The sequence below is a fragment of the Gemmobacter serpentinus genome, from assembly GCF_008973825.1.
GTDB lineage: Bacteria > Pseudomonadota > Alphaproteobacteria > Rhodobacterales > Rhodobacteraceae > Gemmobacter > Gemmobacter serpentinus.
In genome coordinates, this window is record NZ_WCHR01000017.1 from 1 (window position 1) to 55229 (window position 55229).

Consider the following 55229-nt stretch of genomic DNA (forward strand, 5'->3'; position numbering starts at 1 on the left):
AGTGCCGAGTGCATTGAAGCGGTTCATGAGTGCAACGCGGATCTGGACCTCGGCGGTTTGGCGATCCGGATCACGTGATGCGATGCGTTCCCCGAATGCCTTGTGACACTTCATCTTTGCCTCTATCCGACTTCGGGCGTGATATCCGACTGGGGGGTGCCGCTAACCAAAGGGCGGCATGAAGGCTTGATCGACTTCGCGACCTTTGAGCGCATCCAAGCCCGCCTGAAAGAGGGGGCGCGTGTACCCGTGCGCGTCGATGTGTCGGCTGACTTCCCCTTGCGTGGTGCCATTGCCTGTGCGTGTTGTGGCAGGCCGTTCACTGCCTCATGGTGCCGCAGCAAGACGGGTGAGCGTCACCCTTACTATCTGTGCTTCACCAAGGGCTGTGAGCGCCGCAACAAGCATATCCGGCGTGATTTGGTCGAGGGGCAGTTTGTTGCCATGCTCGACACGCTGACGCCTGCGCCCAAACTGTTCACGCTGGCTCATGCCATGTTCAAAGATGCGTGGACGCAGCGCATGGCTCAGGCCAAGGCCGTGGCAAAGACCTATGAGCGTGAGACCGCTAAGGTGGAAGCCCAGATCGAGGGGCTGCTTGACCGGATCGTTGATGCTACGTCTCAAAGTGTGGTTACTGCCTATGAGAAGCGGATTCACAGCCTTGAGCGTAGTAAGGTTGCGCTTGAGGAAAAGCGTGCACGCAGCACCCAGCGGCATGGGACCTTTGAGGAGTTGTTCGAACTCGCCTTCGGATTCCTCTCAAGCCCTTCAAAAATATGGAATCTTGGCAGAATCGAGTGTCAGAAACTGGTGCTGAAATTGGCGTTTTGCGATAGGCTGGAATACGCGCCCGAAACTGGGTTTCGAACCCCGAAAACGTCCTTACCCTTCAATATGTTAGGGAGTGTTTCGCCTAATAAATGCGAAATGGCGGAGAGACAGGGATTCGAACCCTGGGTCGGCGCAAACCGACAACGGTTTTCGAGACCGCCGCATTCGACCACTCTGCCACCTCTCCGCGTCAGGGATCGTCGTGAGGCGGGGATTTAGCGAAGGTTCGATGCGGGTGCAAGCCCCCTCGGTGGAAAACTTTTCTGGGCGACGGTTTTTCGTTTTTATGGCCGGAGCTTGCCGGGAAGCAAAACCGCGGGCAGGGGCCGGAAGGCGCTGATGCCGGATGCCCCGCCGTGCAGACCCGGGATGTGGGCCTTCTGAGAGCCGCATCTCACGCGGGGTTTACGGGGCGGGATGACTGCGGGTGCTTGGCAAGTGCGGCATGGGGCATTAGCTGTGGATCACGGTGTTGCGTGGCAGCATCGCGGCGGCAATGGAGAGGCGCGACATGGCGGCAGGACGGATGATCGGCGAAGGGATGCGCGGCGCGGTCCGCGCGCTGACCGTGACGGCCCTGATCGGGCTTGGTGTTGCAAGTGGTGCGCAGGCCGAAGGGCCCGCCGTGCCGATGGCCCCCAATCCGCAACTGCCCGCGCGCGGCGCGGGCGTGGCCCAATTGGCGCAGACCATGATGCTTTCGGGCGTGGTCGATGTCATGCAGGCCGAAGGCAAGGCCTATGGCCAGCAATTGCGCGACGAGATGTTCCTCGGCCGCAATGGTGCCGAATGGGAGGGAATCGTCGGTGCGATCTATGATCCGGCGCGGCTGCTGGCCGATCTGGAGCGCGGGCTGGAGACCGAGCTCGCCGGCAAGCCCGAAGTGATCCGCGCCGCGCAGGCGTTTTTCGGTAGCCCGACCGGCCAGAAGATCCTGTCGCTGGAGCTGGAGGCGCGGCGCGCCCTGCTGGACAAGGCGGCCGAAGAGGCCGCGAAGGCCGCGGCGGGCGATCTGTTCGCCAAGGATGGCCCTCGGATCGAGGCGCTGCGCCGCTTTGCCGCCACCAACGACTTGATCGAGATGAATGTGATGGGCGGCCTGAACGCCAATCTCGCCTTCTATCGTGGCTTGGCCGATGGCGGGCTGTTTGACGGGCAGATGAGTGAATCCGATATGCTGTCCGAGGTCTGGGCGCAGGAGGATCAAGTCCGCAACGATACCGAGGAATGGCTCTGGACCTATCTGGTGCTGGCCTATCAGCCGCTGTCGGATGAAGAATTGCAATCCTATCAGAAATTCTCGGAAAGCGCCGAGGGCAAGCAACTGAATGCGGCGCTGTTTGCGGGCTTTGATGCAGGTTTCATGCGGATCAGCCGCGATCTGGGCCGGGCTGCGGCCCGCATGGTGCAAGGCGAGGATATCTGATCGCCAATACCCTTGGCCCGCGGATGTGGGGCTGGGGAAGGCGCCTTGCCGTCGCTGTAGCGCGCCACGGCCCTTGGCCCGCGGATTTGGGTCTGGGGGGCGGAGATGGGCGCACTTGCTCCGGGCATCTATGCCAAAACCCGTCCGGATGGCCGCAGCCAGCCTGCCGGTTGGCAGCTTTGGCCGCGATTTCCGGTTATGGCGGTGCCGCGCGCGACGCCCTGAGAAAGAAGGGCGGGCAGCACCGCGGGATCTGATCTCGCAGGCTTGACTTCGCTGGGATGATCCCGGATAAGCGCGCATCCCGCTCGGACCCTCCGAGTCTGTGGGGGATTCTATACTCAATCCGTCCCTCAAGGGGCGCGCTGTTCGAAGGCGGGGCAACCCATCAACGCCTTTCCCGCATGGGGTAGGGGCCGCAGGACGCGGAAATCTGGAAGGAAAGACCCATGTTCGCGGTCCTCAAAACCGGCGGCAAGCAATACAAGGTCCAGGCTGGCGACATCCTGCGCGTTGAGAAACTTGCTGCAAATGCTGGCGATAAAGTCCAGTTCAACGAGATCCTGATGGTTGGTGGTGACACCGTGACCGTCGGCGTGCCCACCGTGGCAGGTGCCGCCGTTCAGGCCGAAGTGATCGCCCAGATCAAGGGCGAGAAGGTCATCCATTACGTCAAGCGTCGCCGCAAGCACAGCTCGCAGCGCACCAAGGGCCACCGTCAACAGCTGACGCTGCTGCGCGTGACCGAAGTGCTGGCCTCGGGCGCGGAAGCCTCGGGCGTTGCAGCGGCCACCGGCACCGCCGATGCGCGTCGTGCGGCCCATAATGGCGGCGCTGCTGCCAAAGCCGCAGAATAAGAGGAGTAACACCCCATGGCACACAAGAAAGCAGGCGGTTCGTCCCGCAACGGTCGTGACTCGGCTGGTCGTCGCCTCGGCGTGAAGCTCTATGGCGGCCAGGCCGTCATTCCGGGCAATATCATCGTGCGTCAGCGCGGCACCACTTGGTTCCCGGGCACCGGCGTTGGTATGGGCACTGACCACACCATCTTCGCGACCGTCGAAGGCAAGGTTGCGTTCAAGAAGGGCCTCAAAGGCCGCACTTTCATCTCGGTTCTCCCGGTTGCGGAGGCGGCCGAGTAAGCCGAACCGTTACAATCGAATTGTAACAAGGGGGTCGGCCGAAAGGCCGGCCCCTTTCCTCATTTCTGCCGGGTTTGCCGGGCAGGAGGAGGGGGCGAAATCGCAAGGCCGGATGGTCCGCCCTTGTGTCTGCCCTGTGGCACCCCCAATTCGGAGGGGGGATTACAGGGAAATTCGTGTGCGGCACCCGCAAGGGCGGGGCCGATCATGCGCTTCGATGGAGGGAAGCGATGAAACTGGATGTGGTTGGAAAGGATATTGATTTTACGGCGCTGGCCGGTTTTGGTCAGATGACCGATGGTGTCATCACTGCGGTGCGCTTTACCCTGCGCCCGGTCCGAAAATCCGACGAAGGTCTTTTTGCCATGTATGCGGGCGACCGCCGCGTGGCCGAGGCGACCCGATCCATTCCGCATCCGCTGCCGCCGGGGGCGGCCGAGAATTTCGTGACCCGCAGCATGAACCCCAAGGGGCATGAGAATGTCTGGGTTCTTGATGGCAGCGCCCATGGTCTGGCCGAGGTGCTGGGGGTGATCAGCCTCAAGCGCATGGACGAGGAAAAGTTCAACCGCGACCAGAGCGAGATCGGCTATTGGGTGGCACCTGCCTTCTGGAACACGGGCTTTGCGTCTGAAGCCGTGCGCGCGCTGGTCACCGCCAACCCGCAAAAGAACCGCACGATCTTTGCCGAGGTGTTTCAGGACAATCCCGGCTCGGCCCGTGTCCTGACCAATGCGGGCTTCCAGTATCTGGGCGATGCCGAAACCTTTTCGGTGGCGCGCAATGCGCGGGTCCCGACCTGGACCTATCTGCGCAAGCTGGATTGATCGCAGGGATTGCCGGGGCTAGGCTCCGGCAATCCGCTGCCTGACGGCAAAAGAAGGCAAGACCACCATGGATATCCGCGACGCCCGGCCTGATGACGCCGCAGGCATTGCCAGGATCTATAATGACGCCGTGCGCAACACCACCGCCATCCTGATGGACAGCGAGGTGGATGCCGCGAACCGCGTGGCCTGGATGGCGGCGCGGGTGGCGTTGGGCTATCCGGTTCTGGTCGCGGTCGAGGACGGTCAGGTGATGGGCTATGCCAGCTTTGGCGATTTTCGCCCCTTTGACGGCTTTCGTGCCTCTGTCGAACACTCGGTCTATGTGGCCGAGGCCGCGCGCGGACAGGGGTTGGCCTTCCGCCTGCTTTCGGCGCTGATCCCACGCGCGCGGGCCTGCGGCAAACATTTGATGATTGCGGGGATCACGTCCGAAAACGTCGCCTCCTTGCGGCTGCATGAAAAGGCGGGATTTGTCGAATCCGCCCGTATGCACGAGGTCGGGCAGAAATTCGGACGCTGGCTGGACCTTGTTTTCATGCAATTGCGGCTGGATCAGCGACCACAACCCTGACGCAGCTTGCACCCGGGCCATTCCGGGGCTATCGCCATTTCTCGACAATCCGCCAGCTGACGCCATATCCCGAAGGGGCCATCCCGATGAAATTTCTTGATCTCGCCAAGGTCTATATCCGCTCGGGCGGCGGCGGTTCGGGCTGTGTCTCGTTCCGGCGCGAAAAGTTCATCGAATTCGGCGGGCCCGATGGCGGGGACGGTGGCAATGGTGGCTCGGTCTGGGTCGAGGCGGTCGAGGGGCTGAACACCCTGATCGACTATCGCTATCAGCAACACTTCTTCGCGAAATCCGGCCAGCCCGGCATGGGCAGCCAGCGCACCGGCAAATCCGGCGACGATGTGGTGCTGCGCGTGCCGCTGGGCACCGAGATCATCGACGAGGATGAGGAAACCATCATCGCCGACCTGACCGAAGTTGGCCAGCGCGTGCTGCTGGCACAGGGCGGCAATGGCGGCTGGGGCAACCTGCATTTCAAATCGTCCACCAACCGGGCACCCGCGCGGGCCAATCCGGGGCAAGAGGGGGTGGAGCGCACGATCTGGCTGCGCCTGAAGCTGATCGCCGATGCCGGACTTTTGGGCCTGCCCAATGCCGGGAAGTCGACCTTCCTTGCGGCCGTGTCGAATGCACGTCCGAAAATCGCGGATTACCCCTTCACCACGCTGGTGCCAAACCTTGGCGTCGTGGGGGTGGATGGCGCTGAATTTGTCATGGCCGATATTCCGGGTCTGATCGAAGGTGCCTCCGAGGGGCGGGGCCTGGGCGACCAGTTCCTGGCCCATGTCGAGCGGTGCTCGGTCCTGCTGCATCTGGTCGATGGCACTTCCAGCACGATCACCAAGGATTATCGCACCATCCGGGGCGAGCTGGAGGCCTATGCCGAGGAATTGGCGGAAAAGCCCTGTATCCTTGCGCTGAACAAGATCGACGCGCTGGACAAAAAGACCATCGCCACGCGCAAGAAGGCCTTGGAAAAGGCCAGCGGTGGGCCGGTCTATCTGATTTCCGGCGTCTCGCAGGAAGGCTTGCTGGATGCATTGCGCGCGATCCACAGTGAAATCATGGAAGACCGCCGGTCCCGGATGCCGGTCGAGGTGACGAAATGGCAACCCTGACGCAGATCGCGGCCCCCGATATTCGTGCGGCGCGGCGGCTGGTGATCAAGATCGGATCGGCCCTGCTGGTCGATCGCGCCAAGGGACTGCGGCAGGGCTGGCTTTCGGCGCTGGCAATGGATGTGGCCGAGGCCAAGGTGCGTGGCTGTCAGGTCGTGCTGGTCTCGTCCGGCTCCATCGCGCTTGGGCGGATGATTCTGGGCCTGCCCGCCGGGGCGCTGACGCTGGAGCAATCACAGGCGGCGGCGGCGGTCGGCCAGATCCGGTTGGCCCGCGCCTATGAAGAGGTGCTGGCACCGCATGGCATCACCACAGCGCAGATCCTTGTCACGCTGGAAGATACCGAGGATCGCCGCCGCTATCTGAACAGCCGCGCCACGATGGAGACGCTGCTGGGCCTTGGGGTTGTGCCGATCGTGAACGAGAATGACACGGTTGCCACCGACGAGATCCGCTATGGCGACAATGACCGGCTGGCGGCGCAGATCGCGGTCACGGCGGGGGCGGATCAACTGATCCTGCTGTCGGATGTCGATGGCTTCTATTCCGCCAATCCGAAGGAAGACCCGACCGCCACGCGCTTTGATGTGGTCGATACCATTACCCCCGAGATCGAGGCGATGGCGGGCGATCCGATCTCGGGCCTGTCGAAAGGCGGCATGAAGACCAAGCTGATGGCGGCGAAGACCGCAGTGGCGGGGGGCTGTGCCATGGCGATCATGGAGGGTTCGGTCTTGCGGCCGCTGAAGGCGCTGGCCGAAGGGGCGCATCGCACATGGTTTGTCGCCAAGGATGATCCGCGTCAGGCGCGCAAGCTGTGGATCAACGCGATGAAGGAAAAGGGCAGGATCCGGGTCGATGCCGGCGCCGTGTCGGCACTACGGTCCGGCAAAAGCCTGCTGCCTGCGGGTGTGGTCGCGGTCGAGGGCAGCTTTGGCCGGGGCGAGCCGGTGGGCATCCTTGGCCCGGATGGCGCGGCCCTTGGGCGCGGCTTGATCCGCTATACCTCGGACGAGGCACGGCGGATTGCCGGGCGGCGTTCGGGCGAGATTGCCGGCATCCTTGGCTATGAGGGGCGGGCGGCGCTGATCCACCGCGATGACATGGTGGTGTGACCCCTGACGCGGGACGCGGGGGCCAGCCCACGCACCCCCGGGATATTTGTGAACAGATGAAAGGGATGGCGATGGAAGATGTGGCTGGGCTGATGCGCGAGATCGGGGTGAAGGCCCGGGCGGCGGCGGCGGAGCTGGCTTTCGCGCCACCAGAGGCCAAGCGCGCGGCGCTTCTTGCGGCGGCTGAGGCCGTTGAGGCCGCGGTGCCCACGATCCTTGCGGCCAATGACAAGGATATGGCGTTCGGGGCCGAGAAGGGGCTGTCGCCGGCGATGCTGGACCGGCTGAAGCTGGATGCGGGCCGGATTGCCGGGATCGTCGGTGCCCTGCGCGCGATTGCCGATCAGCCCGATCCTGTCGGGCGGGTGCTGGCGGAATGGGATCGCCCCAATGGCCTGCATATCCAGCGCGTGGCGACGCCTTTGGGCGTAGTTGGCGTGATCTATGAAAGCCGCCCCAATGTGACGGCGGATGCGGGCGCGCTGTGCCTGAAGGCCGGAAATGCGGTGATCCTGCGCGGGGGCTCGGAAAGTTTCCATTCCTCAACCGCTATCCATGCCTGCATGGTAGAGGGCTTGCGCAAGGCAGGTCTGCCGGAAGACGCGATTCAGCTTGTGCCGACGCGCGACCGGGCGGCGGTCTCGGCAATGCTGCAGGCGGTGGACCATATTGACGTGATCGTGCCGCGCGGGGGCAAGGGGCTGGTGGGGCTGGTGCAGAAAGAGGCGCGGGTGCCGGTCTTCGCGCATCTGGAAGGAATCTGCCATGTCTATGCCGACCGCGATGCCGATCTGGAAAAGGCGCGCCGCGTGGTGCTGAACGCCAAGACCCGGCGCACCGGGATTTGCGGATCGGCGGAATGCCTGCTGATGGATTGGGCCTTTTACACCGATCACGGCAAGGTGCTGATCGAGGATCTGCTGGCGGCGGGTGTCGAGGTGCGGGCCGATGGCGAGCTGGCGAAGATTCCCGGCACGGTGCCTGCCCAACCCGATGATTTCGGGCGCGAATTTCTGGACATGATCATCGCCGTAAAGCTGGTCGATGGCGTGGATGGCGCGATCCGCCATATCCGCCAATATGGCAGCCAGCATACTGAAAGCATCCTGACCGAGAATGACGCGACCGCCGCGCGGTTCTTTGAGCGCCTGGACAGTGCGATCCTGATGCGCAATGCCTCGACCCAGTTTGCCGATGGCGGCGAGTTCGGTCTGGGCGGCGAGATCGGGATTGCCACCGGCAAGATGCACGCGAGAGGCCCGGTGGGGGCCGAGCAACTGACCAGTTTCAAATATCTGGTCACCGGTGACGGCACCTGCCGCGTGTAACGCGCAGCGCAGAACGGCAATGGCCTGACCGGATATGGTCAGGCCATTTTTTTATGCAGTATCGGGGCTTGGCGGTGAAAGCTCATGCGTTACATGAGCGCCATTTCATCAGGCCAGTGCCTTACAGCAAGAAATCCGAACCGATCAGCGACACCCGGTTGCCAAGATCCAGGCTGAAATCGGCACGGCCATCGCCATTGGTATCGGCCTCGATGCGAGTGGCCGAGCCGGAGGTGAAGGCGCGCAATTCGCCCGCCTTGCCGGAAAACGCCGATGATCCGATGAATTTCAGGTCCTGATTGCCGCTGGCGCGGTCATTGCCATCCAGCCGGGTCAGATCGATCTTGTCGCCCTGGCTGCGGTTGAAATCGCTGATCACATCGCGGGCGCGGGGTGTGCTGTCGGATTTCGTGGTGAAGACGAAGCGATCCGCCCCGCCGCCGCCGACCAGCGTATCGGCGCCTGCGCCACCTTCCAATGTGTCGCGGCCGGTGCCGCCGGTCAGCCGGTTGGCCTCGCCGTCGCCGCGCAGCAGGTCATGTCCCTTGCCGCCGGTGACATGCTCCATCTCGCGCAGCACAAAATTCCCCTGGGCCGAGGTCGCGCGGCCCGCTCGCAGATCGACCGTCACACCGGCGGAGAAGTCGGCAAAGCTGATCAGGTCACTGTCCTGGTTCTTGCTGTTTGAGACGCCGCCGCCGCCATTGATCGAGACCAGCGCGGTCGGGTCCGTCTGCGGCTTGATATGGATGATATCGGCGTCGCGCCCCAGCAGGATGGTATCGGCCCCGCCGCGTCCCAGGGTCACCACATCCTTGCCGCGCCCGGCATCGATGAAGCCGACCCAGCCGGAGGTCGTGGTGATACGGTCATTGCCGCCCTCGGTATTGATGTAATCGACCTCGCCGCGCAGCGTGATGCGATCGATGCCACCGCCGCCCAGCAGGGTGCGCGCGCCGCCCGCGCCGATGGTGGCGGTGTTGTTGCCATCGCCCAGATCGATCATGTCGATAAAGCCGGTGCCGCTGGTCAGCGTGTCATTGCCAAAGCCCATGCGCAACACGCCGATATTGCCGGCACCGATGGTCGCGCGGTCATGGCCATCGGCCATGGCGATCGAGCCGACCTCGGTGCTGCGCAGGGTCAGCACATGGTTGCCATTGCCGCCAAGCTGCATCGTGTCGATGCGCCGGGCATTGCTGTTGCTATCGGTCACCGTTGCCGAAATGCTGCCGACAATGCGCAGGATTGCAATGTCCCAGTCCCGCCCTGACATGGCGATATTCAGCTTCACCACAGGATTCTCATGCGGGTTCCAGAACGACAGAAACTCCATGAACCGGCCACCCCAATATTGCGTCTGACCGGCAATATTGAAGGTGCCGCTGCCGGTCAGGGTGACCTTGGTGTTGCTGTTGATCGTGGCCATGGACAGCCTCCTGTCTTGCTTTTCCGGTTCAATGCGCCGGAAAGGCTAGGCAAATCAGGACCATGTGACAAGGTTTTTGGGCCGTGGCCCGGGAATTGCCATCTCAGACCGCAAGGCCAAGACGAATTTCAGTCTCGCGGATTTCGGCCACAAGTTTGCGGCCCTGGCGCGCCAGCTCCTCGCGCAGCAGGGCGAAATGCACCTGCGCCGGGGTGATGTCATGGGGGGCTGCGGGGTTTGACAGCACCTCCCACAGAGCCGGGTCGACGCGCATCCGAGGCGCGGTGGCGGTCAGCGTCCAGCGGGTGTCGCTGCGCTCGATCACGATCTTGCCGCCATGGCTCAGGGCGGTTTCAAGGCACATCAGCAGCAAAAGCGCCAGTTTCACCTCAGTGCGGGCAAGGTCTTGCGGGCTGTTCCAGACCAGTTCCAGCCGCCCGCCCCGCGTCAGCCCGGTCAGGATCGAGACCACCTCCGGGCGTCCGATGCGCTGGCCGCTGCTTGCGCTGCCAAAGGCGATGCGGAACAGACGGATCCTTGCATTGGCCTGTGCCACGCTTTCGGCGATCAGTGTCATTTCAGGACTGCGCGCGGCACCGTCCATCTGCAAAAGTTCCACCCCATTGCCGATGGCACCAATCGGGCTGATAAGATCATGACAGATTCGCGAACCAATCAATGCGTTCAGATCAAGACGGTCGGACATGGTTCCTCAGCAACTATGAAAGAGTGAAATGAGCCTTGGACTGAACGCCTTGCTGGAACCCGGCATGATGGTGCGTCACCCGCAGGAGCCCGATTGGGGCTTGGGTCAGGTGCAATCCAATGTCGGGAACCGCATCACCGTGAACTTTGAACATCGCGGCAAGGTCGTGATCGACGGCAGCCGGATCAGCTTGCAGCGGGATTTCGAGGTCTGACAGCCATCAGGGTAAGGCAATCTGGCGGAAATGCAATCTCTGATTGTTTGCGCGCAGGCGTCGCGTTGGACGGGCCCTTTGCGGTGCAGCAGCAGGTTAGACGGTTGCATCGCGACGGGTCTTGCGCCTATTTCGGACCCTGACAGGAAAGGTTGGGCGGGATGAAGACCGAAGACAGCGCCTTTGAGCTGCGTCTGGCGCGCGATCCGCGTGATCTGATGGCAGCGCAGCGGCTGCGATATCGGGTCTTCGTGGAGGAGATGGGATCGGACGGGCCGCTGGTCGATCATGCCGCCCGGCTGGAAGGCGATGCCTTCGATGGTCTGTGCGATCATATGCTGCTGATCGATCGCAACCGCGATGCGGACAGCCTTGACGATGTGGTGGCGGTCTATCGATTGTTGCCGGGCGCGCGGCTGGCGGCGGGCCAGCGGTTCTATTCAGAAAGCGAGTATGACCTTGGCGCGCTGCGTGCCACGGGTCGCAGCCTGCTGGAACTGGGCCGGTCCTGCGTGCATCCCGATTATCGGGGCGGTGCGGCGATGATGCAGATGTGGAACCGCCTTGCCGATTATGTGCTGGAGCGCGGGATCGAACTGATGTTCGGCACGGCCTCCTTCCCTGGCACCGATGTGGCGGCGCTGGCGCAGCCCTTGTCCTATCTGTGGCATAACCATCTGGCCCCAACGGATCTGCGGGCGGTGGCGCTGCCCGCGCATCGCGCCGAGATGGCGGTGTTGCCTGAGGCGGCGCTGGATCGGCGCGCGGCGATGCAGGCCACACCGGCGCTGATCAAGGCCTATTTGCGCCTGGGGGGCTGCGTTGGCGACGGTGCCTGGGTGGATCATGATTTCAACACGACCGATGTGCTGCTGGTGATGGACACCGCGCAGATGTCGTCGCGCCATCGCGACTATTATGTGCGCAAACATGCCGAGGGTCAGAATGACGGCGACGCCAGCGGTCAGACAGAGCGCCAGACAAGAGACGGGCAGGGTGATCGGGGATGAACAACTGGCAGGACGAACGCATGGTGGTGCCGCGCATCGGCCCCTTCGGCTATGCGCTGGCAGCGTTGCGCGGGGTTGTTCTGGGGCTGGTCACCTATGGTGGCCTGCTGGTCTTCCTGCTGCTGCGGCTGATCGAGCGGCCGGTTTTCGGCCTGCATCGCCCGGTGACGCCATGGATCACCAAGGCGGTCTGCCGGGCCGCGCTGTTCATCATGGGCTTTCGCTATACCCGGCGCGGCAGGCCGATGCAGGGGCAGGGCGCGATTGTCGCCAATCACGCGGGTTGGATCGATATCTTTTCGCTGAATGCGGCGGACCGGGTCTATTTCGTTTCCAAGGATGAAGTGGCGGGCTGGGCGGGCATCGGCATTCTGGCCCGCGCCACCGGCACCATGTTCATTGCCCGCAAGCCGACCGAGGCCAAGCGCCAGCAGGAGATGATGGAGGAACGCCTGCGGGCGGGCCATCGCCTGCTGTTCTTTCCCGAGGGCACCTCGACCGATACGCTGCATGTGCTGCCCTTCAAGACGCCGCTGTTTCAGGCCTTCTTCACCCATGGCATGGACCGTGTGTTGCAGATCCAGCCGGTGACGGTGGTCTATCACGCGCCAAAGGGCCGCGATCCGCGCTGGTATGGCTGGTGGGCGGATATGAGCTTTGCCGCGCATCTGTTACAGGTTCTGGCGACGCCCCGGCAGGGTGCCATCGAGGTGATCTTTCACCCGCCCGTGCCGGTCGATGCCTTCCCGGGTCGCAAGGAACTTGCCGCCTATTGCGAAACGGTGATCCGCACGGCGCATCCGCTGGTCGATCATGCGCGGGTCTCAGCACAGCCGTGACGGCAGCCGCAATTGGCCCTGTGATGCTTTCGCGACGCTGGGTGCGGGCACAGATTTCGGGATCTTGATCAAATTCATGCCCTCACCGTAAGGTGCGGCGGAAAGCTGGAGGCATAGATGGACGACACCACGCAGCAGGCGGTCGAGGCGCGCAAGGTTCCGACGCATGAGATCACCTATCTGCGGCTGCGCGACATGGTGTTGTATGGCGTTCTGGCCCCCGGTCAGCCAGTGACGATCCAAGGTTTGATCCGCGATCTGGATGCAGGCATGACCCCGGTGCGCGAGGCAATCCGCCGTCTGACCGCCGAGGGCGCGCTGGTCCTGCATGACAATCGCCGCGTCTCGGTGCCGCGCATGACGCCCTTGCTGTTGGATCAGCTGGTTCATATCCGCGAGGCGGTGGAGCCGAAGCTGGCCGAACTTGCCGCCCCCCATGTCACGCCCGCGCTGATCGCCAAGCTGGAAGAGATCGATCACGGGATCGAGCCTGCGATCCGCGCCTCGGATGTGACAACCTATCTGCGGCTGAACCACGCCTTCCATTTCGCGCTGTATGAGGCGGCAGGCGCCACGGTGCTGGAGGATGTGGCGCGCTCGGTCTGGCTGCGGTTTGGACCATCGTTGCGGGTGATCCTTGGTCGCTATATCGCGCTTGGTCTGCCCGACCGCCATGCCGAGGCGCTGGAGGCGATGCGCGCGGGCGATGCGCAGGCCCTGGCCGTGGCGATCCGCGAAGATATCGCGCAGGGCGTGGATCAGGTGCGCGCGGCATTGGCCGAAGAGGCGCTGTAAGGGCTTCAGGCCCGGCGATAGCGGCTTTGCACCGGGTCGCCGTCTTCAGCGGCCACAAGGCCGCGATGCGCCAGATCGATGAGATGCGCCAGCAGGTTGCGTTGCGCGGCGGGGATCAGCGCGGGGTTCACATCACGGTAAACCTGTGCGGTCAGTTCGGCGGGCGTGGCGGCTTGGTCAAGGGCCGCAAGAATCGCGGCCTCGCGCGCGCGGCGATGGGTCTGCAGTTCCTTTAGCCGCGCGGGCAGATCCGTGATGGGGGCACCGTGACCGGCATGGGCGCGCCGCCAAGGCCCCTCCGCCAGCCGCTCCAGCGACGCCATGTAATCGCTCATATCGCCCTCGGGGGGCGACACCAGCGAGGGGGCCCAACCCATCACATGATCGCCGGAAAACAGGCAATCACCCCAGCCAAAGCACAGATGCCCGCCGATATGGCCGGGGGTATGGATCGCGGTCAGTTCCCAGTCATCGCCCCGGATCACCTCGCCATCCTGCAACAGCCGGTCGGGGCGGAAGGCCAGATCCAGCCCTTCGCCGCCCTCAAGCCCCGCAAGCGCCGCCATCCGGGCAGAGCGCCCCGACCGCGCATCGCCGAAAGCGAGAACCGGCGCGCCGGTTGCCTGCGATAGCGGGCGGGCCAGCGGGGAATGGTCGCGATGGGCATGGGTCACAAGGATATGGCTGATCCGTTCGCCCGGGCCAAGGGCCGCTAGAACCGCCGCCATATGCCTTGGATCATCGGGGCCGGGGTCGATCACCGCCACAGCCCCTTGCCCCAGCAGGAAGGTGTTGGTGCCCCAATGCGTCATGGGCGAGGGATTGGGGGCCAGAACCATGCGCAGGCCGGGCTCGGGCTGTTGCAGGACGCCGGGCTGCGGTAGCTCCGGGCTTGGCGGAGCGGTGGCCGTCGCGGCGGCGGATGTCATGGCGTCCTGCATCGTCATTCTCTTTTCCATGGCGTGGCGCGTGCTGCCCCTTTTCCCGCAGCCCGCGCTGCACTAGCTTTGAGGCATGGCATTCCGCATGAAACACCTTTTGCCGCGTGGCCTTTACGGGCGCGCCCTGCTTATTCTGGTCGTGCCCATCGTCACGATCCAGCTGGTCGTGTCCATCGCTTTCATCCAGCGCCATTTCGAGCGGGTGACCCAGCAGATGACCGGCGGTGTCGCGACCGAGATCCGCTATGTCCTGCAGCGCCTGCAAGATGACGGGCCGGAGGCCGCACAGAATGCAGCCGCCGGGCTTGGCTATACGCTGGAGCCGGTGGCTGTGCCGCTGACCGAGATTCGCCGCGATGTGATGGATTTCACCGGGCGCGTGGTGGCCGAGACCCTGCGCGCCGAGGTGGCAGGGTTTCTGGGGGCCGATCTGACGCTGGATGACAACCGGGTGATGGCCGATTTCCGGTTGCCCGGCGTGGATGCTGCCCCGCAAGAGGCTTTGCGTATCGGCATCGACCGGCGCCGGATGTCGGCGACCAATCCACATCAGTTGCTGGTGCTGATGATCCTGACCTCGGCCCTGATGACGGTGATTTCCTACCTGTTCCTGCGCAATCAGGTGGCGCCGATTACCCGCTTGGCACAGGCGGCAGCGGCATTCGGCAAGGGCCAGCACATGCCCTATCGCCCGCGCGGCGCGACCGAGGTGCGGGCGGCAGGCGCGGCCTTTGTCGATATGCGGGCGCGGATCGAACGGCATATCGAAAGCCGGACGCGGATGCTATCGGGGGTCAGCCATGATCTGCGCACACCGCTGACCCGGTTGAAGCTGGGCCTTTCGATGCTGCCCGAAGATGAGGAAACGGCGGCGCTTCTGGGTGATGTCGCGGATATGGAGCGGCTGGTGGACGAATTCCTGGCCTTCGCGCGCGGGGATGCCACCGAAGAGGCCGAGGAGATCGATCTGGCGGCGTTGCTGGCATCGCTGGTGGAAAAGGCGGTGCGCGGCGGGCAACGCGTTGATCTACAAGGGGCGGCGGTGGTCAAGCTGCGGCTGCGCCCGCAAGCGGTGACGCGCGCAGTGGAGAATCTGCTGTCCAATGCCAACCGCTTTGCCGACCGCACCCGCATCACCCTGCATGATGGCGACCGTTCTGTGCGCATCGTGATCGAGGATGACGGCCCCGGCATTCCGATGGAACGACGCGACGAGGCGGTGCAGCCCTTTGCCCGGCTCGACGGCGCACGCGACCCGAACCGGGGCGGCGGCGTGGGCCTTGGCCTGTCGATTGCCGCCGATATCGCGCGCAGCCACGGCGGGGTGCTGCGCTTGGGCGAAAGCGAAAGCCTTGGCGGCCTGCGCGCCGATCTGGTGCTGGCGCGCTGAGCTGATGCGCCTTGAGCCCGGCGCTTTGATCCATGGCGCAGAGGGTGGCACCCTTAGCGCGGCTGCCCGACCACCAGCACCCAACCCGGCTGGCCTTTGGCATTCTCGGCATAGCCAAAGCCCGCTTCGCGGGCCTTCGGGCTGAGCAGATTGGCGCGATGCCCGGCCGAGCCCATCCAGGCGGCCACGACAGCTTCGGCGCTGGCAAGGCGGCCAAAGCCCACATTCTCGGCGATATGGCTCCAGCCATAACCTGCCTTGGTCGCCCGGTCGGCAATATTGCGACCGCGGGCATCACGGTGACCAATGGTCTGGCTTTCGGCAATCTGGCAGGCCTGATCCTGTGCCACGACCTGCAAACGCGGCGCGGCGGCAAGGGCGGCAAGGCCTTGCATCGCACGCTGGCGATTGACCTCGGCCAGAACCGCCTCTGCGGTCAGCGCGGTCTGGGCGGGTGGGCCGCAGCGCGCGACCGGCATGGGCAGATCCGCAGCCGGGGCCCCATGCGAGCTGCCCCCGATCCGGATCGGAATTGCAAAGGGCACCTGCTTTGCTGTCTCTTCCGGCAGCGGCACGATGATGCAGGCCGAAAGCAAGGCGGGCAGCAGAAGCGGAAGACAGGCAGGGCGCAGGAGCATCGGGATCGGGGTCCGTGAATGGGGCAGGCGGGCATCTGGCAGGCGCCCGGCGTGGCAGGTGCCAGGGGAAAGGTGAAAGGATGGCAAGCGAAAGGGCCAGACTGTCGCGGCCCGGATATCCGCCGATGAGGCGCAACCTGCGCGATACATTCCGCGATGGCAAGGCTGCCCCAACACCCGCAAATGGCCCCGCGCGGAGGCCCGCCCATGCGGGGGACATCCCGGCTTCCTTGGGGCCAGCCCTTGCAGCCCCCGGCGCGCGACACTAAGACTCGGGTAAGAACTCGGCGATATGGCTTTGGTTACAGAACACAGGCAGGCGATGATGAAAGATCCGGTCGACTTTTACATGAATACCCTTGTCCCGATGGTCGTTGAACAGACCAGCCGGGGCGAGCGCGCCTATGACATTTTCTCGCGCATGTTGAAGGAGCGGATCATCTTCCTCTCCGGCCCGGTGCATGACGGCATGTCGAGCCTGATCTGCGCGCAACTGCTGTTCCTTGAGGCGGAGAATCCGAACAAGGAAATCTCGATGTATATCAACAGCCCCGGCGGTGTGGTGACCTCGGGCCTGTCGATCTATGACACGATGCAGTATATCAAGCCCAAGGTCTCCACGCTGGTGATCGGGCAGGCGGCCTCGATGGGGTCCTTGCTGCTGACCGCGGGCGAAAAGGGGATGCGCTTCTCGCTGCCCAACAGCCGCGTCATGGTCCACCAGCCCTCGGGCGGCTATCAGGGTCAGGCCACCGACATCATGATCCACGCGCGCGAGACCGAAAAGCTGAAGCGCCGCCTGAACGAGATCTATGTCAAGCATACCGGCAATGACTATGCGACGGTTGAAGCCGGCCTTGAGCGGGACAATTTCATGTCAGCCGAAGACGCCAAAGCCTGGGGTCTGATCGACGAGATCGTCGAGAACCGCGGCAAGTCTGAGGGCGACGAAGCCAAGTAATCAAGGGCTTGCCCGACAGATTTACACTGTCGGGCAGGTTTGGCACCGGGGTACGGCCCCGATGTCGCGGCCCCGGATGGGGCAATGTTTCGGGATTGTGAAGGCGGCGGCTTTGGCCTAGGCTTTTAAAATTGCCCCTCTGGGGCGCTCGGCAAAATGGCCCCTTTCGGGGCGCTCGGCAGAGGAAGACAATGGCGACGAATTCCGGCAGCGACAGCAAGAACACCCTCTACTGCTCGTTCTGCGGCAAGAGCCAGCATGAGGTGCGCAAGCTGATCGCGGGACCGACCGTGTTCATCTGCGACGAATGCGTCGAGCTGTGCATGGACATCATCCGCGAGGAAACCAAGGCCACGGGGCTGAAAAGCACCGATGGCGTGCCGACCCCGCGCGACATCTGCAAGGTGCTGGATGATTATGTGATCGGGCAGGAACGCGCCAAGCGCGTGCTGTCGGTTGCGGTCCACAACCATTACAAGCGGCTCAATCATTCCTCGAAACAGGATATCGAGCTGGCCAAATCCAACATCCTGCTGATCGGCCCGACCGGCACCGGCAAGACGCTTCTGGCGCAGACGCTGGCGCGCATTCTGGATGTGCCCTTCACCATGGCCGATGCAACGACGCTGACCGAAGCCGGTTACGTCGGCGAGGATGTGGAGAACATCATCCTCAAGCTGTTGCAGGCCAGCGAATATAATGTCGAACGCGCGCAGCGCGGCATCGTCTATATCGACGAGGTCGACAAGATCACCCGCAAGTCGGAAAACCCCTCGATCACCCGTGACGTCTCGGGCGAGGGCGTGCAACAGGCCCTGCTGAAGATCATGGAGGGCACCGTGGCCTCCGTGCCGCCGCAGGGCGGGCGCAAGCATCCGCAGCAGGAATTCCTGCAAGTGGACACGACGAACATCCTGTTCATCTGTGGTGGTGCCTTTGCGGGCCTCGACAAGATCATCGCGCAGCGCGGCAAGGGCTCGGGCATCGGCTTTGGGGCCGCGGTCAAGGGCCCGGATGAGCGCGGCGTGGGCGAGCTGTTCCTTGAGCTGGAGCCGGAAGATCTGCTGAAATACGGGCTGATCCCCGAATTTGTCGGCCGTCTGCCGGTGGTTGCGACGCTGAATGACCTTGATGAAGCGGCGCTGGTCACCATCCTGACCGAGCCGAAGAACGCGCTGGTGAAACAGTATCAGCGCCTGTTCGAAATCGAGAGCGTGAAGCTGACCTTCACCCCCGAGGCCCTGTCCTCGATCGCCAAACGCGCCATCAAGCGCAAGACCGGCGCGCGTGGCTTGCGCTCGATCATGGAAGACATCCTGCTCGACAGCATGTTCGAACTGCCTGGGATGGATGACATTTCCGAAGTGGTGGTGAATGACGAGGCGGTGAATGCAGGTGCCAAGCCGCTTTTGGTGCATAGCGAGCCGAAGAAAAAAGAGACCGCGAACGCGGGCTGAGGGCCTGCGCGCTGACGGATCGCAAAAGGCAGGCCAATGGCCTGCCTTTTGTTTTTGGCGGGGGATCGCCGGGGGAATGGCCGCGCCAGAGGCAGAGCCGCGGCGGGCTTGGCAATGGCCTTGCAATTTCTCGCGCGAGGGTGATCGTGGCCCGGTCACAAGGGGCGCTTGCCACTGGACCTTCGGCCCCATTTGCGCCATATCAGGGCACAGGTAACCGGAGATCCCTGATGTTGTCTTTCCTCAAGCGCGTCTTCACCTGGTGGGACGGGCAGACATTCGGCACCCAGCTGTTCACCGCCCGCAAGGGTGTGAAAGTCGGCGAAGACGATCAGGGCAATGTCTATTACGAAACCCGGGACGGCAAGCGCCGCTGGGTCATCTATAACGGTGCCATCGAGGGCAGCCGCATCGCGCCCGATTGGCATGGCTGGCTGCATCGCACCTGGGATCAGCCGCCGACCAAGGCGCCGCTGAAACACAAGGCCTGGGAGCAGCCGCATCAGGAAAACCTGACCGGCACGCAGGCCGCCTATGCACCTGCCGGCTCCATTCGCAAAGGGGCCCCGGTGGCACGCCCGGATTATGAGGCCTGGCAGCCGGAATAAGGTGCCAGGAGGGGATATATGTCGGAAAATACCACCGAAGTTCTTGCAGGTGCAGCGGTTCTGGCCGTGGCGATCGGCTTTCTGGCCTTTGCCGCACAGGGCATGGGGTTTGGCTCGGCTGGCAGCAGCTATGATCTGACCGCCTCGTTCCAATCGGCCGAGGGCATCAAGGTCGGCACCGATGTGCGGCTGGCGGGCGTCAAGGTCGGCACGGTGTCGCGGCTCGACCTCAACCCGCAGACATTCTATGCCGATGCGGTGCTGACGCTGCGCGATGCGGTGCATCTGCCCGACGATTCGGCGGCACTGGTTTCGTCCGAGGGGCTGTTGGGCGGCAATTACATCGAATTGCGCCCCGGCGGGTCCACCGAAAATCTGGTGGCAGGCTCCGAGATTGAGGATACCCAAGGTTCGGTCAGCCTGATCGGCCTCTTGATGAAATTCGTGGGCAACAGCGCACAGGACGCGCTGGCGCAATGAAATCCGCAGCCCTGGCCCTGCTGATTGCCTGCACAGCGGCGTCGCCGCTGGCCGCGCAACAGGTGACCAAGGCGCCGGGCGGCATCCTGCGCTGGCTCGACAAGATGACTGGCGAGACGGCGGATATCGAGCTGGCCAATGGCCAGGCTGCAATCTCTGGCCGTCTGACCATCCAGCTGGATGAATGCCGCTATCCGAGCGCCAATCCGGCTTCCGATGCCTTTGCCCATCTGACCGTGATGGAGGAAGGCGCGACCGCCCCCGCATTTTCCGGCTGGATGGTGGCCTCGAGCCCTGCCATGTCGGCGCTGGAACATCCGCGTTTCGATGTCTGGGTGCTGCGCTGCCTGACCCCGGACCAGCCCGAGCTTCAGGTCGAGCCGCCGCCGGCGCTGCCTGAGGATTTCGAGGCCCCGCAAGAAGGCTGATCGACAAAACGGGCGGGCTCGCCCTGCAGGGCCGCCTTCAGCCGTGCCTGATAGGCGGCGCGGCTGATCTCGATGCCACCAAGGCTGGCCAGATGCGGCGTCAGGAACTGGGTGTCCATCAGAACAAACCCGCGCGCCGACAGCCGCTCCACCAGATGCGCAAGAACGATCTTCGAGGCCGATCTGCGGCGCGAGAACATGCTTTCGGCAAAGAAGGCCCGGCCCAGCGTCACGCCATAGGTGCCGCCCCTCAGCGCACCATACTCCCACAATTCCAGACTATGGGCATGGCCCATGTCATGCAGCGCCACATACAGGTCAAAGATCTGGCCATTGATCCAGGTTTCGGGTCGGTCGGCGCAGGCCCGCACCACGCCCGCGAAATCGCGATTGGCCGCGATCTCATAGCCGCCCTTGCGCATCTCGCGCGCCAGGCTGCGTGAGATGTGGAACCCGTCCAGCGGCAGGATGCCACGATGGCGCGGCTCCACCCAATGCAGACCCTGCGCATCGGCGCTGTCGGCCATGGGAAACACCCCCATCGCATAGGCGCGCAACAACAGCTCTGGCGTGATCTCTGATGACAAAGGGGGCCGCTCCAAAGCCCGGCCCCCCTCATCTGTTCAAAAATATCCCACGGGGGTCCGGGGGTGTGAAACCCCCGGGCGCTGGCCAACAGTGCCACGCCCGGGCGTCAAGCATCAGCTGCCGAACTGCGCCGCCAGCCATTTTTCCAGCCAGTGGATATTGTAATCCCCGTTCTGGATATCGGGCTCGGCCAGCAGCATGTGGAACAGCGGCACCGAGGTTTCCACCCCGTCGATGATCAGCTCACCCAGGGCGCGCTTCAGACGCGCCAAGGCTTCGGGCCGGTCACGGCCATGCACGATCAGCTTGCCGATCAGGCTGTCGTAATAGGGCGGGATCGAATAGCCGCCATAAAGCGCCGAATCCATCCGCACCCCAAGTCCGCCGGGGGCGTGGAACACGTTCACCTTGCCGGGGCAGGGTGCGAAATTCGGCAGCTTCTCGGCATTGATCCGCACCTCGATGGCATGGCCGTTGATCTCCAGATCATCCTGGGTCACCGACATCGGCAGGCCTGCGGCGACACGGATCTGTTCGCGCACCAGATCAATGCCGAAGATCGCCTCGGTCACCGGATGCTCCACCTGCAGGCGGGTGTTCATCTCGATGAAGTAGAAGCGTCCGTCTTCATACAGGAACTCGATGGTGCCCGCGCCGATATATTTCAGCTTGCGCATCGCGCTGGCGCAGACCTCGCCGATCTCGCTGCGCATCGTCGGCGTGATGCAGGGGCCGGGCGCCTCCTCGAACACCTTCTGGTGACGGCGCTGCAAGGAACAGTCGCGCTCGCCCAGATGCACCGCATTGCCTTTTCCATCGCCAAAGACCTGAATCTCGATATGGCGCGGCTTTTGCAGGTATTTCTCGATATAGACCTCGTCATTGCCGAAGGCCGCCTTGGATTCCGACCTTGCGGTGCGGAAGGCAATCTCCAGATCGGTGGGCGAGGTTGCAACCTTCATGCCGCGGCCACCGCCACCGGCGGTCGCCTTGATGATGACAGGATAACCGATCTCGGCAGCCACCTGCAGGGCAGCTTCCACATCCGGGACGCCGCCCGCCGAACCCGGCACCACCGGAATGCCAAGTTCCTTGGCGGTTTCCTTGGCGGTGATCTTGTCGCCCATGATGCGGATATGCTGGGCGGTCGGACCGATGAAGGTGATGTCGTGATCGGCCAGAGCCTGCGCAAAACCCGCATTCTCCGACAGGAAGCCATAGCCCGGATGCACCGCCTGCGCGCCGGTGATCTCGCAGGCCGAGATGATCGCGGCCTTGTTCAGATAGCTTTGCGCCGAGGAGGCGGGGCCGATGCAGACGCTTTCATCCGCCATGCGGACATGCATCGCATCGCTGTCAGCGGTGGAATGCACCGCGACCGATTTGATCCCCATTTCGCGGCAGGCGCGGATCACCCGCAGGGCGATCTCGCCCCGGTTGGCGATCAGGATTTTATCGAAGATCTGGGTCACGCGCGGCCCCTCACTCGATGATCATCAGCGGCGCGCCGAATTCGACCGGGGTGCCGTCGGAGACGAGGATGCGCTTCACCACGCCGGCCTTGGGGGCGGGAATGTGGTTCATCGTCTTCATCGCCTCGATGATCAGCAGGGTCTGGCCTTCGGTCACGGTGGCCCCCACTGCGACAAAGGCCGGGGCACCCGGCTCGGCGGCGAGATAGACCGTGCCCACCATGGGCGAGGTCACGGCACCCGGATGCTGGGCCGGATCTTCCGGCGAGGCGGCGGGCGCTGCAGCGCCCGCGGCTGCGGCGACCGGGGCCGGGCCCGGGGCATAGGTCACGGCCGGGGCGGCCATGGCGGTCGTCACGATATTGGCCTGTTTCACCACGCGCACTTCGAGGCTGTCATCCTCGCCATATTCGCGTTTCACCGACAGCTCGGTCAGCTCGTTCTTGTTCAGAAGCTCGGCCAGCGCCTGAATGAAAGCCACATCGGCGTCGGGGGAATGTTTGCTCATGCCATCCTCGTTTGTGTTGTTTGGCAGATCTGGCCCCTGCACCCTGTTTGCGCAAGCAGGCCCCGCCGGCTGGCCGTCCTTATACGCGAGGCGGGCAGGGCTGAAAAGCCTGCCTTTGCCGCAGATCTGGCAGGTTTTCCACAGGCGGGCGACAGCGCAGGGCAAGGAATGTCAGGGCCGTTGCAAGGCGCGTTTACCGCGTGTCTCGCAAGGCGGCAGCGAACAGCGCCGCGATGGGCCCAGAAACGACGGCAATGAAGGCCGTCCATTGCGACAGGCCCGTCCTGCGATGCGCTTGGGTGACCTGGCGCGCGATATGTCCCTGCGATGCGTCCTTTGGCTGAGGTCAGCCGGGGGGCTGTCTGCCCCCCGGCTCCTGCGGAGCCTCCCCCCGAGGATATTTTTGAACAGATGAGCGAAAGACGGCGCTTTCATTCGTCTGTTCCAAAAATCTCATCAGGTTGCGCGCCCATTTGGTGCATTGGGTCTCAGAGCCAAGGGGTGCGAGCGCCCCTTGCCTGTCGCGCCGCTCAGATCGTGAGTTGCTGGCCCAGTTCGATCACCCGGTTGGAGGGCAGGCGATAGAATTCGGTCGCGTTGGTTGCACCCTTGGCCAGCATGATGAACAGCCGTTCCTGCCATTGCGGCATTTCCTCATGGCTTGAGGTGCGGAAGCTGCGCCGGTTGAGGAAGAAGGAGGTGGTCATGATATCGAGCTTCTCGCCCTGTTTGCGGGCAAGGGCGAGGCCGCGCGGCACGTTCTGATCTTCCATATAGCCGAAGGTGAGATTGGCCTTCACGAAGCGGTCATTGATCCGGGTCAGGCTCAGCCGCCGATCTTCCGGCACGGCGGGTTCCGGGGCAACGGTCACGGTGACGACAAAGTTCTGCCGATGCAGCACGCGGTTGTGCTTGAGATTGTGCATCAGCGCGGGCGGCGCCATATCGGGTTCGGCAGTCAGGAAGACGGCCGTGCCCGGCACCTCGACTGGCGGCGATTTGTCCAGCATCCGCAGCAGATCGTCGAGCCCGATGGAGTTGTCACGCGATTTGCGCCGCACATGCGCCACGCCACGCACCCAGGTCCACATCACCAGGCAAAGCAGGGCGGCGAACAGGATCGGGATATAGCCGCCATCGGCGACTTTGGTCAGGTTGGCGGCGAGAAACAGCCCTTCCAGCGTGATCAGCGGCAGCATCACCGCAAGCGTCAGCCAGAGCGGCCATTTCCAGGCGCGATGGAGCAGGAAGATCGCCAGAACCGAGGTGATGACCATATCGCCTGTCACCGCGATGCCATAGGCCGAGGCCAGATCGGAAGAGGTGCCAAAGGCCAGAACCAGCAACACCACCCCAAAGGAGAGGATGCCATTCACCTTCGGCATGAAGATCTGGCCATATTGCGTCTCGGAAGTGTGGCGGATCTGCATCCGCGGCAAAAGCCCCATCTGCACCGCCTGCTTGGCCACAGAAAATGCGCCGGAAATCACCGCCTGGCTGGCGATGACGGTGGCGGCCATGGCCAGCACGACCAGGGCAGGCAGCGCCCAGTCGGGGGCCAGCAGGAAGAAGGGGTTATGCGCGCGCTCGGGATGGGCCAAGACCATCGCGCCCTGACCAAGATAGGAGAGGGTCAGCGCGGGCAGCACCAGCACCCCCCAGGCCAGCCGGATCGGGCGGCGCCCGAAATGGCCCATATCTGTATAAAGCGCCTCGCCCCCCGTCACCGCCAGAAACACCGATCCCAGCACGATGAAGGAGGCAAAGCCGTTATTGATCAGAAAGCCCAGGGCATGGCGCGGATCAAGGGCGGCAAAGATGCCCAGATCGTCGCGGATATGCATGAGGCCAAGCCCGGCCATGGTCAGGAACCAGATCACCATGATCGGGCCGAACAGCACCGACACGGCCTCGGTGCCGCGCGATTGCACGGCAAACAGCGCGATGATGATGCCAAGGGTGATCGGCACCACGAAGCTCTGCATCCCGGGGGCGACAAGCGCCGTGCCCTCCACCGCTGACAGGACCGACATGGCAGGGGTAATCATCGCGTCCCCAAAGAACAGCGAGATACCGACCGCCCCGATGGCCAGCAGCACGCTGGAGGGAGCCTTGACCGCGCGTTGCACCAGCGCAATCAGCGAGAGCGTGCCGCCCTCGCCATCATTATCCGCGCGCATGATGAGGATGACGTATTTCAACGTCACGATCAGCATCAGGGTCCAGATCAGCAGCGAAATCACCCCCAGTACATCTGCGCGCGTCAAGCCGTCACGCGATGCGGCATGGAGCGATTCGCGCATGGCATAAAGCGGGCTTGTGCCGATATCACCATAGACGACACCAATGGCCCCGAGGGTCAGTTTGGCGAGCGAGCTTTGCGGGTGGGGGGTATGCGATGCGCCTGAGGCAGCTTGCGACACGATAAGACCGTATGAGGATTCGCGTGGCGCTCTGGATACACCGCCCTCACGAGGATGTCAGGTGCTGACATGAAATGTGATCTGGTGGTGGCAAATCGCTCTGTCCGTGCCTCCGGGGGGGGTGCGGCGGAAAAGCAATGGCGCGCGACAAGACCGCCTGATGGTGCCTGAGTGATGCGGAGCATGACTGTATCCCGCGCGACTGCTTGCGCGCAGCCGGTGGCGACAGGCTCCGCGATGGATCCGCCATGATGGATCAGCCGTTCGTCGTCTCCGAAGGCGGGCCGAACGGGGGCGGGCCATAGGGGGGCAGTTTGGAGGCCTCCAGAGAGAGATCGCCCTTTTCCGGCAAAAGCACCACCCGGTCGATCAGGGCGCGCACCTCGGCCTCCATCCCCGATGTTTCGGAATAGGCGCGATGGGCGCGAATCTGCAGCCCGTTGCGGTCTGCGACGGCGGCTGTGCGCGCATCCACCTGCCGGGCCGGGTCGGTCTGGGTGATCGCAAGGCGCGCGACACTATCTGCGGCCTGAAGCTGCAGGATCTGCGGGGCCGGGTTGCGCGCCTCATGCACGGCGTCACGCGCCTCGACCTGTTGCACGCGGATGGCACGGTCTTCAGCGGGGGCCGCATGGCCCTGCGCGCCGGTCACGGCCCCTTCATTGACGGCGGGCAAGGCGGCGATGGCCTGACCCGACCGGATGCCAGTCACTGCAATATCCATGTCTTCACCCCGATCTAAAGCGCAGGGCAGATTCCCCAACGAAAGCCCCGACGCGTCACGATACCCCCTGAGAAGACATCCTGCCCCGGATTGGTGCCGAAGGCTCGTGTTATCAGGGTTAACCGTTTGACGGATTATGCAGGATTTTAAGCGCCGCAGCGGCTGGGTGCGTTATGACTTTCCGGGCGGTGTCAGGCTGCTGCGGAACAGGTGATCAAGGAAGGTCTGCGCCTCGGCAAAGGGATCATGGCCGGGGCCAAGCATGGCGCGGACCTGCACGTCAAAATCCGCATAATGCTGGGTCGTGGCCCAGATCGAGAAGATCAGGTGATAGGGATCGACGGGGGCCAGACGTCCTTCGGTCACCCATCGGGCAATCACCGCAGCTTTTTCGTCGACCAGCGGTTTCAGATCATCCTGCAAGGGGCCTTGCACACGCGGCGCGCCTTGCAGCATTTCATTGGCAAAGAGACGGCTTTCGCGCGGAAAGTCCCGGCTCAATTCCAGTTTGCGGCGGATATAGCCGAGGATCTCGGCCACCGGGTCGCCCGCAGGATCGAGCGCGCGCAGCGGATCCAGCCAGATCTGCAAAAGCCCCTGGATCAGTGCGGCATGGATCGCCTCCTTGGAGGGGAAGTAATACAGCAGATTGGGCTTTGACAGGCCCGCCCCCTCGGCGATCTGGTCCAGCGTCGCGCCCCGAAAGCCCGCCTGGGAAAACACCTCCAGCGCGGCTTCCAGAATCGCTTCCGAGTTCTTTTGCTGGATCCGGGTCTGCGGTCGGCTGCGGGGCATCGGCTCTCCTGTCCCGTATTTGATCAAAATGTCGCTTTCAGACGGTTCCGAAGGCCGAACCCGATTGAGCGAAGCGGGCAAAGGCGTCAATATGCAATCGAACGCAGGGGCTGCCCTGATCGGCCGGGGATGGCGGATCGGGCGGGGCAACGGGGCACTTCCCGATGTTTGATCCTGCGGTCAGGGAAATCAAGCCGCCCCGATGCAAGAATGGCGGCCAAACCGGGAGAGCCGATATGGCACTGGATCGCAAACCTTCGCCCAATGACCTCAACGCGTTCTGGATGCCGTTCACGGCCAATCGCCAGTTCAAGAAGAACCCGCGCATGTTCGTGGCGGCCAAGGACATGCATTACACCACCGCTGATGGTCGGCAGGTGCTGGATGGCACCGCGGGCCTGTGGTGCTGCAATGCCGGCCATTGCCGCCCGAAGATCACCGAGGCGATCCAGAAACAGGCGGCAGAGCTGGATTATGCGCCCGCCTTCCAGATGGGCCATCCGATCGCGTTCGAGCTGGCGAACCGCATCATCGATATCGCCCCCAAGGGGATCGAGCATGTCTTCTACACCAATTCCGGGTCGGAATCGGTGGAGACCGCGCTGAAGATGGCCATCGCCTATCACCGCGCGCGTGGTGAAGGGGCCCGCACCCGTCTGATCGGGCGCGAGCGCGGCTATCACGGGGTGAATTTCGGCGGTATCTCGGTCGGCGGCATCGTCGGCAACCGCAAGATGTTCGGAAGCCTGCTGACCGGCGTTGATCACCTGCCGCATACCCATCTGCCGCAGTTGAACGCCTATACCAAGGGTCAGCCGGAACATGGTGCCAATCTGGCCGATGATCTGGAACGGATCGTGGCGCTGCACGGGGCGGAAACCATCGCTGCTGTCATCGTTGAACCCATGGCGGGCTCCACCGGCGTGTTGATGCCGCCGAAGGGCTATCTGGAGAAACTGCGCGCCATCACCAAGAAGCACGGCATCCTGCTGATCTTTGATGAGGTGATCACCGGCTTCGGGCGTCTGGGCTCGGCCTTTGCCGCCCAGCATTTCGATGTGCTGCCCGATATGATGACCACCGCCAAGGGCCTGACAAACGGGGTGATCCCGATGGGCGCGGTGCTGACCACAGCGGAAGTGCATGATGCTTTCATGAACGGCCCCGAGCATATGATCGAGCTGTTCCACGGCTATACCTATTCCGGCAACCCGATTGCCTCGGCCGCAGGGATCGCTACGCTGGATACCTACAAGGAAGAAGGTCTGTTTGAACGCGCGGCAGAGCTGGAAACCTATTGGGGCGATGCGCTGCACAGCCTGAAGGGGCTGCCGCATGTGATCGACATCCGCAATATGGGCCTGATCGGCGCGGTGGAGCTGGAGCCGATTGCGGGGGAACCCACCAAGCGCGCCTTCTCGGCCTTCCTTGCCGCCTATGAGAAAGGCATCCTGATCCGCACCACCGGCGATATCATCGCCATGTCGCCGCCGCTTATCATCTCCAAATCCGAGATCGACGAGCTGATCGGCAAACTGGGCGATGTGCTGAAATCGCTGGCATGATCTATGACGGGCGCGCCGCAGGGTGCGCCCGTTTTCCTTTGGGGGCAAGGGGACGACAATGTGTGACGAGATGCGGCTGCAGGCCATGGCCACGCTGCTGATGGAGACCGAGCGGGTGAAGGTCTGGCGCTATGATTTCGAGCCGGGGGCGGAAACCGGCTGGCATGTGCATGGGCATGACTATGTCATCACCACGCTGACCGATTGCCCGTTGCGGCTGGAATTGTCCGATGGGGAAACGCGGGAAAGCTTCATCCCGGCAGGCAGCGCCTATTCGCGTCCGCAGGGCACCGCGCATAATGTGATCAATGCAGGTGATGCGGCGATGAGTTTCGTCGAGGTGGAGCTGAAGTGAGGTGCTGTCCCATTAGACGGGGTTGATCTGTCGTGTCAGTGCGGACCAGTCTGATCCGCTCCGTATGACCTGCTCCGCCCGTCCCGTGCCGCCTGATCTGTCCGGTCATATCCGGGAGCGCAGCGTCCGTATGCTGGCCATGCGCGGGGGCCGGCTTTGTCAATGCAATACAGGAACAGAATCCCGCCGGACGCCTGCTCCGATCCTTCATAGCCTGCTCCGCGTAGCCGGTGTGTAGAGCCTTATCGGGAAGACGTGATGTGGTTTGACCGGGCAGGGCCTTGCCGGGCGCGCTGGGCCATGGCTATCTGGCCTTCACCGGGCCTTTCCCCGGATCATTCCCGTTGAGGATCTGATGCGCCTTTTGCCCGTGCTGGCCCTGCCTGTTCTGACCTTGCCGCTGTTCACCCTTGGTCTGCCCGTGCAGGCGCAGGATCTGGTGACCTGTGCCACTTCCATGCGGGGCGAGGCGGTGACGTTCGCCTATGACCCGGAGATCGAGGGGCTGCAAGACAGTCTGACCCTGCGCCAGAAGCTGGCAGGTCTGCGCGGCGAGGCGATCACCTGCCCGGGGCTGGTGACGCTGCGCGCCTTCACGCCGGAACTGACCGATGCCGAACGCGCGCCGTTCTGCCTGCAATGGGACCGCAAGCTGGGCACCTATATCGGCTATGATCTGGGGGATCGGGACGGGTTCCTGACTTGCCGCACTGCGAAGAAGCAGTTCTGCCAGCGGGTGAACAGCTCCAAACAGACCGCCGGGCGCTGGGCAGGCATGACGAAGGATCTGGCCGTGGATGCCGGAACGGAAACCCTGTTGCACGCAACCGGCGTGGTCTCGGTCAAGGGCCCTGCGGCGGTGATCGGCGAACAGCTGGTGGGGATCGGTGCCACCGCAGTTGAAGGTGTGGGGATCGGGGCGGCGCTGGGCGCGGTCATGGTGACGGCGGTGGCGGTTGGCGGTGCCGTTTATGTCTGTTCAGATGAGGGGGCGGCACCTGCCGCGCTGGAAGCCGCGCCCGAACCGAAGCTGCGCCCGGGTGAGGTGGCCCCGGGATCCGAACTGCCCGAGGGCGAGAAGCGCATCACAGCAACCCCGATCCCGACACCGGGGGCCGTGCCGGATGAGGGGGACGCGGAACAGGCCGGGGCTGCGCCCCCGGTCATGGAGCCCCCGGCCGTGGACGGACCTGCGGGCGATGCGCCTGTGACCGAAGCGCCGCCGACAGACACACCGCCTTCTGTCCAGAACTGACGCAAGGCTCTGGGCGGCTGCATCGAGCGCCGCAACGTGGCGGAGGCTTGGGGATGGCTGCGATAGATCCGCGACGGACCCGCGGCAGACCAGAGGCAGGTCTGAGACTGAGGCGAGACCGGCCCGAGATTGGCCCGAGACTGGGGCAGAGATCCCGGTTATGGCGCGCCATTGTTCCATCTGTGAAACGCACCCTTCCTGAGCGCGTCCGCCCTCCGCCTAATCCCGCAAGGCACCAATGCCGCGCAGGATGATCTGCTTTACCGTCTCGGTCGCCTCGCGCCATTGCGCATCCGACAGCGGCTGGCCCGCGTTCAGTGTCTCGATCTGATGGCCGAAATCGGCGTAATGCTGGGTGGTGGCCCACAGCATGTAAAGCAGGTGTTCGGGATCGACCGGGGCCATCTGCCCCTCATCGATCCAGCGTTGGATCAGGGCGGCGCGCCCGCGCGTCCAGTCGCGCAGGGTGGTTTCCAGATAATCCTGAATGACCGGCGCACCATGCATCACCTCGGACGCCCAGACCTTGGAGCCGTCGGGGTGGCGGCGCGAGATGTCCATCTTGGCCTCGATATAGGCGCCCAGCCCCTCGGCGGGGGTATCGGCCCCGTCCATCGCCTCGGCCGCTTGCAGCCAGATCTCGAAAATATCCTGCACGACGCGGCGGTAAAGCTCTTCTTTCGTTGCAAAATAATAGTGCAGATTGGCCTTGGGCAGCCCCGCCAGATCGGCGATCAACTGCATGGTTGCGCCGCCAAACCCTGCCTCTGCAAAGACTTTTTCCGCTGCCCGCAAAATAAGCGCCTCATTCTGCGCGCGGATCTCGTTGCGTTTGAGCGGGCGGCTTGACGGGCGGGGGACCTCGGCCATGGGCGGGACGCTCCTTTCAAGACCAGAATTTTTATTGACCAGTTGGTCAGGAGGTATAGCCTTCCCCTTGACCATACGGTCAGGAAAAGATTCGCCGCAAGACCTGCAACAAGACGGGCCCCGCAAGGGATGCGGTGACAGGGAGAGCAAGCTGATGCCAGCACACGGAGAGAATCTTCGTATCAATTCCGCGCGGTTGTGGGACAGTCTGGAACGGATGGCCGAGATCGGCCCCGGCGTCGCGGGCGGCTGCAACCGTCAGACCCTGACCGATGCCGACAATGCGGGCCGCCATCTGTTCAAGGACTGGTGCGAGGCGGCAGGTATGACGATGGGCGTCGATACCATGGGCAATATGTTCTTCACCCGCCCCGGCACCGATCCCGATGCCTTGCCGGTCTATATGGGCAGCCATCTGGATACCCAGCCGACCGGCGGGCGCTATGACGGGGTGCTGGGCGTGCTTGGCGCGCTGGAGGTGGTGCGCAGCCTGAATGATCTGGGCGTGCAGACCCGCCACCCGATCGTGGTCACCAACTGGACCAATGAGGAAGGCGCGCGCTTTGCCCCGGCCATGCTGGCCTCGGGCGTTTTCGCGGGCATCCATACCGAAGATTACGCCAAAAGCCGCACCGATCTGGACGGCAAGGTGTTTGGCGACGAACTGGCGCGCATAGGCTGGGTCGGTGATGAGGTGGTCGGCGCGCGCAAGATGCACGCCATGCTGGAGCTGCATATCGAGCAGGGCCCGATCCTGGAGGCCGAGGGCAAGACCATCGGCGTCGTCACCCATGGCCAGGGCCTGTGGTGGCTTGAAATCACCCTGACCGGCAAGGATGCCCATACCGGATCGACGCCGATGAACATGCGGGTCAATGCGGGTCTCGGCATGGCGCGCATTACGGAGCGGGTGCACCAGATCGCGATGAGCCATCAGCCCGGTGCAGTCGGCGCGATCGGGCAGGTCAATGTCTTCCCCAATTCGCGCAATGTCATCCCGGGCAAGGTTGTCTTTACCGTCGATATCCGCAGCCCCGATCAGGGCAAGCTGGATGCGATGCGTGCCGAGGTGGAGCGCGCGGCGCAGGCCGTGGCGCTTGAGCTGGGCCTTGATTGCGCCATCGAGGCGGTCGGGCATTTCGATCCGGTGACCTTCGATCCGGGCTTGGTCGAGATCGTGCGCGCAAGCGCCGAGCGGCTGGGATATCCGCATATGGATATCATCTCGGGCGCGGGGCACGACGCCTGCTGGATCAACCGCGTGGCACCGACCGTGATGGTCATGTGCCCCTGTGTGGGCGGCCTGTCGCATAACGAGGCCGAGGAGATCAGCCCGGAATGGGCGGCAGCGGGCACGGATGTCTTGCTGCACGCAGTGCTGGACGTGGCGGGCGTGGTGTCCTGAGGGCAGGCCCCGGGGCGCTGCCCCGGACCCCGGGATATTTAGGAACAGATGAAATCGGGAGGGGATCATGGCCTCAACAGTGATCAAGGGCGGGACAGTGGTCACGGCGGACCTGTCCTATATGGCGGATGTGAAGGTTGAAGGCGGGGTGATCACCGAGATCGGCCCGAACCTTTCGGGAGATAAGGTTCTGGATGCGGCGGGATGCTTCATCATGCCGGGCGGGATTGATCCGCATACCCATCTGGAAATGCCTTTCATGGGCACTTATTCCGCCGATGATTTTGAAAGCGGCACCCGGGCGGCGCTGGCAGGTGGCACCACGATGGTGGTGGATTTCATTCTGCCGGGGCAGGGTCAGGGTCTGATGGATGCGGCCAAATCCTGGCACAACAAGACCACGCGCGCGCATTGTGATTACAGTTTCCACATGGCGATCACCTGGTGGGGCGAGGCGGTCTGGCAGGGCATGGAAGACAGCGTGAAGGCGGGGATCACCTCCTTCAAGCATTTCATGGCCTATAAGGGCGCGCTGATGGTCAATGATGACGAGATGTTCGCATCCTTCCGCCGGGTGGGCGATCTGGGCGGCCTGGCCATGGTCCACGCCGAGAACGGCGATGTGGTGGCGGAGCTGACCGCAAAGCTGCTGGCCGAGGGCAACAATGGCCCCGAAGGCCACGCCTATTCCCGCCCGCCGCAGGTGGAGGGCGAGGCCACCAACCGCGCCATCATGATCGCCGATATGGCGGGTGTGCCGCTTTATGTGGTGCATACCTCCTGTGAGGAGGCGCATGAGGCCATTCGCCGGGCGCGTCAGGCGGGCAAGCGGGTCTGGGGCGAGCCCCTGATCCAGCATCTGACGCTGGATGACAGCGAATATTTCCATGCCGACTGGGATCATGCGGCGCGGCGCGTCATGTCGCCGCCCTTCCGCGACAAGGCGCATCAGGCCAGCCTCTGGGCCGGGTTGCAATCGGGCAGCCTGTCTTGCGTGGCGACCGACCATTGCGCCTTCACCACCGATCAGAAACGCTATGGCGTGGGGGATTTCTCGAAGATCCCGAACGGCACCGGCGGGCTTGAGGACCGGATGCCGATGCTCTGGACGCATGGGGTGAATACCGGGCGCCTGACACCGAATGAGTTCGTGGCGGTGACCAGCACCAATATCGCGAAGATCCTGAACCTTTACCCGAAAAAGGGCGCGGTTCTGGTGGGGGCCGACGCCGATCTGGTGGTCTGGGATCCGGCGAAGGAAAAGACCATCTCGGCCAGGGCGCAGCAATCCAGCATCGATTACAACGTCTTCGAGGGGCAGGCGGTGAAGGGCCTGCCGCGCTTTACCCTGACACGCGGCCATGTGGCTGTGCAGGATGGCGAGATGCGCGGGCAGGAGGGCCATGGCCAGTTTGTCGGACGCGCGGCGCGCCCGGCGGTGAACCGGGCGCTCTCGGCCTGGAAAGACCTGACCGCACCGCGCCCGGTTCAGCGCAGCGGTATCCCGGCGACCGGGGTGTGACGCTGGATGGGCGCGCGTGGTTCTGCCTGCGGGCAGTCACGTTGCGGGACAAGGGTCAGGAGCGGGGGCGCAAAAGAAATCTCTTCCTGCTCCGCCCATGAGGCGAAGGTGGCTTTGGTGTTCATGATATCCTCCCTGAATGCGTGATGATGCGGGGGATTGGTGACAGAGATATGAAGAGCAGGGGACAGACCCCTGCCGGCGGGGTGGAATGACGGACGCAAAACCCAAGGCGGTGATCGAGGCGAGGGGGCTGGATCTGGTGTTCCAGACCGCCGACGGTCCGGTTCAGGCCCTGCGCGACGTGAACCTGAGCATCGGCAAGGGTGAATTTGTCAGCTTCATCGGGCCATCGGGCTGCGGCAAGACCACATTTCTGCGCTGTATTGCGGCGCTGGAACATCCGACGGGCGGCAGCCTGACGGTGAACGGCATGACTCCCGACGAGGCGCGTCGGAGCCGCGCCTATGGCTATGTGTTTCAGGCGGCGGGGCTTTACCCCTGGCGCAGCATTGCCGGCAATATCCGCCTGCCGCTGGAGATCATGGGGTTCTCGCGCGAGGAGCAGGACCGCCGGGTGCGCGAGGTGCTGCAACTGGTGGAGCTGGACAATTTCGGCAAGAAATTTCCGTGGCAGCTGTCGGGGGGGATGCAACAGCGCGCCTCGATCGCGCGGGCCTTGGCCTTTGACGCCGATATCCTGCTGATGGATGAGCCCTTCGGCGCGCTGGATGAGATCGTGCGCGACCGGCTGAATGAGGAATTGCTGAAACTTTGGGCGCGGACCGGCAAGACCATCGGCTTTGTCACCCATTCCATCCCGGAGGCGGTCTATCTCTCGACCAAGATCGTGGTGATGTCGCCGCGCCCGGGCCGGATCACCGATGTGATCGACAGCCCGCTGCCGCGCGAGCGGCCTTTGGATATTCGTGACAGCCGGGAATTCATCGAAATCTCGCATCGGGTGCGCGAAGGTTTGCGGGCGGGGCATGGCGATGAAGTGTGACCCTGTCATCCGCCGTGGCAGGGGGGCGCTCGCGCCCCCTCTTGCGCCTTTGGCGCAATTCACCCCCCGAGGATATTTCGGGGCAGAAAATGCCGGCAGGCCCGGGGATGCGACGACCGGGCGCGGGGATGATCTTCGGGGAGGGCAATATGCGTAGCATTTTGCCGATCCTGACCGTTCTGCTGGCGATTGTCGGGATCTGGTATCTGGCGGCGATCTGGATGAATGCGACCTGGGTGCGCGATCAGGCGGCGCGCGACGGGCGCGAGGTCGCATTTTCCGAGCTTGTGGTGGAGACGCTGGGGCAGGAGCGCCCGGTTCTGCCTGCGCCGCATCAGGTGGCGAAGGGGCTGTATGATGGCCTTTTCGGGCAAAAGGTGACCTCGAAACGCTCGCTGGTCTATCATGCCTGGGTGACGCTTTCGGCAACCTTGCTGGGTTTTGCCTTCGGGTCGGCTGCGGGCATCCTGCTGGCGGTCGGTATCGTCTATAACCGGGCGATGGATCTGAGCGTGATGCCCTGGGCGATTGCCAGCCAGACCATCCCGATCCTGGCCATCGCGCCGATGATTATCGTGGTGCTGAACAGCCTTGGGGTGACCGGCATCGTGCCGAAGGCGATCATCTCGGCCTATCTGTCCTTCTTCCCGGTTGTGGTTGGCATGGTGAAGGGTCTGCGCAGCCCCGATGCGATGCAGCTGGATCTGTTGCGCACATGGAATGCCAGCGATGTGCAGAGCTTCGCAAAACTGCGGCTGCCGGCCTCCATGCCCTATCTCTTTGCCTCATTGAAGGTTGGCGTTGCGGCCTCGCTGGTGGGCACCATCGTCGGCGAATTGCCGACCGGCGCCGTGGCGGGGCTTGGCTCGCGCCTGCTGTCGGGCAGCTATTACGGCCAGACGGTGCAGATCTGGGCGGCTTTATTCGCCGCGGCCATTCTGGCCGCCTCGCTCGTGGCCCTGATCGGCTGGGCGGAGCGGCTGACCCTGAAACGGATGGGGCTTGCACGATGAGGGGGCTTTTCTTCATGGCCGTGCTGACCGGGGCAGGGTTTGCGGTGGATGTGCGGCTTGGGCTGATGGCGATGGTCTGGTTCGGCTTCTGGCTGATCAATGCGGGCCTGTCGGAAAGCCGCAGCCCCTGGGCGCGGCGCATCGTGCCGCTGATCTTTGGCGTCACGCTGCTGCTCCTGTGGGAAATGGCGGCGAGGCTGTTCGGGATCAGCCGGGTGATCCTGCCTGCGCCATCGGATATCTGGGCACAGATCGGGCAAAGCCTGCCGATCCTCTGGGCGGATTTTCTGCAGACCTTCATCAAGGGCGCGCTCAGCGGCTATCTGATCGGTTGCGGGGCTGCGGTGGCGGTCGCGGTGCTGATCGACCGCTCGCCGTTCCTGCAGCGCGGGCTTCTGCCGGTCGGCAATTTCGTGGCGGCCTTGCCGATTGTCGGCATCGCACCGATCATGGTGATGTGGTTCGGGTTCGACTGGCATTCCAAGGCGGCGGTGGTGGTCATTATGGTGTTCTTCCCGGTGCTGGTGAACATGGTGGCGGGGCTCAAGGCCACCGATGCCATGCAGCGCGACCTGATGGCGACCTATTCGGCCAGCTACTGGCAAAGCCTGTTCAAGCTGCGCCTGCCTGCCGCCATGCCTTTCCTGTTCAACGGCCTCAAGATCGCGACCACTCTGGCGCTGATCGGGGCCATCGTTGCCGAATTTTTCGGCAGTCCCATCGTCGGCATGGGCTTTCGCATCACGGCAGAGATCGGGCGGCTTGGCCTGCCGATGATCTGGGCCGAGATTGCGGTGGCAGCCCTTGCCGGTTCGGCCTTCTACGGCGCAGTCGCGCTGATCGAGAAGCGGGTGACCTTCTGGCACCCGTCGCAACGGCACTAGGACAGAACGGAGAACCGGGCATTATCAGAACTGGGCACTAACGGAACCGGGCACAGACAGAACGGGGCGAATCCCGACAACCTGCCCAAACACATGGAGGTACTGGACGATGAAATTTCTGATGACGGCAACGACTGCAATGGCCATGGCGCTTGGTGCGGGGGCGCTTGCCACCGGCGCCGCGCAGGCCGAAGATGTCACGCTGCAGTTGAAATGGGTCACGCAGGCCCAGTTCGCAGGCTATTATGTGGCCAAGGACAAGGGCTTTTATGAGGAAGAGGGCCTGAATGTCACCATCCTGCCCGGTGGCCCGGATGTGGCGCCGACCCAGGTGATTGCAGGCGGTGGTGCCGATGTGGTGGTGGACTGGATGCCTTCGGCGCTGGCGGCCCGCGAAAAGGGTCTGGCGCTGGTCAATATCGCGCAGCCCTACAAATCATCGGGCATGATGCTGACCTGCATGAAGGATAGCGGCGTGGCGACACCTGCCGATTTCAAGGGCAAGACGCTGGGCGTCTGGTTCGGCGGCAATGAATACCCGTTCCTGAACTGGATGAACAAGCTGGGCCTGAAGACCGATGGCAGCGATGTGACGGTATTGAAACAGGGCTTCAACGTCGATCCGCTGCTGCAAAAGCAGGCGGCCTGCATCTCGACCATGACCTATAACGAGTATTGGCAGGTGATCGATGCGGGTGTGAAGCCCGAGGATCTGATCACCTTCAAATATGAAGATGAGGGCGTGGCCACGCTGGAAGACGGCCTTTACGTCATGGAAGACAAGCTGAAAGATCCGGCCTTTGAAGACAAGATGGTGAAATTCGTCCGCGCCAGCATGAAAGGCTGGAAATATGCGGAAGAAAACGCCGATGAGGCCGCGATGATCGTGCTGGAGAATGACGAGACCGGCGCCCAGACCGAAAGCCATCAGAAGCGCATGATGGGTGAGGTAGCGAAACTGACCGCAGGCTCCAATGGCACGCTGGACCCCGCCGATTACGAACGCACGGTGGCGGCGTTGATGTCGGGCGGGTCGGACCCGGTGATCACCAAGGCACCGGAAGGGGCATGGACGCATCAGATCTCGGACAAGGCGCTGAACTGAAGCGCCGAGCCGAGGCCTGATGCTCAACCGCTGAACAGCGCCTGAGATGCGCCGCCCCGAATATGGGTGGTGAATTGCGCGCAAAAACCGACAGGCCGGGGCTATCCCGGCCTGTTTGCTTTGACGGACAAGCAGCGGGAATAGCTGTCGATTTCGGGCTTTGTAAACTTTACCGCCATCTGTAAATTCTGGGGTGGAGGTGACCGATGCCCTTGAACGAGTTGACCGGAAGCCGGGTGCGGGAGCGCCGCTTGGCGCTTGGGTTGCGACAGGCCGATCTGGCGCGCGACTGCGGTATCTCGGCATCCTACCTCAACCTGATCGAACATAATCGCCGCCGGCCAACCGGCGAGTTGCTGTTACGGCTGGCGGCGCGGCTGGGGGTAGAACCCGGCGCGTTGGCCGAAGGGGCCGCCAGTGGCTTTGCCGAAAGCCTGCGTGCCGTGGCGGGAGAGCCGGGCTTTGAGGCGGCCGAACTGGACCGGCTTGAGGAGTTTCAGGGCCGCTTTCCCGGCTGGGCGGGGGTGACGGCCGGTCTTTATGCCCGCGTCGGCCAACTGGAACGCGCGGTGGCCGCATTGAACGACCGCATCGCCCATGACCCGCATCTGGATGCGGCGCTGCACGAGGTGCTGTCGGCGGTCAGTTCGGTGCGCTCCACCGCCGGTATTCTGGCCGAGACCGAGGATATCGACCCTGACTGGCAGCGCCGCTTCCACAAAAACCTTTATGCCGATAGCGAACGGCTTGCGAGCGGGGCAGAGTCTCTGGTCACCTATCTGGCGGGATCGGGCAGCGATGCGGCAGCGGGCAGCGTGACCCCGGAGGAGGAACTGGATCAGTGGCTGGCCGCGCAGGATTGGCAGTTGAGCGCGGCAGGTCCGGCGGAACTGGCACAGATCGCGTCGCAGTCGGCGCGCGATCAAGCGATGCGGCTGGTGGATCAGGCGCGCGAGGATGCCGCCGCTCTGCCGGAGCCTGCCTTCAGCCAGATGATGGAGGCCTGCGCAGGCGATCCCCTGTTGCTGGCGGCGCATTTTGGCGTGCCGGTGCTGGCGGTGATGCGGCGCATCGTGACGCGGCCTGGCGCGGGCGAGGGGCTGGTGATCTGCGACGGGGCGGGGGCCTTGACCTTTCGCAAGCCCGCTGCGGGATTTCGACCGCCCCGCATCGGGGCGGCTTGCGCGATCTGGCCGCTATTTGCCGCCCTGTCCCGCCCGTCACAGCCGGTTGCAGCCGAGATCACGCTGGCCGGCCGGCGTGGCGAGCGTTTCGCAGCTTTCGCTTGGGGCGAGGCGCGCCATCCATCGGGCTTTGCCGGGCCGGAAGTGCGGCAGGCGGGGATGTTGCTGCGCCCGATGCTGCCGGGACCCGGGCCTGCATTGCGGGTGGGGGCCAGTTGCCGGATCTGCCCTGAGGCCGAATGCCCGGCGCGGCGCGAGGCATCGGTTCTGGGGTGAAGCCCGGATGAAGGCCGATGGTTAAAGGTCGATGGAATCATTGGGGGGCGTCGCGGGCGAGGGCGGCCCCGCATCATCGCCCGGCAGATCGGCGGGAGGCGGCGCACCCGCCTTGCGACGGATCAGGATATCGCCATTGGGCAGCCGCTCGGGCGTCTCGTAATTCTTGAAGTCGCCCATCAGGGTGATGAGCTTTTCAAACTCCGGCTGCATCGCTTTCAGCGCATCCTGCATCTGGCCGACCTCGGGGCCGACCTCGTCAATCAGCCCACGCAGAAACATTTCCACCCCGCGCTCCATCAGCCCGGGTTCCTCGTTGCTGTCCTGCGCCTGCGCCGGAAATGGGGAAAGCAGCGGCATCAGGCAAAGTCCTGCGATCTTCAGCGGTGTGGTGATCTGGTGATACATCCCGTGGCCCCTCTGTGATGGGCAGAATATGGGAATGCGGGCTGCGGGATCAAAGGGGAAAGCGCAGGCGTCCAGATCAGATCCGCGCGCGATCGGCGCGATCCAGCCGCAAATCCAGGGTGACCGGGAAGTGATCGGATGCCGTCAGCAACGCATCACGCAGTTCCGGCACCTTCCAGCAAGCCGGGTCATTCAACGGATGCCAGATCCGCCAATCCTGCGCCGTAGTGCCGGACCGCAGCCGGGCCGAGACCATGATGAAATCCAGCAGAGCCTCGAAATACCGCTCCAACCCATTGTTCCAGAACCGTGCCGTGGTCGGCTGCAACCGGCTTTTCAGCGCCATATCGGCATGGGGATCATAAAGTTGCGTCTCGGGCGGGCAGCCCATGCCCATCACCACCTCGACGCCGGAATATCCGAACAGACGTTCGAACTCATCCAGCCCGGGTCCATCGTTGAAATCGCCCATCACGATCAGATCATCGCCTGCGGCCAGTTGATCTTCGATGCGACGGCGCAGCCAGAGACATTCCGCCAATTGCTTGCGGCGGTTCTCGATGGCGATGCGGCTGGCCTCTGCCGGATTGCGCGCGCCATGGGGGGCCTTGGATTTCACATGCACCCCGATCAGCCGCAACTTGTGGCCACGGCTCAGCAATTCCAGTTCCAGCGGTGGCTTGGAAGGGCGGATCGGCTCTGGCTGACCATCGCCGTTCAGGTCGTGATGGAAGGTGCCGTCAAAGCGCGGATTGCCCTGCGGATCATGGCGGACCTGCATATGATCTGGATTGAACAGGAATGTGATCTCCTGTTCGGTTTCGGACTTGAATCCGCTCACCGCGCGGGTCGTCGCAAGGCCATAGCGACGGGCAAAGTTCTCCAGCGCGCGGACCGAATTGCGCTTGCCATTGGTGTCGGGGGCCTCGATTACCATGATGCCATCCGCCTGCATTGCGGTCATGACGATGGCGATGGCGGCCAGTTGATCGCCCCGCGTCACGCCATGGCGATGGGCGGGCTGATGATCCTCTTGCGGGCGGTCCAGATCATCGAACAGCGCGGTGAACCATTCGATATTCCAGCTGGCAAGACGAAGCAGATTCCGCGGACGGACGGGATCGGTCGGGCGCAGCGCGATCACACTCATGCCGCCTCGCGGGCCGAGATTTCCTCCCAAGCGGAGTTGACGGCGATCAGCCGTTGTTGCGCCAAGTCCACCGCGTCGGCGGGCACGCCGCGCGCCACCAGCCGGTCGGGATGGTTGTCGCGCACCGCAATCTTCCAGGCGGCACGGGCATCTTCCAGCGAGGCCCCTGGCGCAAGACCCAGCACATCATAGGGGTCGCGCGGCGCATCGGGCACATGGCGGGCGCGGATGGCGCGGAAACAGGCCTCGCCCACGCCAAAGATCTTGGCGACCTCGTTCAAAAAGGCGTCTTCCGCCGGATGATAATCGCCATCTGCCACCGAGACATGGAACAGCCCTTCCAGAATGTCGGTCAGAACCCGGCTGTCGCCCTGAAACATCGTGCGGATCTTGCGGGCATAGGCGTCATAGCCCGCGACATCCTGCCGGGCGAGGTTGAAGACGCGCGCGGCATTGGCCTCCTCCTCAGGCGGCACATGAAACACCTCGCGGAAGGCCGCGACCTCGTTTCGGGTCACCGCTCCATCGGCCTTTGCCATCTTGGCACCAAGCGCAATCACAGCAATGGTGAAGGCGACCGTGCGTTCCGGGCAGGCTTCGGGCGGGCTGCGCAGACGGTCAAAGACGGCGCTCAGGCTTTCGCCCTGCGCCAATGCGGCAATCGCCTCGAAGATGCGGGTCCAGATCGACATGGGCATGAGAATAGCGGGGAAAGCCCAAGCTGTCAGGTCAAGATTTCTTGTATGCCTGGCTCATGTTAGGCGTTTATTGCAAGGGTTTATGCATGAGCCACAGGTCCCAGTCGCGGCCGAACTTTCGGCCCGCGCCGGGCAGGGTGCCGCTGGGGCGATATCCGATCGCCTGATGGAAGGCGCGCCCTTCCGGGTTGCCGCCCGAGACTGCGGCCACCATGAGCCGATGTCCGGCGGCCCGGGCGTGATCTTCCACCGCCTGCATCAAGTGCCGCCCCAGACCTTGCCCCCGCGCCGCCTCAGACAGAATGATCGTATGCTCCATGCAGCCGGTATAGCCATTGCCACCCCGAAACTGGCAATAGGAGGCAAAGCCCACGGGCTGATCGGCGATCAGCGCGGTAAAGCTGCCAAAGCCCGCCGCATCGCGGCTGGCCAGCCAGTCGCGCATTGCGGGTTCAGACTTTTCCTCAGAGGAAAAGGTGACCAGTGTGTCGCGGATCATCGGGTTCCAGAAGGCCCGGATCGCCTCAAGATCGGCCAGTTGCATCGCGCGGATCATCGCAGCAGCCTTGTGCCATGCGGGGTGGAGAACGTGGCTTGCATCGCGGGCGCGCCCGCGGCGATCACCACGCGCGGATCGGCAAAGCCGCCAAGCGCCCGTTGAAGCGCCTGCGGGTCCGGAGTTGCGATCTCCAGCCGAGTCAAGCGGGCTCCGCTGTCGGGCAGGCGTTGTGCCGGATGCGCGCTGCCCTGCCATTGGATCAGGGCCGGAAAGCTGCCGGCATGGGGCAGGATGCCACTTTCCGGCACCGCCATGCGCCAGCGCAGATCCCCGCGCGCCAGATCCAGCACGCGCCCGGCCTCTGGCGGGGCCGCATCCAGATCGGCGCGGCAAATCCATGTCGTCAGCCGCGGCGGGCCCTGAAAGCGATCCAGATCGAACCAGCGCGGAAAGGACGGGGCGACGGCGGCGGGGTCGATCGCGATCACTTCAAGATAATCGGGCCCAAGCCCCATCAGCCGGTTATGCGTGCCCATCAGCGGATGTTGCCCGCCGCCCGCAAGGGGCAGGCCAAGCGCCGCCTCGACATGTGCCACGCCTTCGGCCAGCGTCATGGCCGACACCGCGATGTGATCCAGCGCCGCGATCATTGCGGGGGCCATTCAGGCGTCTTCCTCATGCCTTGCTGCGCCGTTATCCAGCGTGATCTTCGGCGTGGCCTTCAGCGCCTGCACCAGTGCGCTGAACCGCGATTGCGCAACCTCGCCCATCAGGCCGGTGCCAAGCGCGGTCAGCCGCAATTCCAGCACCCGTTTCTTCGGTGACCAATGCAGGCTGCCCGCCTGTTCCGGCTCATCGGTGGAGAACATGGCCCCAAAGCGCATCGCCTTGCCCAGAACCTCGGCCTCCATCAACTCATCGTCGTTCAGAAGCCGGAACAGTGGCTCCATCCGGCTGCCGCTGCGGCTGTTCTTGTAGCGATGAAGCAGCGCCAGCCCAAGGAACACCCGCCCCGGATGATCCAACCCGCCCAGATTGGCGCGGGTCGCATTGTCAAAACAGGCTTCAGCCCGGTAATCGGGATGCGCGCGCCAGGTCGTGTCATGCAGCAGACAGGCGGCCTTGATCAGCCGGTGCCGCTCTGGCGGGCTGGATTTGAACAGCGGCGCAATGAAATTATAGAGCTTCTTGCCAAAGCCCGGAATACGGGCCTGTGCAGCCTCGGCCGCGCGCGCCGCCTCGATCAGCGGATCGCGGCTGCGCAGCTTTTCCGACATCTGCTCGAACAGCATCCCTTCGCGGATGCCGTAAGAGGAAATATCGATTTCGGAAGGGTTGAAGATATCGACCAGCTCGCGCAGCACTTCTGAGGCCAGTGGCACCAGTTCCATCCGCTCGGCCGAGGTGCCGGTGCGGGCGCGCAGCAGGCCAAGGTCGGAGGTCGCGATCCAGTCCAGCGTGTCGATCACCGATTTCGGCGTCATGCGATATTCATGCAGCACGGTCAGCGGATAGGCGCGCCGCTCCATATCCAGCCGGGCGATGACGCGCCATGAACCGCCGACCAGATAGATCCGTTCATTGGTCGATTTCAGATCGCCCTGCAGCGATTTGAGAATCGCCCGGATGTGATCGCGTCGCTTCTTCGGGCCACCCTGCACCTGTTGCAGCCGGAAAGGCCCCAGGGCCGAGGTGGCACGGCGTCCGACCTTGCCATCGCCGATCCGCGCCAGTTCCATCGAGTTGCCGCCGATGTCGCACACGATGCCGCGCGCATCAGGCCAGCCCAGCAGCACGCCTTGCGCGGAAAGCCGGGCCTCTTCATCGCCGTCGATCACCCAGATCTTCAGCCCGGTTTCGCGCTGAACCAGTTCCTGAAACGCGGGGCCATCCTTCGCTTCGCGCATGGCGGCGGTGGCGACCACCGTCATCGGATGCACATTCATCCCCTGCGCCAGCAGCGCAAAGCGCCGCAGTGCCGCCAGGGCCCGTTTCGCGCCTTCGGGGTTCAGCAACCCGGTTTCGGCCAAGCCCTTGCCCAGACCCGCCATGACCTTTTCGTTGTAGAAATAGGCTGGTGACCGCGCCGCGCCGTCAAACACCACCATCCTGACCGAGTTTGACCCGACATCGATCACACCGACCCGGCGCAAGGCCCGGGCAGAGGGGTCCTCGAACAACGGTTGGCCGAAGGGGCCGGTGTCGTCATGGGGGCCGGTCTCTTCATGGGGATCGTGCTGGGCGGCCATGCTGGTCCTTTCGCGATCTGGTCGCAATCTGGCGCGAAGATGGGCGAAACCGGGGGGCGGGGTCAAGCGCTGCCGCGCAGCAAGCATGGCGCGATTCCCCGGGGCGCGGCAATTGGCAGCAGGGCAGTTCCCGGTTGACGCAGGACGGAAACGCGGGCGGACCCGTTTGCGTTCATCTGTTCACAGATACCGAAAGAAGGCACAGAACACGCGCATTTCAAGGGAGAACCGGGGAACGATACCGCCCCCCGATCCCGGCCCAATCAGCTGTTCACCGGCTCGTCATCGCGGGGGCGGGCCAGACGCGGCACGTCTTTCGCGCCCGCCGTGCCCCGGCCCGAAAGCGAAGGGTTGTCCATGAAGAACCGATGGCAAGAGAATAGCGGCCCGTCCGAGGCTTCGCTCAATTGCCGCGAATAGGTGCCATCGGGGTTCAGAACCCAGCTTTGTGCCTCGTCGGCAAGATTCGCCGCCATGATCTGACCCATGATCTGATTCTTGACCGTGGGGTTTGTGGTCTCGACCAGCGTCTCGACCCGGCGGTTCAGGTTGCGCCCCATCCAGTCTGCAGAGGACAGGAAGACCCGCGCCTGTTTCGACGGCAAGCCGCCGCCATTGCCATAGCAGACGATCCGGCTGTGTTCGAGGAAGCGCCCGACCACCGATTTCACCCGGATATTCTCGGACAGGCCCTTGATGCCCGGACGCAAGCCGCAGATGCCGCGCACCACGAGGCTGATCTTCACCCCGGCCTGACTTGCGGCATAAAGCGCGTCGATCACCTCGGGCTCGATCAGGCTGTTCAGCTTGATCCAGATTTCCGCCGGACGGCCCGCCTGGGCGTGTTCGGCCTCGGCGCGGATCAGTTCCAGCAGGCGCGGCTTCAGCGAGATCGGCGCGATGGCGAGGTTCTCTAGCCCCTGAGGCTGCACATAGCCGGACAGGTAGTTGAATACCTTGGTCGCATCGCGCCCAAGTGCCGCATCGCAGGTGAAGAAGGACAGGTCGGTATAGATCCGCGCGGTGATCGGGTGATAGTTGCCGGTGCCGTAATGGGTATAGGTCACCAGATTGTCACCCTCGCGCCGCACCACGGTGCTGATTTTCGCGTGGGTTTTCAGGTGCATGAAGCCGTAAACCACATGCGCGCCTGCGCGTTCAAGACGGCGCGACTGGCGGATATTGGCGGCCTCGTCAAAGCGGGCCTTCAATTCGACCAATGCGGTCACCGACTTTCCGGCCTCTGCCGCCTCGCACAGTGCCGAGACCACGGGGCTGTCATGGCTGGTGCGATAGAGCGTCTGCTTGATTGCCAGCACGTTCGGATCGCGCGCGGCCTGTTCGATGAAGCGCACCACCATGTCGAAGGTCTCGTAGGGGTGATGCAGCAGCATGTCCTTCTGGCGGATCGCCGCGAACATGTCGCCATCATGGTCTTGCACCCGTTCCGGCACGCGCGGCGTAAAGGGCGGCCACAGCAGTTCCGGGCGCGATGACAGCACCAGTTCCTTCAGATCGGCCACACCCAGCAGGCCGCGCACCTCGACGACCTCGTCGGGGTTCACATGCAGCTCTTCCATGATGAGGGCGCGCAGCTCGGGCGGGGCACCCGCGCTGATCTTCATGCGGATCACCTCGCCCCGGCGGCGACGTTTCAGCGCGGTCTCAAAGCTGCGCACCAGATCTTCGGCCTCGTCCTCGACCTCCAGATCGCTGTCGCGCAACACGCGGAAGGCGCAATGGCCGCGCATGACATAGCCGGGGAACAGCATGTCCAGATGCAAGAGCAGCAGCTCCTCCAGCGGCAGGCAGCGATGCTCGCCCGGCTGGCCCGGCAGCGTCACGAAACGCGAAACCTGTTGCGGGATCGGCAGCAAGGCCTGCAGGGCCACATGGTCGGAGTCCCGCTCCAGCTCCAGCGCAAGGGTGAAGCCGGTATTGGGGATGAAGGGGAAGGGGTGCGCCGGATCGATGGCCAGCGGCGACAGCACCGGGAACACTTTGTGCAGGAAATGCTGCTCAAGATGTTTCAGATCCTTCACCGTCAGCTTGGAGCGCGTCAGGATCTCGATCCCCTGACCCTCCATCTCGCGCTTCAGCTTCTTGTAGGTGATCTGCTGCATCTTCATCAGACGGCGGGCGTCTTCATTGATGAGGCGCAGCTGTTCGGCAGGCGGGCGACCATCCTCGGACGGCACCTCGGCCCCATTGCGGACCTGTGCCCGCAGGCCTGCGACGCGGACGGTATAGAACTCGTCCAGATTGCCTGCGGAGATCGACAGGAAGCGAAGACGCTCCAGCAGAGGCACGGCGGGGTTTGCGGCCTCTTCGAGCACGCGCCAGTTGAAGGCGAGCCAGCTCATTTCACGGTTGAAGAAACGCCGGGGGCCGCGAATCTCGGATTCGGGGCGCTCGATGGCGGCGGGGAAGGGTGCGCGGAGAAAATCTGCCTGTGTCATGACGCTGCTTTTGATCGGTTCTTGTAACGCCGTCATGACACTATGGAGGGGGCCTCAATCGCTGTCCAGAGAGCCCGGATTTGCCCCGAGAATTTCGGCAGCAAGCGCCCGCGTGACCGGCCCGCCGCGCGCCAGGGCCTCGGCATCCAGCTGCGCCACCAGATCACGGGCGGCGGCCAGACTGCGATCCATCCGCAGCGTCAGCCAGCCGATCAGCGCGGGCGGCACCGCAAGTTGGCGATCCGCGAACAGCTTGACCAGAACGGCGGTCAAAAGGGCATCGTCGGGGGGCTCGATCCGCGTCACAGCGACCGCCTGCAGGCGGCTGATCAGGTCGGGCAATTGCAGACCCCAGTCGCGCACTGGCAGCGATGCGGTCAACAGCAGCGGCAACCGCCGTTCGGCCAGCCGGTTGTGCAGGTGGAACAGCGCGGCCTCGGCGCGCGGATCGCCTGCCACGGCTTCGGCATCTTCCAGCACGACCGCCGTCTGGCTGCGCCGGTCGATATCGGCAGAGGCCAGGGCGGCCCCTTCCATCAGCGCGGCCCCGGCCCCTGCCGCCCAGATATGCGCCAGATGGGTCTTGCCCGATCCCGCCGGGCCGATCAGCAGCATCCGGCGCTGCGGCCATGCCTCACTGGTCTCCAGCGTGGCAAGGGCCAGCGCATTGGCGGGCGAGGGAAAGAAATCCTCCCGCCGCAGGGCCGCGCGGGCGGGCAGGTCAAAGGCAAGTTGCCGGTTCACGCGCCGGGCGTCCTGTCCGTCAGATCATCGACGACCACAACCATAACCGGCTCGGCCATCCCCGGATCAGGCGCAGGCTCGGGCGGCAATCCGGTATAGAGCCTGCTTTCCTTGTAACGGTCGATGGCAAAGCGGGCGAGGACGCCAAGCGCCGCAGCGACCGGCACCGCCACCAGCATCCCGACAAAGCCGAACAAGGTGCCAAAGGCCGACAGAGCGAACAGCAGCCAGACCGGGTGCAGGCCCACCGAATTACCCACCAGTTTCGGGGTGATGATATTGCCCTCAAGGAATTGCCCAAGCGCGAAGATACCCGCGATGATCCCGATCGAAAACCAGTCGCCCCAGAACTGGAACAGGGCCAGACCAATGGCCAAAGCGCCGCCGATGATCGCGCCGACATAGGGGATGAAGGTCACGGCCCCCGCAATCGCGCCGACGATCAGCCCGTAATTCAGCCCGGCCGCCATCAGCGCCACCGAATAGAAGGTGCCAAGCGCGATACAGACCGAGATCTGGCCGCGCACGAAGGCTGCCAGAACCTTGTCGATCTCGCGCGCCAGATGGCGCACCACCGGCGCATGGTCGCGCGGCAGGATCTCGTCGACGCGGGCCACCATGCGGTCCCAGTCCAGCAGCAGGTAGAACGCCACGACCGGCACGACCACGATGAAGACGACCGCGTTCAGCACCGACATGGCCGAGCCCAGCAGCGTCTGTGCCAGCTCGCCCCCCTTGGCCTGGATCAGCTTGCCGATGCTTTCCAGCGTCTGCCGCATGGTCGATGTCTCGTCCTGCATCTGCGGAAAGCGTTCCAGCATGAAGGCCTGCAGGCGGCGGAAAATCTCGGGTGCCTCATTGACCAGATCGGTCAGCTGCTTGAACAGCAGCGGCACGATCGCCAGCGCCAGCAGGATCGCCGCCAGCAGCGCCACGATGGAGATGGTGCCGGTTGCCGCCGCACGCGACATGCCAAGCCGTTCCAGCCGGTCAGCCACGGGATCCATGAAATAGGCGATGGCACCGCCGACGATGAAGGGCAGGATCACATTGCCAAGCGCCCAAAGCAGCACCAGCAGGACCAGCGTCGCGATGCCCCAGTATTTCATCTGATCCCGGACGGGAAGCGCCATGCGATGTTCCTTGACCTGCCTCTGGTCCCGACAGGGCGTGCCCCATCAGGTTTGACCCCAGAGATTGCCCATCAATGCCGGGGTTTCAAGGGGGAGAGGGTCAGGGAGGCGTGCTGCGTTACCTGTCGGTCCTGCCAGTGGGCGCGATTGCATCGCATTGCGGCATAATGAATAATGCGCCAAGGGATCCGATAAGGGGGCGCGGCCCGTGCGGAAATCGGTATGGCTTGCGGGGCTGGTCTTGGTGGCGCTCGGTTCGGTCTTTCTTCTGCAAGACCGTCGCCAAGCCTATCTGATCCCGGATGGAACCGGGAAATCGCCTTTGCGGTGGCGGTGCCACGGAGATGAGGCACAAGCCTATCTGGCGCAGGACTGGTTCCAACGCGAGGGGCGCGCGCTTGCCGCTGCATCGGCAAGACAGCTGCAGGCCGCGATGGACGCTGACAAACCGATCCCCGCGCTGGAAATGGCCAATGCGGATATCAGGAAACGAGAGCGCGCCTTGATCCAAGAGGGTGACGACAGGTTTGGCTGCATCCCTGGTTAAGAGGCCTGGCCTGCCTTCAAGCCCGCAACCGGATCCGACCCTTGCTGTAGCCGCCACCGCGCAGGCGCAGTCCGTGGGGGCGAGGATGGTCGCGAAAGCGGTCATTCGTCACGATGGGCGCGCCGGTCCTGGCGGCCTCGGCCAGCAGGGCCGCGTCGGCCGTTTCGCCGCTGTTCACCACCTGCAGCGTCACGGTGGGGCGGTTTATGATACGGTCCAGATCGCGCTCATTCAGATATCGGCCTTGCAGGCGGTAGCCGATGGTGGCGTCGAAGATCACCTTCGCGGGCCTGCCCTCTTGGGCGATCTGATCGAGAACTTCGATCAGCGTGTCGATCCTGGCTTCTTGCGCCAGACCGGCATTCTGTTGCCACATCACCACATTGGACCCATCGATCAGCACGGGGACCTGAGCTTTCGGCCGCAGGCGACGGGGTGTCCGGCGCTCGGTGGCGGGGCGGGGTTGGCGCGGGGCTCTGCGGTGAAAGGCGCGGCGCAGCGCCTGTCTCAGCGTGTCAAGCAGCAGCCAGATCAGGCCAACGCCTGCAAACAGCACGACAAGGTGAAGGGCAAGATCGATCATCTCGGATATCTGTCAAATGCAATCACGCGCAGGTTGTATCCTGAATGCGGCAGGATCGGGCATATTCCGCGGCGATCCTGCGATGCGGGCTCTGTCAGCGTCCGTTTTCCCGCCATGCCCGTCGGGCAGGCCCTCTGCGGTGAAGTTCTCCCGCCAAACCCTTCCCCGCCAAACCTTCCGCCGTCAAGTCGCCCCGCAACCCTTTGTCGGACAGTCGCGCAAAGCCGCCACAAACTTGCCTGACAGGCCCGAACCCGCTAGGAACGGCCAAACGCCAATGCCAAGAGGCCAGATCCCATGCGTCTGTCGCGCTATTTCCTTCCCGTGCTGAAAGAGAACCCCGCCGAGGCGCAGATCGTCTCGCATCGCTACATGCTGCGCGCCGGCATGATCAAGCAGCAGGCGGCCGGGATCTATTCCTGGCTGCCGCTTGGCCTGAAAGTTCTGCGCCGGATCGAGCAGATCGTGCATGAGGAACAGCAGCGTGCCGGTCACATCCCGGTGCTGATGCCGACCATGCAGCCTGCCGATCTGTGGCGCGAAAGCGGCCGCTATGACGATTATGGTGCGGAAATGCTGCGCATCAAGGACCGGCACGAACGCGACATGCTGTTCGGACCGACGAATGAGGAGATGATCACCGACATCTTCCGCGCCCATGTGAACAGCTACAAGGACCTGCCGCTGACGCTTTATCAGATCCAGTGGAAGTTCCGCGACGAGGTGCGTCCGCGCTTTGGCGTGATGCGGGGCCGCGAATTCCTGATGAAAGACGGCTACAACTTCGATCTGACCAAGGACGACGCGCTGCATGCCTATAACCGGCACATGGTCAGCTATCTGCGCACCTATGAACGCATGGGGCTGACCGCGATCCCGATGCGTGCGGCCTCGGGGCCGATCGGCGGCGACAATACCCATGAATTTCTTGTTCTTGCCTCGACCGGCGAAAGCGAGGTCTTCTATGATGACCGGGTGACCGCGTTGAAACTTGGCAATCGCGAGGTCGATTTCGACAATCGTGACGAGGTTCTGGGCGTGTGCAACGAGTTCACCTCGCTTTATGCCCGCACCGATGAGACCCATGACGCCGCGCTGTTCGAGCAGATCCCCGAGGCGCATCGCCGCAACGCCCGTGGCATCGAAGTTGGGCAGATCTTCTACTTCGGCACCAAATATTCCGAACCGATGGGCGCAACCGTCGTCGGCCCCGATGGGGTCCGCGTGCCGGTTCACATGGGCAGCCACGGCATCGGCGTCTCGCGTCTCTTGGGCGCGATCATCGAGGCCAGCCATGACGACAAGGGCATCATCTGGCCCGAGGGGGTGACCCCCTTCGATGTCGGTATCGTCAACCTCAAGCAAGGCGACGGCGCGACGGACGCCGCCTGCGAAGACATCTACAAGGCGCTGAAGGCTAAGGGCCTTGATCCGCTTTATGATGACCGTGACGAACGCGCAGGCGCAAAATTCGCCTCCATGGACCTGATCGGTCTGCCCTGGCGCATCACCGTCGGCCCGCGCGGCCTGGCCAATGGCGTGGTCGAACTGACGTCGCGCCGCAGCGGTGAAAGCGAGGAGCTGAGCGCCGAGGCTGCCGTGGATCGCATCGTGCACATCTACGCCGCGCATCGCTGATCGCATCTTGCCCCGTCCCGCAGGATGGCGGGCGGGTCATGCGGCGGAAATCCACTCGGGGGCCCTGCGGCCCCCGTTTCCGTCTCTCGCCTTTGTGATCGAAGCCGGGTAACCAGTGTCATCGGCAGAATCCGCCGAGTTGGTCCCAGAATATTGGAGAGTTAGATGCGTAAGTTCACCCTCGTTGCTGCCGCCCTCGCGATGACCGCGCTGGCCGCCTGCAAGGATGAGACGGCGACTTGCACCCCCGAACAGGCTCAGGCCAAACTGACCGAGTTCATGACGCTGGCCCAGACCGCTGCCGCGAGCAACCCGCAGAAGCTGACGGAGCTGACCCCGAAGCTGACCGAGGTTCAGCAGCAACTGACGGCGAACCCGAACGACACCGTCGCCGCCTGCAAGGCGCTTGACGACATGATCGCCGCGCTGAAGTGATCTGACGGGCCGGGGCGGGGGGAAACCCTCGCCCCGATCTGCGCCGACAAGTATCGGCGGCGGGGCAAACAGCCCAATTCACAGCAAATTAAACCCTGACGTTAGCGATCTTGCGCGGAATGTGAATATTCTGTCCAATCTATGCGCGATCTGGTAATCTGCTGTTACTTTCTTTCGACTGGTTCTTCTGTATTGGAGGCAGAATTGGCCCAACAAAGCTTTGTCTTTGATGGCACGACCGCGATTTCAACCGTGCCCTTTTTCTGGACCGCGAGCTGGAACAACAAGTGGCTGCCTTATGTCAGCTTCTGGAATGGGAATGTCGCTGGCCCCCATAGCGCAGATATCCGGCTGACCGGATCGGATTGGGGGATGCATGTCATCCGTTTCGCGGGGGATGGCGGCATCAAGGCGACTTTCACCGATGCGACCAGCGGCGCTAATCGCCAGATCCAGATGATTCAGCTGTCAGAGGCAGGTGGCCAGATCAATCTGGACATCACTCAGGTTGACGAGATCCTGAGCAATGATGACGGCAATACGGTCATCAAGACCACGCGCCACCACATCAAATCCATCGATCTGAGCGATGGCGACGATCGGGTGACAATCGGCAATGGTGCCAATTACATCGACCTTGGCGGCGGCAAGAACAGCCTGACCGTGCGGGGGGCCGACAGCAATGTGCACTATGTGTCGGGCTATCAGGGCCGCAACACCATCAGCGTGGAGGGCGAAGCGCGGATCTTCGCGGTCAAGCTGGATGATGGTGTCAACAGCTTCACCACCAAGGCCGGTTTCACCGAAAGTTTCACCTCGCATAACGGGGTGAATACGCTGAACATCGGGACAGGCGGGATCGGCAGCATCCAGTTCTTTGGGGATGGTGACAAGCTGCAGGTGGTCAAGGCCGCGGGCTGGGTCGGCAGCTTGAAGGTCGGCGACGATCAGCGCATTCAACTGACTTTGGGGGCAGGCGGTGCCGATATGGTCCAGCTTGGCCGGGGGGCCGATGTGGTGACCACCGGCGCGGGCTGGGTGGGCTACATGGCCACTTCGGATGGCAATGACGTGGTAAATATCGGCCCCGGCGGGATCGATACGCTGCGGCTGAGCAAGGGCAATGACATTGCCAAACTGCGCGGCGCACTGACCGATGACACCGGCATATCGGGTGGCAACGGGATTGATACCCTGGACCTGAGCGACGTTGCGGGCAATGGCGTGCGGGTCGATCTGTCCAACAGCAACTGGCAGAAGTTCAGTGCTGCGGCCGGGCTGCTGCGGGTCAGCGGCATCGAGGTGCTGATTGGCACCGACAAGGCCGACACGCTGGAGGGCGACAATGCCAACAACACCCTGACCGGCGGCAAGGGCAATGACCGGCTGATCGGCAATGATGGTGCCGATACTTTCCGCTTTGGTCGCGCCACCGGAACCGACCGCATTCTCGATTTCGAACTGCGCGAGGATCGGATTGCCTTCAGCGGTGCCTCCAGCCTGTCCAGTCTGAAATTCAGCCAGAGCGGTGATGATGTGCGGGTGAGCTTTGGCGAGTCCGTGGTGTTTGTGGAGGATGTGACGGTGTCGCAATTGCGGGTTGCGGCGAATTTCATCTTCTGATCACACCGTCGCAATGGGGACACAAGGGGCGCGGTTCGGCGCCCCTTTTCGCATTCCGGCGTGCCTTGCACTTCATTGACATTGATCCTGCCCCGTCGGAAGCTTGCTGCCAAAGCTGGAAAGCAGCACAGGTGCGGAGGTGATGATGTTGCGGATCTTGGCCCTTGCGGGCGGCATTGCCGGAGGGGCGAGCCTGTCGCAATTCCCTGAATTTTCACAGCAATATCTGCAACGTCTTGCGGGGCAGGTGGATTCTCTGGCCCTTGTCGTGGCCGATTTCGACCGCAGCGCCACCCGCAATCTGCTGACCCGCGACGAGGCGCTGGCGCAGATGACCGGGACCGCCTTTCTGGACGATCGTCGGGCCGATCTGACCGCGACCTTTGCCCGTTTTGCCCGGCTGGAGGGCAATCTTGCCGATCTGCGCGCCGCCTCTCCCTTGCAGCGCATGACCATGCCGCACAAGCTGGGCGATGCGGAGACGCTGGCCGCGACCTGGGCCGATTTCCGCCCCGCGGTGCCGGTGACCTTTGACGGGTTGATCTCGGCCGGGATCGGCTTCCTAGGCGGCTGGCTTGTGGCCTCGGGGTTGCTCTCGCTGCTAGCCTGGCCGTTCCGGCGCATCTTCGCCTGAGCCTGAACCTGAACCTCAACTTGGGCCAGAGCCTGACCGAACCGCTTGGCCTGGCGCAAAGGTGAGGCGGCCGCGCCTTGACCTTTCCCCCCGTGTTGCGCAGGGTGCGGCGCAATCTTGAAAGGGCCTGACCTTGGCAACTACCGCCCCGTTTTCGCGTTTCGAATGGATGATTGCCTGGCGCTATCTGCGGGCCCGCCGGGCCGAAGGCGGCATCAGCGTGATGACCTGGATCAGCGTGATCGGCATCGCGCTGGCGGTCTTTGCGCTGATCGCCACCATGTCGGTGCGGGCAGGGTTCCGGGCGGAATTTGTCAGCTCGATCCTGGGCGCCAATGCCCATGTCACGGTCTATAGCGCGGGCATTGCCGATGAATATGGCCGGGTGCAGCGCGGCTTTCCCGATTACGAGGCACGCGCCGCAGGCATCCGGTCGGTGCCGGGCGTGACCCGTGCCGCCCCGGTGATCCGGGGGCAGGTGATGGGAACCGCCAATGGTGTGAATGCGGGCGTCGAGGTTTTCGGCATCAGCGCCGAGGATCTGGCCTCGGTCCCCAGCATCACCTCGGGGGATGACGATATCGGTGATCTCTCGCGCTTTGGCGAAGGCATCGCCATCGGGTCCGGCATCGCGCGCGAGCTGAACGTGACGGTCGGCGACAGCATCCGCCTGATCTCGCCCGACGGGGTGAAAACCGCCTTTGGCACCAGCCCGCGGGTGAATGCCTATGAGGTGACCTATGTCTTCACCACCGGCAGCCCCGAGATCGATCGCACCCGCGCCTATCTGCCCTTCACCGAGGCACAGAGCTATTTCAACCGCGAGGGCCGCGCCGACGAGATCGAGGTGATGGTTGCCGATCCCGACCATATCGAAAGCTACGAACTGCCGCTGCTGAATGCGGCGGGTGACGGGGCGATGATCTGGACATGGCGCGACAGCGCCGGAAATTACCTGCAGGCGCTGACGGTCGAAGATCGAATGATGTTCATCCTGATGTCGATCCTTGTCCTGATTGCCGCGATGAACATCATTTCCGGTCTCATCATGCTGGTGAAGAACAAGGGCCGCGATATCGGCATCCTGCGCACCATGGGCCTGACCGAAGGATCCGTGCTGCGGGTGTTCTTCATCTGCGGGGCGATGACCGGCCTTGCGGGCACGGCGCTTGGCATTATTCTGGGCTGCGCCTTCAGCTACTGGTTCACCCCGATCTTC

Annotated in this window: 56 protein-coding genes, 1 tRNA gene and 2 pseudogenes (1 of these 59 running past the window's edge); 35 read left to right on the forward strand and 24 right to left on the reverse strand. The window is 63.6% G+C overall.

The window, feature by feature from the left end; translation table 11 throughout:
• Positions 1 to 147, reverse strand: a pseudogene (locus GBJ34_RS10180) (IS5/IS1182 family transposase); the annotation flags it as partial.
• A gap of 114 nt (positions 148 to 261) precedes the next feature.
• Here GBJ34_RS10180 and GBJ34_RS21205 point away from each other — a divergent pair.
• A pseudogene (locus tag GBJ34_RS21205) lies at positions 262 to 390 on the forward strand (recombinase zinc beta ribbon domain-containing protein); the annotation flags it as partial.
• Here the strand turns inward: GBJ34_RS21205 and GBJ34_RS21065 are convergent.
• Positions 328 to 720, reverse strand: a complete 393-nt coding sequence (locus tag GBJ34_RS21065) for a hypothetical protein (RefSeq protein ID WP_264177064.1) — start codon at positions 718 to 720, stop codon at positions 328 to 330. The pseudogene GBJ34_RS21205 and the gene GBJ34_RS21065 sit on opposite strands and share 63 nt — an antisense overlap.
• A 211-nt stretch (positions 721 to 931) precedes the next feature.
• Positions 932 to 1021: transfer RNA gene (locus GBJ34_RS10190), tRNA-Ser, on the reverse strand.
• A gap of 324 nt (positions 1022 to 1345) precedes the next feature.
• Between GBJ34_RS10190 and GBJ34_RS10195 the strand changes: the two genes are divergently transcribed.
• The 8 genes from GBJ34_RS10195 to GBJ34_RS10230 all read left to right on the forward strand — a co-directional run bounded on the left by GBJ34_RS10195 (position 1346) and on the right by GBJ34_RS10230 (position 8364).
• On the forward strand, positions 1346 to 2260 hold the full coding sequence (locus tag GBJ34_RS10195; RefSeq protein ID WP_192931181.1) for a DUF2059 domain-containing protein: 915 nt from the start codon (positions 1346 to 1348) through the stop codon (positions 2258 to 2260).
• A 449-nt stretch (positions 2261 to 2709) separates the two neighbouring features.
• Entirely contained in the window at positions 2710 to 3117 is a 408-nt protein-coding gene (gene rplU, locus GBJ34_RS10200; protein WP_151719176.1) for a 50S ribosomal protein L21, read from the forward strand.
• 15 nt (positions 3118 to 3132) lie between these two features.
• The gene (gene rpmA, locus GBJ34_RS10205) at positions 3133 to 3402 is read left to right on the forward strand and encodes a 50S ribosomal protein L27 (protein ID WP_151719177.1); all 270 of its coding nucleotides are present in this window, start codon (positions 3133 to 3135) and stop codon (positions 3400 to 3402) included.
• Positions 3403 to 3692: 290 nt separating this feature from the next.
• Positions 3693 to 4229, forward strand: coding sequence for a GNAT family N-acetyltransferase (locus GBJ34_RS10210; RefSeq protein WP_151719335.1), 537 nt, complete (start codon positions 3693 to 3695; stop codon positions 4227 to 4229).
• Between the two features lie 67 nt (positions 4230 to 4296).
• Positions 4297 to 4803 carry a GNAT family N-acetyltransferase gene (locus GBJ34_RS10215; RefSeq protein WP_151719178.1) on the forward strand — a complete coding sequence of 169 codons (507 nt, stop codon included), beginning with the start codon at positions 4297 to 4299 and terminating at the stop codon, positions 4801 to 4803.
• Positions 4804 to 4889: 86 nt separating this feature from the next.
• Positions 4890 to 5921 carry a GTPase ObgE gene (gene obgE / locus GBJ34_RS10220; protein WP_151719179.1) on the forward strand — a complete coding sequence of 344 codons (1032 nt, stop codon included), beginning with the start codon at positions 4890 to 4892 and terminating at the stop codon, positions 5919 to 5921.
• Entirely contained in the window at positions 5909 to 7036 is a 1128-nt protein-coding gene (gene proB / locus GBJ34_RS10225; protein ID WP_151719180.1) for a glutamate 5-kinase, read from the forward strand. Before obgE ends, proB begins: the two co-directional genes overlap by 13 nt.
• A gap of 71 nt (positions 7037 to 7107) precedes the next feature.
• Positions 7108 to 8364 carry a glutamate-5-semialdehyde dehydrogenase gene (locus GBJ34_RS10230; protein WP_404811418.1) on the forward strand — a complete coding sequence of 419 codons (1257 nt, stop codon included), beginning with the start codon at positions 7108 to 7110 and terminating at the stop codon, positions 8362 to 8364.
• Positions 8365 to 8485: 121 nt separating this feature from the next.
• Here the strand turns inward: GBJ34_RS10230 and GBJ34_RS10235 are convergent, their stop codons facing one another.
• Together GBJ34_RS10235 and GBJ34_RS10240 are read right to left on the reverse strand one after the other, a co-directional pair.
• Complete coding sequence (locus GBJ34_RS10235; RefSeq protein ID WP_151719182.1) at positions 8486 to 9793, reverse strand: calcium-binding protein; 1308 nt, start codon at positions 9791 to 9793, stop codon at positions 8486 to 8488.
• A 103-nt stretch (positions 9794 to 9896) separates the two neighbouring features.
• On the reverse strand, positions 9897 to 10499 hold the full coding sequence (locus GBJ34_RS10240; protein ID WP_151719183.1) for a histidine phosphotransferase family protein: 603 nt from the start codon (positions 10497 to 10499) through the stop codon (positions 9897 to 9899).
• Between the two features lie 28 nt (positions 10500 to 10527).
• Here GBJ34_RS10240 and GBJ34_RS10245 point away from each other — a divergent pair, with 28 nt between their 5' ends.
• From GBJ34_RS10245 to GBJ34_RS10260, 4 genes are all read left to right on the forward strand, one after another.
• Positions 10528 to 10713, forward strand: a complete 186-nt coding sequence (locus GBJ34_RS10245; RefSeq protein ID WP_192931182.1) for a DUF3553 domain-containing protein — start codon at positions 10528 to 10530, stop codon at positions 10711 to 10713.
• A 161-nt stretch (positions 10714 to 10874) separates the two neighbouring features.
• Positions 10875 to 11723 carry a GNAT family N-acetyltransferase gene (locus GBJ34_RS10250; RefSeq protein WP_151719184.1) on the forward strand — a complete coding sequence of 283 codons (849 nt, stop codon included), beginning with the start codon at positions 10875 to 10877 and terminating at the stop codon, positions 11721 to 11723.
• Positions 11720 to 12562, forward strand: coding sequence for a lysophospholipid acyltransferase family protein (locus GBJ34_RS10255; protein WP_151719185.1), 843 nt, complete (start codon positions 11720 to 11722; stop codon positions 12560 to 12562). Before GBJ34_RS10250 ends, GBJ34_RS10255 begins: the two co-directional genes overlap by 4 nt.
• A gap of 117 nt (positions 12563 to 12679) precedes the next feature.
• Positions 12680 to 13357, forward strand: coding sequence for a GntR family transcriptional regulator (locus GBJ34_RS10260; protein WP_151719186.1), 678 nt, complete (start codon positions 12680 to 12682; stop codon positions 13355 to 13357).
• Between the two features lie 5 nt (positions 13358 to 13362).
• Here the strand turns inward: GBJ34_RS10260 and GBJ34_RS10265 are convergent, their stop codons facing one another.
• Entirely contained in the window at positions 13363 to 14298 is a 936-nt protein-coding gene (locus tag GBJ34_RS10265) for an MBL fold metallo-hydrolase (RefSeq protein WP_226341132.1), read from the reverse strand.
• Between the two features lie 85 nt (positions 14299 to 14383).
• Between GBJ34_RS10265 and GBJ34_RS10270 the strand changes: the two genes are divergently transcribed.
• The gene (locus tag GBJ34_RS10270; RefSeq protein ID WP_404811419.1) at positions 14384 to 15688 is read left to right on the forward strand and encodes an ATP-binding protein; all 1305 of its coding nucleotides are present in this window, start codon (positions 14384 to 14386) and stop codon (positions 15686 to 15688) included.
• Between the two features lie 53 nt (positions 15689 to 15741).
• On the opposite strand, the gene GBJ34_RS10275 is transcribed toward GBJ34_RS10270, so the two are convergent.
• Positions 15742 to 16326 carry a CAP domain-containing protein gene (locus GBJ34_RS10275; protein ID WP_192931183.1) on the reverse strand — a complete coding sequence of 195 codons (585 nt, stop codon included), beginning with the start codon at positions 16324 to 16326 and terminating at the stop codon, positions 15742 to 15744.
• Between the two features lie 325 nt (positions 16327 to 16651).
• Here GBJ34_RS10275 and GBJ34_RS10280 point away from each other — a divergent pair, with 325 nt between their 5' ends.
• From GBJ34_RS10280 to GBJ34_RS10300, 5 genes are all read left to right on the forward strand, one after another.
• Entirely contained in the window at positions 16652 to 17287 is a 636-nt protein-coding gene (locus GBJ34_RS10280; protein ID WP_151719189.1) for an ATP-dependent Clp protease proteolytic subunit, read from the forward strand.
• A gap of 191 nt (positions 17288 to 17478) precedes the next feature.
• Positions 17479 to 18744, forward strand: coding sequence for an ATP-dependent Clp protease ATP-binding subunit ClpX (gene clpX, locus GBJ34_RS10285; RefSeq protein ID WP_151719190.1), 1266 nt, complete (start codon positions 17479 to 17481; stop codon positions 18742 to 18744).
• A 233-nt stretch (positions 18745 to 18977) separates the two neighbouring features.
• On the forward strand, positions 18978 to 19352 hold the full coding sequence (locus GBJ34_RS10290; protein WP_151719338.1) for an NADH:ubiquinone oxidoreductase subunit NDUFA12: 375 nt from the start codon (positions 18978 to 18980) through the stop codon (positions 19350 to 19352).
• Positions 19353 to 19370: 18 nt separating this feature from the next.
• A complete protein-coding gene (gene mlaD, locus GBJ34_RS10295) occupies positions 19371 to 19832 on the forward strand; it encodes an outer membrane lipid asymmetry maintenance protein MlaD (RefSeq protein WP_151719191.1) in 462 nt (153 codons plus the stop codon).
• Positions 19829 to 20260, forward strand: coding sequence for a DUF2155 domain-containing protein (locus GBJ34_RS10300; RefSeq protein ID WP_151719192.1), 432 nt, complete (start codon positions 19829 to 19831; stop codon positions 20258 to 20260). Before mlaD ends, GBJ34_RS10300 begins: the two co-directional genes overlap by 4 nt.
• Here GBJ34_RS10300 and aat read toward each other — a convergent pair.
• The 6 genes from aat to GBJ34_RS10330 form a co-directional block, all read right to left on the reverse strand.
• Complete coding sequence (gene aat, locus GBJ34_RS10305) at positions 20203 to 20847, reverse strand: leucyl/phenylalanyl-tRNA--protein transferase (protein ID WP_151719193.1); 645 nt, start codon at positions 20845 to 20847, stop codon at positions 20203 to 20205. The two genes, GBJ34_RS10300 and aat, sit on opposite strands and share 58 nt — an antisense overlap.
• 114 nt (positions 20848 to 20961) lie before the next feature.
• Positions 20962 to 22311, reverse strand: a complete 1350-nt coding sequence (gene accC, locus GBJ34_RS10310) for an acetyl-CoA carboxylase biotin carboxylase subunit (RefSeq protein WP_151719339.1) — start codon at positions 22309 to 22311, stop codon at positions 20962 to 20964.
• A 19-nt stretch (positions 22312 to 22330) separates the two neighbouring features.
• Positions 22331 to 22828 carry an acetyl-CoA carboxylase biotin carboxyl carrier protein gene (gene accB / locus GBJ34_RS10315; RefSeq protein ID WP_151719194.1) on the reverse strand — a complete coding sequence of 166 codons (498 nt, stop codon included), beginning with the start codon at positions 22826 to 22828 and terminating at the stop codon, positions 22331 to 22333.
• 530 nt (positions 22829 to 23358) lie between these two features.
• The gene (locus tag GBJ34_RS10320; RefSeq protein ID WP_151719195.1) at positions 23359 to 25251 is read right to left on the reverse strand and encodes a potassium transporter Kup; all 1893 of its coding nucleotides are present in this window, start codon (positions 25249 to 25251) and stop codon (positions 23359 to 23361) included.
• Positions 25252 to 25507: 256 nt separating this feature from the next.
• Positions 25508 to 25975, reverse strand: a complete 468-nt coding sequence (locus tag GBJ34_RS10325; protein WP_151719196.1) for a hypothetical protein — start codon at positions 25973 to 25975, stop codon at positions 25508 to 25510.
• A gap of 171 nt (positions 25976 to 26146) precedes the next feature.
• Entirely contained in the window at positions 26147 to 26770 is a 624-nt protein-coding gene (locus GBJ34_RS10330; protein ID WP_151719197.1) for a TetR family transcriptional regulator C-terminal domain-containing protein, read from the reverse strand.
• Between the two features lie 236 nt (positions 26771 to 27006).
• Here GBJ34_RS10330 and GBJ34_RS10335 point away from each other — a divergent pair, with 236 nt between their 5' ends.
• The 3 genes from GBJ34_RS10335 to GBJ34_RS10345 all read left to right on the forward strand — a co-directional run bounded on the left by GBJ34_RS10335 (position 27007) and on the right by GBJ34_RS10345 (position 29945).
• Positions 27007 to 28335, forward strand: coding sequence for an aspartate aminotransferase family protein (locus GBJ34_RS10335; protein WP_151719198.1), 1329 nt, complete (start codon positions 27007 to 27009; stop codon positions 28333 to 28335).
• A 58-nt stretch (positions 28336 to 28393) separates the two neighbouring features.
• On the forward strand, positions 28394 to 28690 hold the full coding sequence (locus GBJ34_RS10340; RefSeq protein WP_151719199.1) for a cupin domain-containing protein: 297 nt from the start codon (positions 28394 to 28396) through the stop codon (positions 28688 to 28690).
• 355 nt (positions 28691 to 29045) lie between these two features.
• Positions 29046 to 29945: a hypothetical protein gene (locus GBJ34_RS10345; protein WP_151719200.1), complete on the forward strand. Its 900-nt coding sequence runs from the start codon at positions 29046 to 29048 to the stop codon at positions 29943 to 29945.
• A gap of 219 nt (positions 29946 to 30164) precedes the next feature.
• On the opposite strand, the gene GBJ34_RS10350 is transcribed toward GBJ34_RS10345, so the two are convergent.
• Positions 30165 to 30815, reverse strand: a complete 651-nt coding sequence (locus tag GBJ34_RS10350) for a TetR/AcrR family transcriptional regulator (RefSeq protein WP_151719201.1) — start codon at positions 30813 to 30815, stop codon at positions 30165 to 30167.
• Between the two features lie 154 nt (positions 30816 to 30969).
• Here GBJ34_RS10350 and GBJ34_RS10355 point away from each other — a divergent pair, with 154 nt between their 5' ends.
• The 7 genes from GBJ34_RS10355 (at position 30970) to GBJ34_RS10385 (ending at position 39210) form a co-directional block, all read left to right on the forward strand.
• Positions 30970 to 32220, forward strand: a complete 1251-nt coding sequence (locus tag GBJ34_RS10355) for a Zn-dependent hydrolase (RefSeq protein WP_151719202.1) — start codon at positions 30970 to 30972, stop codon at positions 32218 to 32220.
• A 67-nt stretch (positions 32221 to 32287) separates the two neighbouring features.
• On the forward strand, positions 32288 to 33742 hold the full coding sequence (hydA, locus tag GBJ34_RS10360) for a dihydropyrimidinase (protein WP_151719203.1): 1455 nt from the start codon (positions 32288 to 32290) through the stop codon (positions 33740 to 33742).
• Between the two features lie 211 nt (positions 33743 to 33953).
• Positions 33954 to 34748, forward strand: coding sequence for an ABC transporter ATP-binding protein (locus tag GBJ34_RS10365; RefSeq protein WP_151719204.1), 795 nt, complete (start codon positions 33954 to 33956; stop codon positions 34746 to 34748).
• A 149-nt stretch (positions 34749 to 34897) separates the two neighbouring features.
• A complete protein-coding gene (locus GBJ34_RS10370; RefSeq protein ID WP_151719205.1) occupies positions 34898 to 35761 on the forward strand; it encodes an ABC transporter permease in 864 nt (287 codons plus the stop codon).
• On the forward strand, positions 35758 to 36645 hold the full coding sequence (locus GBJ34_RS10375; protein ID WP_404811420.1) for an ABC transporter permease: 888 nt from the start codon (positions 35758 to 35760) through the stop codon (positions 36643 to 36645). Before GBJ34_RS10370 ends, GBJ34_RS10375 begins: the two co-directional genes overlap by 4 nt.
• A 121-nt stretch (positions 36646 to 36766) precedes the next feature.
• Positions 36767 to 37750, forward strand: a complete 984-nt coding sequence (locus GBJ34_RS10380; protein ID WP_404811421.1) for an ABC transporter substrate-binding protein — start codon at positions 36767 to 36769, stop codon at positions 37748 to 37750.
• 206 nt (positions 37751 to 37956) lie between these two features.
• Positions 37957 to 39210, forward strand: a complete 1254-nt coding sequence (locus GBJ34_RS10385) for a helix-turn-helix transcriptional regulator (protein ID WP_151719206.1) — start codon at positions 37957 to 37959, stop codon at positions 39208 to 39210.
• A gap of 21 nt (positions 39211 to 39231) precedes the next feature.
• Here GBJ34_RS10385 and GBJ34_RS10390 read toward each other — a convergent pair whose 3' ends face one another.
• From GBJ34_RS10390 to GBJ34_RS10430, 9 genes are all read right to left on the reverse strand, one after another.
• A complete protein-coding gene (locus GBJ34_RS10390; RefSeq protein WP_192931185.1) occupies positions 39232 to 39618 on the reverse strand; it encodes an AAA+ family ATPase in 387 nt (128 codons plus the stop codon).
• Between the two features lie 76 nt (positions 39619 to 39694).
• Positions 39695 to 40768 carry an endonuclease/exonuclease/phosphatase family protein gene (locus tag GBJ34_RS10395; protein ID WP_151719207.1) on the reverse strand — a complete coding sequence of 358 codons (1074 nt, stop codon included), beginning with the start codon at positions 40766 to 40768 and terminating at the stop codon, positions 39695 to 39697.
• Positions 40765 to 41460, reverse strand: coding sequence for a molecular chaperone DjiA (locus GBJ34_RS10400; protein WP_151719342.1), 696 nt, complete (start codon positions 41458 to 41460; stop codon positions 40765 to 40767). Before GBJ34_RS10400 ends, GBJ34_RS10395 begins: the two co-directional genes overlap by 4 nt.
• A gap of 73 nt (positions 41461 to 41533) precedes the next feature.
• Complete coding sequence (locus GBJ34_RS10405; RefSeq protein WP_151719208.1) at positions 41534 to 42022, reverse strand: GNAT family N-acetyltransferase; 489 nt, start codon at positions 42020 to 42022, stop codon at positions 41534 to 41536.
• Complete coding sequence (locus tag GBJ34_RS10410; RefSeq protein WP_151719343.1) at positions 42019 to 42612, reverse strand: VOC family protein; 594 nt, start codon at positions 42610 to 42612, stop codon at positions 42019 to 42021. Before GBJ34_RS10410 ends, GBJ34_RS10405 begins: the two co-directional genes overlap by 4 nt.
• A 15-nt stretch (positions 42613 to 42627) precedes the next feature.
• On the reverse strand, positions 42628 to 44214 hold the full coding sequence (locus GBJ34_RS10415) for a Ppx/GppA family phosphatase (RefSeq protein ID WP_151719209.1): 1587 nt from the start codon (positions 44212 to 44214) through the stop codon (positions 42628 to 42630).
• A gap of 263 nt (positions 44215 to 44477) precedes the next feature.
• A complete protein-coding gene (locus GBJ34_RS10420; RefSeq protein WP_151719210.1) occupies positions 44478 to 46673 on the reverse strand; it encodes an RNA degradosome polyphosphate kinase in 2196 nt (731 codons plus the stop codon).
• Positions 46674 to 46727: 54 nt separating this feature from the next.
• Positions 46728 to 47417, reverse strand: coding sequence for a P-loop NTPase family protein (locus GBJ34_RS10425; protein WP_151719211.1), 690 nt, complete (start codon positions 47415 to 47417; stop codon positions 46728 to 46730).
• Entirely contained in the window at positions 47414 to 48550 is a 1137-nt protein-coding gene (locus GBJ34_RS10430; RefSeq protein ID WP_151719212.1) for an AI-2E family transporter, read from the reverse strand. Before GBJ34_RS10430 ends, GBJ34_RS10425 begins: the two co-directional genes overlap by 4 nt.
• Before the next feature lie 208 nt (positions 48551 to 48758).
• On the opposite strand from GBJ34_RS10430, the gene GBJ34_RS10435 reads away from it, so the two are divergent.
• Positions 48759 to 49097 (forward strand): hypothetical protein, encoded by a 339-nt coding sequence (locus GBJ34_RS10435; protein WP_151719213.1) that lies wholly within the window; start codon positions 48759 to 48761, stop codon positions 49095 to 49097.
• Positions 49098 to 49113: 16 nt separating this feature from the next.
• Here GBJ34_RS10435 and GBJ34_RS10440 read toward each other — a convergent pair whose 3' ends face one another.
• On the reverse strand, positions 49114 to 49680 hold the full coding sequence (locus GBJ34_RS10440; RefSeq protein ID WP_151719214.1) for an NYN domain-containing protein: 567 nt from the start codon (positions 49678 to 49680) through the stop codon (positions 49114 to 49116).
• 297 nt (positions 49681 to 49977) lie between these two features.
• Here GBJ34_RS10440 and proS point away from each other — a divergent pair, with 297 nt between their 5' ends.
• From proS to GBJ34_RS10465, 5 genes are all read left to right on the forward strand, one after another.
• Positions 49978 to 51318 (forward strand): proline--tRNA ligase, encoded by a 1341-nt coding sequence (gene proS, locus GBJ34_RS10445; protein ID WP_151719215.1) that lies wholly within the window; start codon positions 49978 to 49980, stop codon positions 51316 to 51318.
• A 165-nt stretch (positions 51319 to 51483) separates the two neighbouring features.
• Entirely contained in the window at positions 51484 to 51753 is a 270-nt protein-coding gene (locus GBJ34_RS10450) for a hypothetical protein (protein WP_151719216.1), read from the forward strand.
• A 204-nt stretch (positions 51754 to 51957) separates the two neighbouring features.
• The gene (locus GBJ34_RS10455) at positions 51958 to 53376 is read left to right on the forward strand and encodes a calcium-binding protein (RefSeq protein WP_151719217.1); all 1419 of its coding nucleotides are present in this window, start codon (positions 51958 to 51960) and stop codon (positions 53374 to 53376) included.
• A gap of 145 nt (positions 53377 to 53521) precedes the next feature.
• On the forward strand, positions 53522 to 54010 hold the full coding sequence (locus GBJ34_RS10460) for a DUF2937 family protein (RefSeq protein ID WP_226341123.1): 489 nt from the start codon (positions 53522 to 53524) through the stop codon (positions 54008 to 54010).
• A 133-nt stretch (positions 54011 to 54143) separates the two neighbouring features.
• Positions 54144 to 55229, forward strand: partial view of a lipoprotein-releasing ABC transporter permease subunit gene (locus GBJ34_RS10465; RefSeq protein ID WP_226341124.1) — the 5' portion only. It continues 198 nt past the right edge of the window; only the first 1086 of its 1284 coding nucleotides appear in the window; it begins with the start codon at positions 54144 to 54146; the stop codon falls past the right edge of the window.

Excerpts from the sequence above, each read along its gene's own strand:
- GBJ34_RS21065 (WP_264177064.1), bottom strand. The coding sequence starts at position 720 with ATGCCGCTGGGTGCTGCGTGCACGCTTTTCCTCAAGCGCAACCTTACT.
- GBJ34_RS10195 (WP_192931181.1), top strand. The coding sequence starts at position 1,346 with ATGGCGGCAGGACGGATGATCGGCGAAGGGATGCGCGGCGCGGTCCGC.
- rplU (WP_151719176.1), top strand. The coding sequence starts at position 2,710 with ATGTTCGCGGTCCTCAAAACCGGCGGCAAGCAATACAAGGTCCAGGCT.
- rpmA (WP_151719177.1), top strand. The coding sequence starts at position 3,133 with ATGGCACACAAGAAAGCAGGCGGTTCGTCCCGCAACGGTCGTGACTCG.
- GBJ34_RS10210 (WP_151719335.1), top strand. The coding sequence starts at position 3,693 with ATGACCGATGGTGTCATCACTGCGGTGCGCTTTACCCTGCGCCCGGTC.
- GBJ34_RS10215 (WP_151719178.1), top strand. The coding sequence starts at position 4,297 with ATGGATATCCGCGACGCCCGGCCTGATGACGCCGCAGGCATTGCCAGG.
- obgE (WP_151719179.1), top strand. The coding sequence starts at position 4,890 with ATGAAATTTCTTGATCTCGCCAAGGTCTATATCCGCTCGGGCGGCGGC.
- proB (WP_151719180.1), top strand. The coding sequence starts at position 5,909 with ATGGCAACCCTGACGCAGATCGCGGCCCCCGATATTCGTGCGGCGCGG.
- GBJ34_RS10230 (WP_404811418.1), top strand. The coding sequence starts at position 7,108 with ATGGAAGATGTGGCTGGGCTGATGCGCGAGATCGGGGTGAAGGCCCGG.
- GBJ34_RS10235 (WP_151719182.1), bottom strand. The coding sequence starts at position 9,793 with ATGGCCACGATCAACAGCAACACCAAGGTCACCCTGACCGGCAGCGGC.
- GBJ34_RS10240 (WP_151719183.1), bottom strand. The coding sequence starts at position 10,499 with ATGTCCGACCGTCTTGATCTGAACGCATTGATTGGTTCGCGAATCTGT.
- GBJ34_RS10245 (WP_192931182.1), top strand. The coding sequence starts at position 10,528 with ATGAGCCTTGGACTGAACGCCTTGCTGGAACCCGGCATGATGGTGCGT.
- GBJ34_RS10250 (WP_151719184.1), top strand. The coding sequence starts at position 10,875 with ATGAAGACCGAAGACAGCGCCTTTGAGCTGCGTCTGGCGCGCGATCCG.
- GBJ34_RS10255 (WP_151719185.1), top strand. The coding sequence starts at position 11,720 with ATGAACAACTGGCAGGACGAACGCATGGTGGTGCCGCGCATCGGCCCC.
- GBJ34_RS10260 (WP_151719186.1), top strand. The coding sequence starts at position 12,680 with ATGGACGACACCACGCAGCAGGCGGTCGAGGCGCGCAAGGTTCCGACG.
- GBJ34_RS10265 (WP_226341132.1), bottom strand. The coding sequence starts at position 14,298 with ATGCAGGACGCCATGACATCCGCCGCCGCGACGGCCACCGCTCCGCCA.
- GBJ34_RS10270 (WP_404811419.1), top strand. The coding sequence starts at position 14,384 with ATGAAACACCTTTTGCCGCGTGGCCTTTACGGGCGCGCCCTGCTTATT.
- GBJ34_RS10275 (WP_192931183.1), bottom strand. The coding sequence starts at position 16,326 with ATGCTCCTGCGCCCTGCCTGTCTTCCGCTTCTGCTGCCCGCCTTGCTT.
- GBJ34_RS10280 (WP_151719189.1), top strand. The coding sequence starts at position 16,652 with ATGAAAGATCCGGTCGACTTTTACATGAATACCCTTGTCCCGATGGTC.
- clpX (WP_151719190.1), top strand. The coding sequence starts at position 17,479 with ATGGCGACGAATTCCGGCAGCGACAGCAAGAACACCCTCTACTGCTCG.
- mlaD (WP_151719191.1), top strand. The coding sequence starts at position 19,371 with ATGTCGGAAAATACCACCGAAGTTCTTGCAGGTGCAGCGGTTCTGGCC.
- GBJ34_RS10300 (WP_151719192.1), top strand. The coding sequence starts at position 19,829 with ATGAAATCCGCAGCCCTGGCCCTGCTGATTGCCTGCACAGCGGCGTCG.
- accB (WP_151719194.1), bottom strand. The coding sequence starts at position 22,828 with ATGAGCAAACATTCCCCCGACGCCGATGTGGCTTTCATTCAGGCGCTG.
- GBJ34_RS10325 (WP_151719196.1), bottom strand. The coding sequence starts at position 25,975 with ATGGATATTGCAGTGACTGGCATCCGGTCGGGTCAGGCCATCGCCGCC.
- GBJ34_RS10330 (WP_151719197.1), bottom strand. The coding sequence starts at position 26,770 with ATGCCCCGCAGCCGACCGCAGACCCGGATCCAGCAAAAGAACTCGGAA.
- GBJ34_RS10335 (WP_151719198.1), top strand. The coding sequence starts at position 27,007 with ATGGCACTGGATCGCAAACCTTCGCCCAATGACCTCAACGCGTTCTGG.
- GBJ34_RS10340 (WP_151719199.1), top strand. The coding sequence starts at position 28,394 with ATGTGTGACGAGATGCGGCTGCAGGCCATGGCCACGCTGCTGATGGAG.
- GBJ34_RS10345 (WP_151719200.1), top strand. The coding sequence starts at position 29,046 with ATGCGCCTTTTGCCCGTGCTGGCCCTGCCTGTTCTGACCTTGCCGCTG.
- GBJ34_RS10350 (WP_151719201.1), bottom strand. The coding sequence starts at position 30,815 with ATGGCCGAGGTCCCCCGCCCGTCAAGCCGCCCGCTCAAACGCAACGAG.
- GBJ34_RS10355 (WP_151719202.1), top strand. The coding sequence starts at position 30,970 with ATGCCAGCACACGGAGAGAATCTTCGTATCAATTCCGCGCGGTTGTGG.
- hydA (WP_151719203.1), top strand. The coding sequence starts at position 32,288 with ATGGCCTCAACAGTGATCAAGGGCGGGACAGTGGTCACGGCGGACCTG.
- GBJ34_RS10365 (WP_151719204.1), top strand. The coding sequence starts at position 33,954 with ATGACGGACGCAAAACCCAAGGCGGTGATCGAGGCGAGGGGGCTGGAT.
- GBJ34_RS10370 (WP_151719205.1), top strand. The coding sequence starts at position 34,898 with ATGCGTAGCATTTTGCCGATCCTGACCGTTCTGCTGGCGATTGTCGGG.
- GBJ34_RS10375 (WP_404811420.1), top strand. The coding sequence starts at position 35,758 with ATGAGGGGGCTTTTCTTCATGGCCGTGCTGACCGGGGCAGGGTTTGCG.
- GBJ34_RS10380 (WP_404811421.1), top strand. The coding sequence starts at position 36,767 with ATGACGGCAACGACTGCAATGGCCATGGCGCTTGGTGCGGGGGCGCTT.
- GBJ34_RS10385 (WP_151719206.1), top strand. The coding sequence starts at position 37,957 with ATGCCCTTGAACGAGTTGACCGGAAGCCGGGTGCGGGAGCGCCGCTTG.
- GBJ34_RS10390 (WP_192931185.1), bottom strand. The coding sequence starts at position 39,618 with ATGTATCACCAGATCACCACACCGCTGAAGATCGCAGGACTTTGCCTG.
- GBJ34_RS10395 (WP_151719207.1), bottom strand. The coding sequence starts at position 40,768 with ATGAGTGTGATCGCGCTGCGCCCGACCGATCCCGTCCGTCCGCGGAAT.
- GBJ34_RS10400 (WP_151719342.1), bottom strand. The coding sequence starts at position 41,460 with ATGTCGATCTGGACCCGCATCTTCGAGGCGATTGCCGCATTGGCGCAG.
- GBJ34_RS10405 (WP_151719208.1), bottom strand. The coding sequence starts at position 42,022 with ATGATCCGCGCGATGCAACTGGCCGATCTTGAGGCGATCCGGGCCTTC.
- GBJ34_RS10415 (WP_151719209.1), bottom strand. The coding sequence starts at position 44,214 with ATGGCCGCCCAGCACGATCCCCATGAAGAGACCGGCCCCCATGACGAC.
- GBJ34_RS10420 (WP_151719210.1), bottom strand. The coding sequence starts at position 46,673 with ATGACACAGGCAGATTTTCTCCGCGCACCCTTCCCCGCCGCCATCGAG.
- GBJ34_RS10430 (WP_151719212.1), bottom strand. The coding sequence starts at position 48,550 with ATGGCGCTTCCCGTCCGGGATCAGATGAAATACTGGGGCATCGCGACG.
- GBJ34_RS10440 (WP_151719214.1), bottom strand. The coding sequence starts at position 49,680 with ATGATCGATCTTGCCCTTCACCTTGTCGTGCTGTTTGCAGGCGTTGGC.
- proS (WP_151719215.1), top strand. The coding sequence starts at position 49,978 with ATGCGTCTGTCGCGCTATTTCCTTCCCGTGCTGAAAGAGAACCCCGCC.
- GBJ34_RS10450 (WP_151719216.1), top strand. The coding sequence starts at position 51,484 with ATGCGTAAGTTCACCCTCGTTGCTGCCGCCCTCGCGATGACCGCGCTG.
- GBJ34_RS10460 (WP_226341123.1), top strand. The coding sequence starts at position 53,522 with ATGTTGCGGATCTTGGCCCTTGCGGGCGGCATTGCCGGAGGGGCGAGC.